This window comes from Spirosoma aerolatum, assembly GCF_002056795.1.
Classification (GTDB): domain Bacteria; phylum Bacteroidota; class Bacteroidia; order Cytophagales; family Spirosomataceae; genus Spirosoma; species Spirosoma aerolatum.
The window spans coordinates 3350216-3407886 of the sequence record NZ_CP020104.1 but is presented as its reverse complement, the minus strand read 5'-3'; the positions used below and the strand labels follow the sequence as shown (position 1 = coordinate 3407886).

The following is a 57671-nucleotide window of genomic DNA, read 5'->3' as shown; positions in this document are numbered from 1 at the left end:
CCGTCAGCACACCATTGCGTTCGACTTCAACATCGACCATTACACCTCGGCATCATCTGATAACATCGACCCACTGACAGTGTCATCGGCCTCCCGTAGCGACACCCATATTTATCCGTCGCTTTCCTGGAGCGTACATAACGACAACAATCGCACAACCAAAGGGCTTGCCTTCTCGTATTCAACGGAGTACGACTACAAGTCGTACGGTATCAATCTGAATTTTGCCAAAGCTTCTACTGATAACAACCGCGAGGTTAGCCTGAAAGCAGGTGCTTTCTTCGATACCTGGAAAGCCATTCTTCCACCCGAACTTCGGCCTGATGGCTATGGCTCGGGTGCCCACGGTGATAGAGACCCCATTGATTATAAGCCCCGTAATTCGTACAACCTGAGTGTATCGGTATCGCAGGTTATTAATAAACGGATGCAGCTTCTGTTTACAGTGGAGCCATCGTTTCAACAAGGATTGTTAAGTACGCCATTTCACCGAATTTACTTTCAGGACGGTGGCGAAACTGTTGAAAAATTACCCGGCACGCGCCTTAAGCTCCCCGTTTCTTTCCGACTGCATTACTTCATGGGCGACCGGGTTGTGGTTCGGACGTTCTATCGCTATTATATCGACGACTGGGGTATGCAGGCCCATACGGCCAATCTGGAGGTACCTGTCAAACTGACCTCCTTTATTTCAGTCAGTCCTTTTTACCGCTTTAGTCATCAAACGGCCGTCCGGTATTTTGCCCCTTATGAGCAACATAAACAGACTGAAAAATACTACACGAGCGACTACGACATATCCGGGTTCAACAGTCAGTTTATAGGGATAGGCTTCCGTACGGCCCCACCCGGCGGTTTGTTCGGCATTGGTCATTGGCAAAGCGTGGAACTGCGATTTGGTCACTACTCCCGAACAACGGGCATGGTAGCCAATAGCTTAACCTTACTGGCCAAGATAAAGTAAATAGTTCTGGTAAACCGCAAAGACACTCTGGTGCAGCAAATAAATATACACGGAATAATTCGCTGCACCAGAGTGTCTTTGCGGCCCATTTAGTTCATACAATATATAAAGAGAGTACAACAAGGCAAATCTTTTCCTTTTCATAAAAAAGCAATGTTTAGCCATAAATGGCTATGCATTTAAGATGTAACTTGTTAGTCTATCCAGCCAAAAGCAAGTTAGTGAGCATAGCGAATACAACCTGTGAAGTCGTAAAGTGTGTGAGTGATCGAAGTTTTAGAACGGCTTGTTTATGCGAACATTTACTTATGGATTTCTGTGCTGGCTCTTGATGCTGGGTATGCCGCTGTTGTCACTGGCGACCCACCAGGTTGGTGGTCAGATAGAAATGCAGGCAATTGGTGATATTCCCGGTCACTTCAAGATCATCGTGACCAATTATCTGGAAGATGGTACTCAGGGAATAGCCCGACAGGCAGCAATAGGTAACGTTGGTATCTTTCGGCTGCGCGATAACGCTCAAATGACGGCCTTTACTGTCACCCAAACAGGTGCTAAATCGCCTGTTGTCTATACGAATGCCTTTTGTGCATCACAGCGAAACCTAAACTTTGTCATCTGGGTTTACGAAGCTACTATTCAGCTCAACCCCGGCACGTACACCGATCCACAAGGCTACTACATGTCGTATCAGACCCGGAATCGGAATGCAGGCATCAACAATATCGTCAATCCCGATCAAACTGGGTTTACCTTCTATCTGGAATTTCCTGCCCTACAGCAAAATGGGCAGTACGTCCAGAACTCATCTCCTCAATTCAATAAAATAAACGGTGAATACGTCTGCCTGGGCGACGCATTTACCTTTGCCTTTGGCGGAAACGACCCCGATGGTGATGAACTCCGGTATTCGATGGTAACTCCATTGAATCAGAAAGGAACAGCCCAGAATGCGGTTTCGGCGGGCCCCTACCCCGACATTAACTGGCGACCCGGTTTTAGTGCCACTAATGCCATCCCAGGAAGCCCCACACTTCAGGTCAATCCTCAATCGGGGCAGTTATCGGTAACGGCAACGGAATTAGGATTATATGTTTTTGCGGTAAAAGTGGAAGAATACCGAAATGGGGTAAAAATAGGAGAAGTACGTCGTGATTTTCAGTTCCTGGTCATCGATTGCCCTCCCCAAACGACACCTGATCCAGCGGTTCAGTTCCGTAATTTTCCTAGCATGCGCTCACGAACCATCTGCCTTGGCGATTCGGCCGTGATACAGGCAGCTTTCAATGCCAACTGGAATTATCAGTGGCGAAAAGACGGTATCAATATTACAGGGGCCACCAATTCATCATTAGCCGTTCGGGAAGCGGGTACCTATATGGTCGTCGTTTCACAGAAAACAACCTGCAGTAAAACCGGCAACTCCGACGATATGGTCGTAAAGGTTGTTGGTACGCAGGCGAAGGTTTTTGAAAGGGGGCATTTATGCGCTACAACCGGAACCATTCACCTGACGGCCGCAGGCGATAGCAATGTCACGTATCAGTGGTACCGCAATGGGCAGGCACTGGCAGGCCAAACGACCGATTCCATCGTGGTAGATCAGCCGGGAAATTACTGGGCCGTTACCACCGATCTGACATATGGGTGTAAAGCGCAAAGTGATGTGGCCCTTCTCCAGCGTTCGGCAGCCGTACAGGCCGTGATCCAATCAGCATCGGGGCAGAATCGAATCTGTCCGCAAGAGTCGTTGCAGTTGAATGGTAGTGGTGGAATCAGTTACAGCTGGCAGAAAGATGGGACAACGGTGGGGAGCAGCGAAGCACAATACACTACGAGCCAGCCCGGCACCTTTGTTTTGATTGCAACGGATACCTACGGCTGTACAGGCACCTCCAAACCCGTAACGATCATTCAACTCGACCCAATCGATGTTCGGCTCGATACGATTCCAGAGGTTTGTGGCTCCAATTCACCCGTTTACACCCTCGTGGGTAGCCCAGCCGATGGTGAGTATGCGGGACCGGGTGTCACCGGGAATAAATTTGATCCTAAAGCGGCCGGAATCGGTGAACATCAGGTGACTTACACGGTTAAAGCGGCTCCCGAATGCAAGGGGACGGTAGCAACGCGACTGGCAGTTGTAGCCCCCATTCCGACTATTCAGCTTGCTGATTCGATGGTCACCTACAAAGGCAATACCTTCACGATGAACCCGTTGTATACGGGCAATCCTAACCAGTTTCAGTGGGCTTCGTCAACCTATCTGGACAACCCCAATACGGCTAACCCAACCGTTATGTCGATTGAAGAGGATATTACGTATACGATCGATGTAAAAAACAAAACGGGTTGCGAAGCGAAAGATACTATCCACATTACGGTATATGCCCGTGTCTGGATACCAGATGCGTTTTCGCCTGATGGCGATGGTAAGAATGACACCTGGGAGCTGTTTGGCATTGAGGCTTTCCCCGATGCCATCGTGACCATTTTCAATCGCTGGGGCGAAATCATCTATTCGTCGGACAAGGGCTATACCAAACCGTTCGACGGCACACTGAACGGTTATTCACTTCCAGCCGGTTTGTACGCCTACACCGTTCGAACGGTCCCCGAAAAACCCATCATTCGAGGTAGTTTAATGCTGCTGCGATGAGCTATTATCAACATCAACCCAGAACCGCAGCGTACAGAAAAAGTAGTTGAACTTTGTACTCGCTGCGGCTCTGGGTTTAGTTCTTTCTAAATTTCCTTCTTACTCTTTCGACCAGGTCCCCAGATAGCACGGCCGGGGAAAGCGCCTGTGTGTTCGCCATCTTTCAGGACAATTTTTCCGTTGACCAGTACATGCTGTACACCGATTGAATAATGAAATGGTTCGGCAAAGGTGGCCTTGTCGGCAATAGTTGCGGGGTCGAAAATAACAACGTCGGCATAGTAGCCAGGACGAAGCAACCCACGATTGGGTAATTTATGATTGGTTGCAGGCAGACTGGTTAACCGCCGGATGGCTTCTTCCAGCGAAATAACGTGTTCATCACGGACGTATTTACCTAATAAACGAGCAAAGTTTCCGAACGTGCGGGGATGAACAACACCCACTTCCTTCCGGTCTTCGGCCAGTGATCCGGCATCCGATCCAAACGATACCCAGGGTTGTTGGATTCCTTTTTTTACATTCTCCTCCGACATCAGGAAGTAGGTCGTTTCGACCCGCGTTTTATCGGCTACTATCAAATCCATGACCGTTTCAATCGGGTCTTTATGCCAGATTTTAGCGATTTGGCCCAACGTCATACCGTTGTATTTTTTCAGCGAGTCTACTTCGAACGCCGTCAGAAGGATATTTTCTGGCGAACCCGCCAGGTCGAACATATTTTCCCAGTCCTTCCCCTTCTGCTGTACTTCGGCCTTTAGCTTTTGGCGGGTAGCGGGGTCCTGTAAGCGTTTCCAGCCTGCCATAAACCCACCATTGAACAGATAAGGCGGCAGGCACGACGTAAGTCCGGTGGCTCCAGCCGTGTAGGTATACATATTCGCCGTTACGTTCTGCCCCTGCTGACGAACCCGATTAATCAGGTCGATAGTCGATTGCATCCGGGGCCAGTTCCGCTGCCCCGACGCTTTAAAGTGATATAGTTCGACGGGCACATTGGCCTCCTTCCCAATCTTAATCAACTCACCAACAGCCTCTTCCAGGCGATCGCCCTCACTCCGAATGTGCGCAATGTAACGCCCACCGTAACGACCAGCTTCTTTACAAAGAGCAATCAGTTCATCCGTATTGGCAAACGAATTCGGTGGATAAATCAGCGCAGTAGTCATGCCCAAAGCCCCCTCTTCCATCCCTTTCCGAACAATAGCCCGCATCTGGTTCAGTTGGTCGGGAGTGGGTTTTACATCGGCCTCTCCCAGAATTGCCTGACGCACCTGACCCGCTCCCAGATACGAGGCAATGTTGGGGGTGATTCCTTTATTCTGAAGCTTCGTCAGAAAGTCGCCCAGGGTATTCCAGTCGCAGGTTTGGTTATAAGGCTTCAGGAATAGGCTGACCTGATCCCGCATATCCTGCGTAGCAATTGGCCCCCAGGAATCCTCGCCAAATACTTCGGTCGTTATTCCCTGTTTGGTATCGCTCATCGAACGGCCATCACGTAGCAGTTCGATACCTGTATGCGACAGTACGTTGATAAAACCTGGTGCTACAGCTTTGCCTTTTGCATCGATGACGGTTGTTGCCTTTGTTCCGGCTAATTTCCCGATAGCCACGACCCGATCACCCTGTATTCCAATGTCTCCCAATTTAGGAGATTGCCCCGATCCATCGTAAATCAGGCCGTTGCGGATAAGTATATCGAAATGGCGACTGGTTGACTTGGTTGGTTGAGCGGCCAGTGTCTGTACACTAGCGATGTAAATCAGTAGGAGAAGTGTAACACGCATAGTAGGTTGATTGGTAGCCCAAAATACGAATTACCCAGAAAACTCGGTTAAATCAGTAAGATCGTTTTGATATACATTGTGAATGAAATAAAAAATTCCGGAAAGAAAGTTGCCCATCTTTACCGGAATTTACCTCAATCAGGTTGTATATATCTCTGAGCCGATTAGCTCTGTTTCGTCAATTGGATGTTCAGGACAAGTTTCACATCGTCGCTTACAACGACGCCACCCGCTTCAGTAACAGCATCCCACGACAGGCCAAATTCTTTCCGTTTGATGATACCCGACAGTTCAAAACCGGCTTTGGTCTGACCATAGAAATCGCCCATCTGACCGCCGTATTCCGCTTTCAGTGTTATAGGTTTCGTAGTACCCCGAATGGTCAGATCGCCAGTGACAGTATAGGTATCGTCGTCAACTTTCGTCATGCTGGTCGATACGAATGTCAGTTTTGGGTGATTTTCGGCATCAAAGAAATCGGCTGATTTCAGGTGCCCATCCCGTTGCTCATGACCCGTGCTGATGCTGTCAATATCGGCCGAGAAAGAAACTTTTGCGTTGCTGAAATCATCACCTTCGCTTTCTACCGTTCCTTCAAAGGCACCAAACGAGCCTGTAACGGTCGAAATAACGAGGTGTTTTACTTTAAATTGTACTTCAGAGTGTGAAGGATCGATTGCCCAGGTTGTCGTAGTGGCGGTTTCCGTTGCCATAGTTGTATGTATTTTGAAAATTATATGTTAAGGTATTTGATGTATATACATTTAATTTTTCAAAAATGTTCACGTATTTTAAAAATTCTTTTTGTAGCCTATTTTTCAGTGAAAGGGGGCGGGTCTTATCAAGAGTCGTCAGAAATGCTCACCAGCCTAACGATTCTTGACAAGACCTGACCCTAGTTGACCATCTATCGGGTCGAGATCGGCTTATCGGGTGTTTCAGGGGCTTTCGTTAGCTCCATACCCCCGCCTGTTATTTTAGCAACTTTTCCCCGCTGATCGAGGATGAAGCTGATGGCATCTTTGCCGTTCCAGAATTGATCGTATGTAAGTCGAAACGTATCGAAATGCCAATGATCGAGGTAGCCGGTGAGTACGTTATTCATGGACGCATACAATCGACCATCTTTTAAGGTTACATCAATTGTACCATATAAGGGGTCAGTATAAGCCCCTGCGTAAGCCGTCAAGGGCAACGATGGTTTCGTATTCTGGACACGGGAGCTATCGGCCTTACGTTCAGCCTGTTTGGCCTGTTGCTTGAATCCGCGATACAACTGCTGAAACGCTTTACTCCAATCATGTTCAACGCCCAGCCCAAACTCGTCGAAAGCCCGGTACATGAGTGCATGACGCAATTCGGCATGATCGAGATTCCCCTGAATATAAACAGCCAGTTTCTGATCGGGCAACTGGCCATGAATGGCCACCATACCTGTCAGGCTCCCGGTATGAAAATTAACCCGATGGCCACGATAGTCGTGCTGAAACCAGCCCAGACCGTACGTTTTCCAGACCGGTTTGGTTAATAGCTGCGTCGGGTAGAACTGACTGTCGGTTACCAGCGTCTGTGGTTTGAAAAGCTCAGCCCAGGTAGTCGGTTTGAGCAACGTTTTACCTGCGTATCGGCCACTGTCGAGCATACATTGCATCCAGGCCGTAACATCATCGGGGCAGGTCCAGACGGAACCGGCTGGCCCTACGGCATCTACCAGTCCTTCTTCTTTCAGGCTATTGACCACCCGAATGGTATCGTTAATCTCCATATGGGGTTTGGCCCGGTTAGCATCCGATACCTCTTTGAAATGGGCTTTTGTCCGGCTCATGCCCAGCGGTTCGAACAGCCGGGTGCGAATAAACGTTGCCCAGGGCACTCCACTCACATTTTCGATGACCTTCCCAGCAGCCAGATACATGATATTCTGATAAATAAAGCTGGACCGCAGTGAATACGACGGCTTAATCAACCGAACTCTTCGCAGAATTTCATCCGATGGGATCTCCATGGCTGCCCAAAGAACATCGGCATTCCCTACACCCGTGTTATGAATGAGCAAGTCACGTACCCGAACTTCACGGGTGACGGCCGGGTCGTAGAACTGAAAATCGGGCAGGTACTTCATCACCGGATCATCCCAGTGCAGTTTGCCTTCATCAACAAGCATACCCAAACAGGCGGCTGTCATCGCTTTGGTAGTCGAGGCCATGGCAAAGAGTGTCTGCGTATCGACAGCGCCCGGCTTCCCCTGTTCCCGAACGCCGTAGCCTTTCTTGAGCAGGGTTTTTCCATTTTTTACAACCGTAACGGTCAGGCCCGGTACGTTCCAGTCTTTAACGGCCTGCTGGATGTAGGCATCATAACGGATCGCTGGATCAATCGGTGATTTTCTGGATTGGGCCGGAGCAGTTTGTCCACCCAGGTAGAGTAGGCTCAAAACAGCGAGTGCTTGTACTAAGAGGAGAGTTCGTTTCATAGTCGGTTGTTTGCCCCCTAATATAAGGTTTTATCGTTGTGAACTGACCCAGGGAATCGCCGTGCTATGTAGATTTGCTCTCTTCCAAAACGTTGTCAGACAATACAACCATGATTCTTCATAACAAACGAACAGGGCTAAAACGGTTTACCCTCGCGTTGGCTCTCCTGGCAGTAGGCCCTTCGATTACAAGCCAGGCCCAATCAAAAGCAACGCAGATGGGCAACGCGGTATCGGCTATTAAAGAAAGCGACATTAAGCGGGACCTGTTTGCATTGGCGGGCGATCACTTTCGAGGTCGGGAAGCGGGGTCTCTCGATGAACTCAAAGCCTCGGTCTGGATTGCCGATCAACTTCGGGCGATGGGCCTTCAACCAGCCGGGGACGACGGTACTTTTTTTCAGTTTTTTCATATCCAGCGCACTCGCATCACTGAAACCAGTCGACTCAACATTGGTACTCACACCCTTACGCATGGGCAGGATGCATTTATTCTGGCTCCTGCCATTGCGTCGGTTGATGCCCCGCTGGTCTTTGTTGGGAAAGGTACACCCGAAGAACTCGCTAACGTAGCTATCAAAGGGAAAGCGGTAGCCCTGGAATTTTCGGGAACGCCCCCAGCCGAACTGAGTTACCGTCGGTTCCTGACGGGTACCATGAACCGACGGGCCGCCGAACTCATCAAAGCCGGGGCACTCGCCGTTGTCTGGATTTCCAATGCCGATGCTCAATTCTATTTCGACCGCTGGACAACGGGTCTGGAACGGGGTCGGTACGATTTACCCGGCGGAGCCAATACCCGCGTATTTTCGCAGGCGCCCACCGTTTGGCTCCCAAACAGTGCGCTTTCCTGGATCAAACAGCCGGGCCAGCAATTTACCAACGTGGTTAATGTAGAAAGTTTCAGCTATCCATCGGTGAACATTGTTGCCAAAGTTCCAGGCACTGACCCTACGCTTAAGAATGAGTACGTGTTGTTCAGTACACATCAGGATCATGATGGCGTTCGGCGGGCAGTTGCCGGGGATTCGATCTGGAACGGGGCCGATGATAATGCCAGTGGTTGTGTAGCAACGATGGCTATTGGACGGGCATTTGCGCAGAAACCCGGCAAGCGGTCGGCGTTATTTGTTTTTCACGGTGCCGAAGAGCGGGGGTTACTGGGTTCCCGGTATTTTGTCGACAAACCAACCATACCCAAAGAATCCATCGTTGCGGTCCTGAATGCGGAAATGATTGGCCGAAACGCCCCCGACAGTGCCTGTATTCTGGGGCAACAGCCTCCGCATCGCAACTCGACCGATCTGGTTAATGCGGCTCTGGCGGTCAATCAGTCGGAAGCGCATTTTAAACTCGACACGCTATGGGATAAACCTGATCATCCTGAAGGCTGGTATTTCCGTTCCGACCACCTCCCCTACGCCCGTGCCAATGTGCCTGCCATTGCCTTCACCACGCTTCTTCATACCGACTATCATACCCCCAAAGACGAACCCGACCGCATCAATACCGCAAAAGTGACGCGTATTGCCCGCTGGATTTACCTGACGGGCTGGGATGTGGCCAACCGACCGCAACGCGTAAGGCGGGATAAGGGCTTTAAACTGGAACGATAAGTTAATAGTGATTAAGTGGTCATTGGGTAGTCATTGATTAACGTCTATTGTAAATGAATAATTTGCCGTACGACGAATAACAATAAATGACCACTTAATGACCATTAAAGACAATGTTTACGGTGCCCGCAGCACATAGCCTTCGCCAATGACAGTATGAATCAGTTGGGGGGAGCCGGGCTGGTCGATTTTTTTGCGCAGAATACCCACATACACTTCGATCGAATTGCTACTCATAGTGTATTGCATATCCCAGACCTGTTCGGCAATCGAAGCACGGGACACGACCCGACCCTGATTCTGCATTAGGTATTCCAGCAACTGAAACTCCTTGGCGGTCAGATTAATGGGCCGATTACCGCGTTTGGCAGTCCGCTCGTCCTGATTGAGCACCAGATCCCCAACCACCAGCGTTGGTTCTGAATTTAACCGTCCGGTATGACGCCGGGTCAACGCCCGTACGCGAGCCATCAGAATATCAAACTGAACGGGCTTGACCAGATAATCGTCGGCCCCTACATCCAGTCCGGTAATAATATCGTTGGAGGTCCCCAGTGCACTGAGCATCAGAATCGGGGTATCGACCTGCTGTCTACGGAGAATTTCTACCATATCCCGTCCATTTTGCCGGGGTAGATTGACATCAGCAATAATCAGATCATAGGGGTAATCAAGGGCCATTTTTTGCCCCATAAGCCCGTCGGAGGCAATCTGAACATGAAAGCCATTTGCTTCGAGTCCCTTCCGAAGAAAACCGGCTATCGATGCTTCATCTTCAACGATGAGTATATGCATAGTGGTAATAGTTGGCGCGAAATTAGAAAAACTTCTCTACCAACTTGCCAGAAAGGATGGTATTCAATTACAGAAAGCTGTGGATTGATGCAACCAATATGTTCACATCAATCCACAGCTTTCTGTAATTGAATACCGCTTTGCTAACGACGGCCACCGTGGAAACCGCCAAAGCCACCATGGAAGCCTCCACCACTAAATCCACCACCTCCAAACGACCGGGATGCACCACCCCAAGCCTGCGAGTGGTATGTATTGGCGTTAGCGCCCTGATAACGGCCAGGCGATGCTACCCGCGCTGAACCTGCATTGTTCCCATTAACCGACCGGCTGTACTGGCCAGGATTGGTCAGCCAATTGGCACGGGCGTTGGGTATGCCAGACCCAAAGGCACGATGGGCAGCCGACATAAACCCGGCATTGGCCGGTGCCCAGACATGTCGTTCGCCAATGGTACGGACATAGTAATTATTGAAACGGTTATACAAATGCGGGTAGGCGTATCGGCCTGTGGTAAAGAACCAGTTTGAGAAGCCCAGCGACGGTAAACCGAACATGACCATGTTGCCACCAAGTCCAAAATAGAAGCCTGTTCCATACCACCAGGCCGATGGATACCAGAGTGGCGATGCGTACCAGTAAGGATACCCAAACCAGAATGGATAGGGGTTCTGATAATAATACGAGCTATTCACCCAGGCAGGGTTAGGATTGATACCCGTATTGTACCCATTGGCCTGTGCATAGGCCTGTCCAGCCTGTTGCAATTCCTGTTTAGCCTGCGGGTCGTTATTCAGCTCATTCTGATAGGCAGCCAGTTCCTGCTGGTTCTGTACGGATAAACTATCGTGCAAAGCCGTCAAATCTCTGGTAACCTGATCAGGATTAGCGCGATACGCTTCGCCCAGAAGGGTCGTTTTATCGATCTGGTCAGTCAGTTGAGTCAGCACGTCCGGCATGTTGATCAATTGCCGGAAGGCATTCTGCGTTGGAATATCCAGTGGGTTGATCAGGTTATCGAATGCCAGGTCGGCCTGTTGATTCAGATTATCAACCTGCACCAGATCATCGTGATGATGGCGATACAGTTTCCAGGCGGTTTCCTGCAAATCAGCGGGTAAGTTTTTCGTCAGGTCTTTCACCGACGATTCGCTGGTTCCGGCAGGCAGGGTTGCCAGCGCGTGCATCACATCCGGAAACCGGGCGATGTCGTAAAACCAGGCCTGTTTCTTCTGTCCATAGGTCTGAATCCGATTCACAAAGGTCTGTTCACTGTTGGCCCGTTGCTGAGCCAGCGCTGTCAGTACCTGAGGTTGCTGACTGACCAGTAGAATAGATCGACGAACATCGTCGCGGTACGGGGCAATGGCAGAGATAATCGTTTGGTCGGTTACAGGAGCCGATTGCTGTTCAGGTTCGGTTACTTGCGCAAAGGAGGGGTGTAAACCAGCCCCGGCTAATCCAATGGCAAGCAACAACGCTTTGGCGGGGAGTTGAATGAACGCTTTCATGACTGCTAATGAAGGCATTAACTGTCTTCTGTTTCAAATACAATTTGTTGTATTCACGGTCGGTAGTTGAGCCCAATTCCGGCGAAAATCCAGTTGGAATTCAGCCGTCAATGGGACCTCTTGCCGACCATACAAAAAACGTCAGGCAGCCTGAAGCAGGCTTAAAGTGAAGGTTAATGTTTGGTTAAAAATGGCACTTACTGATCGTTAAAATTAGGCCAGGAATTAGCTAGAGATATCCGCAAATGAACGAATGCTGTCCAATTCTGGGCAGTACAACTAAAATTCAAATAAAATCAAAACACTGAAAATCAAGCACATAGCAATAAAAACAGGCTATTGGCAAGTCATTTTTTCTACAAAAGTTGAATTAATAATTTACCATTATTGAACTTATGCAACCTCATCAATTACAATCAAGTTACTGGTTGTTTACTTTACAAAACGGGTTCGGGATTGCTTGTTTTACACTTCTAATCAGTTTACTGTTCATCTATCAATTGCCTACGGTGGCTCAACCGACGACTCAGCGTTTGGATAGCCTCTTTACCGGCTTACAGAACGAACAGCGCCTGAATGGCAATGTCTTGCTTGCTGAACAAGGCAAAATTGTTTACCAGAAATCGTTTGGGTTTGCCCGCGTGAACGATAAATTACTCAATCGAAATGAAACCCGTTTTCAACTGGCGTCTATTGGAAAAACGTTTACAGCCGTTGCTATTTTACAACTCTACGAGCAAGGCAAGATCAAGCTTGATGACCCGCTGATCAACTATCTTCCTGATTTTCCATTCACCACAATTACCATTCGGCAACTACTCTCCCACACATTCGGGTTAGCCGACCTGCAAATTTTTGAACCCTATTTTCTTGAAAATCCAAAGCGAATCCTGACGAACGCGGATGTTATACCCGCTCTTAAGCGATTTGGCAAACTTCAATTCGAACCGGGCGAGCGTTGGGAAGGAGGCCCCGACTATGGAGCGGCACGCTTTCTCATAGCCAAAGCAGATACAACTCAGTATTCGTTTTCACCGGCAGAGCTGGATTATGCCGGTCGTCAATTTCTGCTACATGGTGATACGAATCAGGCTTTGGAGACGCTTAAACTTCTAACATTCACCGAACCTCAGGCATGGCAACCCTATAACAGTTACGCCGAAATTTTACAACAAAGTGGCAAGAGAGCAGAAGCTATTCTTATGTATCAAAAGTCGCTGCGTTTGAATGCTGATAACAATCGACTTAAACAGGTCCTTAATGAGCTTCTAAATAAAAAATAGACAACCGCCTGATCAACGAGTAGTTACGCAAACGATGATGACTTCCAACCAGCAAAAAAACCTTCAGAAAAGCATACTAAACCAGCCGTATTCCTTTCTCTTCGAGCACGATTTTTCGTTCGCGATAAAGGGTTCCGATGGCTTTTTTGAAGGTTTTTTTGCTCATTTCAAGCGCTTTATAAATCTCCTCGGGTGGGCTATTATCGGTCAGCGGCAGAAACCCGTTCTCGACTTTCAGGAGCGTCAGGATGCGCTGGGCATTGGGCTCTACGTTCTCAAAACCAGCCTTTTGTAAGCTTACATCGACCAGGCCATCGTCGCGAATGTTTTTGATGTAGCCAATAAGCGGATCTCCCGGTTGTACGGTTCGGAAAATTTCATTGGCGTAAATCAGCCCCTTGTAGCGGTTGTTAATGATAACGTTTACACCCAGATCTGTGGTTTCGTAGGCCAGTAACTGCACTTCGTCGCCCTCCTGTAATTCACTGACATCCGGGTCCAGAAACCGGCTTACCTTGCTCGATGCCACCAATCGGTTGGTACGCCGGTCCAGGTACATGAACACCACATACCACTCCCCAATCTGCATGGGTCGGGCCTGTTCGCGATGGGGCACGAGCAGGTCTTTTTCCAGCCCCCAGTCCAGAAAGGCCCCGGCACTGGTTATCGAAACCACCTGCAATGTGGCAAACTCATTACGCTGGATGGCGGGAGTTAAGGTTGTAGCTATGGGACGATCTTCGGAGTCGGTGTACACAAATACATCGATATTATCGTCAATTTCCAGTGTTTCAGGCACGTATTTGTTAGGCAGGAGAATATCATTGTTAAAATCCTGCGTTTTCCGATCCGACAGGTCCCCAAGAAAAAACCCGACACTGGTTTGCCGAAGCGCCGTCAACGTATTTATTCGTCCGATTTCAATCATAAGTCGCTACCTACCTCCTCATTCATCGAGCAACGGGTAAGGCAGCCGAAAGTTAGGAATTTTTAACAGGGCCATCACCCTTTTTTCTGCCAAACGGTTCAACTTTATACGTCAGTACGATTTTATTGGGAAGCCACTGACTGCCAGTAGCTTTCGTCGGCAACACCTTGAAAAATCCTATTTTACCAATACGTCGTTTCCTATATATGATTGATTATCAAGGCACTAAATCAAACCCACAATCGTTATCACTCATTACCATCCTGAATTTAGTCTTGTTAAAGCGTCTTGGATTTTCAGTTTTAATGGCCGCGTTTCGCCCGGCTGTTGCGATTGCCGCGAAATTTATTCCTATGAATGCGAACCCCGTTTCGCTCCTGTCCAAAGCTACTGTTGTGGCCAAATCCGATGCTACGGCATCGCGTCATTTTCGACCGACAGCAGAAACGTTCTTAAACCCGGCACTGGCTAACGCCCCTGACCTGCCCTTACTTGATGTAAATTTTTGCGGAGAATGCTTACCACTCGATCAGTCGGATGTGGTGGATCGGTGGAAGCACGTCTTTACGTTGTTCCGTTCCCATGCCAGCGACCTGGGTAACTTACAACAACGTGCCGACTCGTTTTTCCCAATCATCGACCCAATTCTGGCGAAGTATGACATTCCTGACGATTTCCGCTACATTCCCCTGGCCGAAAGTGCACTCCGACCCAGGGCGGTTTCGCGGGTTGGTGCGGCTGGTTACTGGCAACTCATGCCGGGCACAGCCCGTGACCTGGGTCTGAAAGTAGGCAAACGGGTCGATGAACGATTCAATGTCCAGAAAGCAACCGATGCTGCCTGTCGGTACTTACGAGCCCTTTATTCCCAATTGGGTTCCTGGTCGCTGGTAGCGGCTGCGTATAATGCGGGACCGGGCCTAATCAAAAATCAGCTCAAACGGTACGCACACCGGGATTACTACCGAATGAACCTGCCTCGCGAAACCCGGTACTACCTCTACCGGGTGTTGCTTTATAAAGAAGTTATGTCGCGCCCCAATGACTACTCCTCGTTTCTGTCACCAGCCCCCCAGACAGCCTACCGGGCCTGGCAACCCATTGGCTTTCAACAGGCAGCCTAATTCGTTTCTATAAACTTTCTGGAATTGATCAGTCGAAGCGCAACAGGTTGTTGCGCTTCGACTACTTTTGCCAAAATAAAACCACGGCTCAACAAATCAGTTATATGGGTATACGTAATCCTAAGTTTCTGATCAGCCCGCTTTGAGTTGTCAGATTTGGTAGGGTTCTCCTGATTCTTTGGATTCTGAAGGCGTCAACAGAAACATCAGATCCCTTTGAGTCAGATACCTTTGGCATAAACCTAATTTTCCACCAGTTGAATGCAATCGGACGCCAATAAATCCCAAAAGGCTACTGGCCGGCCTGTCACTACACGAAAGTTAGACCAGCTTTTTTTGAATCTGGGCGATGTGGCCGCTTTCATTGGGCGCTTCTTTAGGGAAGTGTTTGTTCCCCCCTATGAATTTAAGGAGATTATCCGCCAATGCTACGAAGTTGGTTATCGATCGCTCCTGCTGATTTCAACCACCGGTTTCATCACGGGCATGGTATTTACCAATCAGTCGCGACCATCGCTGTCGGAGTTTGGCGCTACCTCCTGGCTCCCCTCGCTCATTGCCATTGCCGTTGTTCGGGCCCTGGGCCCACTGGTAACCGCTTTGATTGCCGCCGGTAAAGTTGGTTCAAGCATCGGTGCCGAAATCGGTTCGATGAACGTTACCGAACAAATCGATGCTATGGAAGTGTCGGGAACGAATCCATTCAAATTTCTGGTCGTAAGCCGTGTGTTAGCTACCTCGTTTACCATTCCGCTGCTCACGATGTATACCGTTTTCGTGGCGTTGATCGGGGCCTTTCTCAATGTAAATGCCAACGAGCAAACGAGTTTTACGTCCTACATTCAGGAGGTTTTTGGGGCCATAACCTACCTCGACATTTTTTCGTCGGTCATCAAATCCATTGTGTTTGGCTTCACCATCGGCATGGTTGGCTGCTATAAAGGGTATCACTCTTCCAAAGGAACCGAAGGAGTCGGTAAAGCGGCCAACTCGTCGGTAGTAACCGCCATGTTCCTGGTATTTATTGAAGAATTACTCTCTCTACAAATCGTATCCGCCATTCGGGGCAGTTAAACAATTTAGAATGATTGAATGATAGAATGATTGAATTAATAATGGGCGACAGCTATTCAATCATTCTATCATTCAATCATTCAATCATTAAACTATGAGCGAAAAGAAAAATGAACCCGTTATTGTAATCGAAGGATTGAAAAAGTCCTTTGGCAGTTTGCACGTGCTGCGTGGGGTTGATTTAGAGGTGAATAAAGGTGAAAACGTGGTGGTACTGGGCCGTTCGGGAACGGGCAAATCGGTTCTGATCAAAATTATGGTAGGCCTGCTTAAACCTGATGCCGGGAAAGTAATTATTCTGGGTGAGGATGTGGAAACCTTACGTGGTAAAGAACTGGATGAGTTTCGCCAGAAGGTAGGGTTTTCGTTCCAGAGCAGTGCCCTTTACGACAGCATGAGCATCCGCGAAAACCTGGAATTTCCGCTCGTACGAAACGTTCGAAACCTGAGTCGTGGAGAAATTGATAAAGCCGTCAAAAAAGCGCTGGACGATGTCGGCCTGTCACAAACCATCGACCAGATGCCCGCCGAACTGTCAGGTGGGCAGCGGAAACGGATTGGCATTGCCCGCACACTGATTCTGAAGCCGGAGGTAATGCTGTATGACGAGCCAACGGCTGGGCTGGACCCGATCACCAGCGTGGAAATCAACAACCTGATCAACGACGTGCAGGAGCGGCTCGGTGCTACCTCCATCATTATCACCCACGATCTGACCTGCGCTAAAACTACCGGCGACCGAATAGCGATGCTGCTGGATGGCAAATTTGCGCGCGTGGGAACCTTCGATGAGGTATTTGCCGACAAAGACGAACGCATACAGCAATTTTACGATTACAAATTTGTGGATTGAGGTTAATGATTGAAGAATTTAAACATTTTACGGGCTTCACCGATTACACTAATTGCATATACTACACCACTTTCACTGACTCCACTTATACTAGAAATGAGTACTGAATCGACAAAACGCTCCGTGGTCGTAGGCATATTCGTCCTACTGGGCATTATTATTCTGATCGCGGGAATATTTGTACTGGGTGGCCAGCAAAAGCGCTTCACCAGTACCATTCGGCTTATTGCACTTTTTAAAGACGTTGGCGGCCTGAAAAACGGGAATAACGTCTGGTTCTCCGGTGTCAAAATTGGTACAGTTAAACGGATCAGCTTCGTGAGCAATTCTCAGGTAGAGGTCGACATGAATATTGAGGAAAGCTCCAAGCAATTCATTCGTAAAGATGCTTCGGCCTCTATTAGCTCCGACGGGCTGATCGGGAATAAAATCGTTGTGATTGCCGGCGGTACAACACGCCAGCCCGAAGTTGAAGATGGGGATCGCCTAAAAACTACCGAGGCCCTGAGTTCCGATCAAATCATGGCGACCTTGCAGGAGAACAACAACAACCTCCTGAAAGTGACCAATGACTTTAAAGAACTGGTTGGTAATCTAAGGCGAGGAAAAGGTACTGTAGGGGCTGTTCTGACTGACTCGATCGTTGCCGACAATTTCAAGCGGGCTATGGTCAATCTGGAAAAAGCGTCCGACAATACCGTTCGAGTGACGGGCTCAGTGGCGCAGTTTGCTGCAAAACTGAATACGAAAGGAACCCTGGCTAACGAATTAGTGACTGATACAACGGTATTTCGACGCCTGAGCCGGGCCGCCACCCGATTCGAATCGACGGTAACTGCTGCCGACCAAAGTGTGGCTACTTTACGGCAAACATCGATCAACCTGAATCGGGCATCGGATAAGCTGAACAATACCAACAGCCCGCTTGGTATCCTGCTGACCGACAAGGAGACAGCAACCAATCTACAGGTAACGCTGCGCAACTTAAGTAAAGGTACGGAGCTACTGAATGAAGACCTGAAAGCCGCCCAGAGTAATTTTCTGTTGCGTGGCTTCTTCAAGAAGAAAGCCAAAGCCGAAGCGAAACAGAAAGCGGATAGCACAGCGGCTGCTAGTCCGAAGCCATAATAATATACTCTTACCTCTAAAAAGCCCGAAGGGGACTCAGATTCGATCTAAGTCCCCTTCGGGCTTTTTAGAGGTAAGAGTGACGTATAAAACTATAACTCGTTCTGTACAGTACTGGCTCCACTCACTCGTTGAGCAACTGCGGGTTTGCCACGATAACGAACAGCGCTGGCTCCACTGACCTCAACGACCAGACTGCTGTTTACACTTACGTTCGCTTTACTGGCTCCCGACAGTTCCAGTCCAGCATTATCGACGGGGTAATCGAACGCCTGTAAGCTCGAAGCACCGGACAAATCAGCCGTCAGGAACGTCCCTTTGCCAGTCATCCGCAATACCGAAGCGCCGGATAGATTGATCGTTGGCCGGGAGGCCTGTATATTAAACTGGCCTTCAGAAGCGCCCGATAACGTAACATCGAACCCATCCAGATTTGTAAAGCCCGTTACCGTTGACCGAACGGCGCCCGAAAAATCTACTCCACGCAGACTGGGCATCGTAATTCGGAACGTGGTAGCGTATTGGCGATTTCGGGCTACGCGATACTGCGCTTTGAGTATACCATTGCGCGTATACACCTCCAGGTCATCCAGATTTCGTCGGTCGCCTTCCACCGATATGCTATAATCGGTTCCCTGCTGAACCATAATAACAAAAGCACTTCCCATATCCAGTCGATCAAAATTGGTGAGTGCGTAGCTTTGCTGAGCCATCTGGTAAGATCCAACATCTTCCCGAATTAAGGAGCAGCCAGATAAAGAAAGAGCGATGGTAACGAGCGAAATACCTAAGAATTTTGTGCGTGTCATAATCTACTTGTCGATTTACAGATTTTGGAGCTATTCAGGTTGTATTCATAGCTCATTTAGCATCATGACAGTCATACATGCCTCTCCCCCTATGTGACGACAAAAAAATTTTCACTTCCCCAACTCCCTCTCTTGTTAATAAGAGAAGGGTTACTTGCGCAGCCATCACTTTTGTATAGATACACGCTGTTATAGGCCCTGAATCCATCTGTCAAAAGAACCGTAAGCCAACCTGCAAGCCAAGCCAACCCCAATGACGCGCATTACTGTACGCATCGGCACGGTCAGAAACTAACAGGATTTCGGGTTGTAGTAGCGGGATAGGTCGGTCGTCGGTACTGAAATACCAGTTGGCCGATGGCCCGAATGCCAATGCGATGTGGTTACTCAATCGAGTTTCAATCAGGGTGTTCAGTCGAATGTGGTTGTTCCAGCCGCGTGGATACGTTCCGTCGAAATAGAACAAGTGCTGATCAATGAGTTCGAGGTTGAATAAGGTGGCTCTCGACAACCGAAAGGCGGTTCCTAAACCATAGCCAGCACTAAGTCGGGGACTACCTACCCGGTCGAAACTGTGCCCGGCGGTCAGTATGTTGTACAATCGCTGCACGCCCGTTCGTAGGGTTACATTCAACAGATTGACCTCATTAGCCGCTAGTTCAATACGTTTGTATCCGCCTTTTCGGACAAAACTCAGGAGACCAACAGGCACGCTGCCCGCTGTATCGGCCAGATTGATCAACCCAATCTGAGGGCCTTTGGTTACTCGGTGAGCTACGTTCAGAATACCACTGATCTGTGAACCACGCACATCGCCACGGGCTACGTTGATTAAGCCAGCCAGTTGCAAGCCATTGACCGAACGACCCGCTACATTAATCAATCCGGCAATCTGAGCACCCTGAACTTCCTGATTAGCATAGTTGATCAACCCGGCCACCTGCGCTCCCATTACCGAACGCCCGGCCGTATTGACCAGACCACCCAACTGGGCACCTTTTACATAGTGATTCGAATAGTTGATAAGCCCCCCTGCCTGAACACCATCGATATGCCCCCCAACGATATTGGCTAAACCAGCGGCCTGAAACCCATCGACGTCGGTTCGAACCAGGTTCATCAAGCCTCCAACCTCAAACGCCCGAACCCCAAACGAATAGCCCATGAGCACGTTGACCGAAAAGCGGTTGCTGATACGTCCGCTCAAACGCCCATTAGTACCAAAAAATGGAACAAACGACACCTGCCAATCGCGGTAAAGCGTGTCACGGCTCAGGTTTATATCGTGGATGGCCTGTTGTGCCGATACAAATAGTTTCGAAATCCCAGACCACCCTTTATCGATAACGGACTGTGGTTGCCGGGCCGTTGAATCGACCATTGGCGCAGGTGCTTCGACCGCTACGGAGGCCAAGGGTGGCTCTACCGAACGCACCGTATCTTCGCTTACACGAATCGGTAAAGTTTGAATCGACGATGAGGCCGTAGGAGGCAAAGGGGTCATGCGGATGTTAACCGCGTGCGAAGTCCGGGATCGAATCAGTACCGTTTCGCCCAGGTAATCCTGTTTACGAACGTCCAGCCGCGCATTGGCCAGCTTTGTCGGTAGCTGTAGTTTGTAATACCCAAATGGATTGCTGACCGTAGATGCCAGCGTAGTTTTTTCGAAAATACTGGCTTTGGCAATCCGTTCGCCGGTTTGTTCGTCCAGAATATAGCCATCCAGTAGAAAACTCTTCGGGGTCGACTCAGACGGATCGGCACGGGCCAGAATGACGTGGTTTCCGCGTGATTTAAACGAAACCCGGTTCATAAATACACGGCTCAGCACTTCCCGAACGGGTGTGTTCGTGAGTCGTAGCGTGACCGTTGTAGTACCATCGATACGGGTGGGGTCGTATGAGAATTCAAACCGGCCAGCCCGGCTGATCTGACGAAGGGCATTGTCAAGCGTTGCATTGCGAATATCCACCGAAATGACCCGATCCAGTGGGGGTATCGACTGAGCCGACAGGCGGAGGCTAATAACGAAGCAAAGGAGAAAATAACGCATTGGATTTACTAACAGTGGTTTTACGACAAGACAGCCATCTAGTCGCTTACCCCTATTTATCGGCATCCGGCACCGTCTAAAATTATTGATTTTCCTTCGTGGCGAACCTGTAAACCAAGGGTTTCAGCCGTTACAGCTACCACTTCATCCAGCGACATTTTATCGAAACGGGTTTTCAGACGGCAGTTGTCCAGCCGGGCATTGGCTAGTTGCACATCCGAATTGTAGAACTGATTAATGGTCTGTACTACGCTGGCCAACGGCTCATTATCGAATACTAGCAGGCCGGTCTTGTAGGCAAAGGCATTGGGGGCTAGCTGTGCTGCCCGACGAATAGTATCGGTCTCCTCATCAAACGTAGCCTGCTGATCTTTTGTCAGCAAGACGGCTTTGCGGCCACTCGAAAATCGCACTTTACCCGTTTGAACGGCTACACTGACATTGTTATCATAAGCCCGAACATTGAACGATGTACCCAGCACCTGCACGACCGTCGGACGGGCCTGAATACGGAACGGTCGGTTTGGGTCGGGGGTTACATCAAAAAATGCTTCGCCATTCAGGGTTACATCACGTTGTTCATCAGCAAAAGCGGCCGGATAAGTCAGGATGGAGTGTCGATTCAGTACAATCCGAGAGCCATCGGGCAGTGTTTTTCGAAGTTGTCGATCGCCCGTAACCAGCGTTACTGTATGAATAGCCGGATTGTCGTGACCCATGTACCGAAACTGATACACCAGCCAGCCCAGGCTCACCACCAATGCCAACACTGCCGCCACCCGATAGCCAGTCTGCCGCCAAAGACTATCCGGCTCTGTTACCTGATTAGACAGCGACTTGATTGCCGACCCGGTTCCGGCACGCCCATCAATGATCTGCATTCGTTGCTGAACCGATTTCCAGGCCGCGTCGGTATCCACATCCGGTTGCTCGAGGTCTGTCATTGTTCGGCCTTTCTTCGACGCACGTTGCCCTTGTTTAGCAGCATTCCAGATGCGTTCAAACTTGGCAAAATCGTCGTGCGTAGGTTCGGAGATACCCGCATTGCGGCTAACAAGCCATTGCCGTACCCGCGCCGATTCAGCCGGATCCGTTTCACCGGCCAGAAACTTGCCCAGTAAGGCATCGTCGATAGGTTGTTGATCGGCCATGGCTTAGATAAAATGAAGAGTGGACAATGAAGAATGAAAAATGGTTAGTAAGGATACCATATCCGCTTCGCTCAACTCGCTACCAGGATTCAGTATCCACTGTCCATTATTTATTCCAAGCGCCAGAACGACGGGCAAATACTCACTCAATTCAGCCCGTAAGATACGCAGGGCTTTGCCAATCTGATTCTCAACGGTTTTAATTGATATGCCTAATTGCTCTGCAATTTCCCCATACCGAAGCTCTTCGTACCGACTTAGGGTGAACACAAGTCGGCATTGTTCGGGTAATTTCTGAATTGCCCGTTGAATCTGGTGGGCCAATTCCTCACCAATTACCCGCTGAGCAGGCGATTCAGCCGTCTCTTCACCGATATGATGGATATAGTCCCGGTGCTCATCACGAACGGCTGCATGCTTGAGTCGATTCAGGCAACGATTATGAACCGATCGATACAGGTACGATTTGAGCGATACGGAAATGAGTAGTCCTTCGCGTTTTTCCCAAATAGCCAGAAACATGGCCTGTACTTCCTCTTCAGCTTCGTCAGGATCGGGGAGTAACTGACGGGCATATCGGCACAGCGACGCATAATGCTGCCTGAAAACAGCCTCAAAGTCGCGTTCGCTACCCGACCGGATAGCCGTAATGACATCCTGCTCGGTTGGTGGCACTGGTGTAGTATGATAAATGACAGGAGACTGCAAAGCTACCATTTTCGGCAAACATCCGGTTGTTCCACCTTATGACAGTTAGTAGCCGGTCGACCCCTACGCCATTTTAAAATAATTTTTCTGCAAAAACACGATAGACATAGTTTCCGTCATTACCCCTCCATCGCACAGACAAAAAGGGTAACACCAGCAGGATATGTAGCCTGGGGCAAGATAAGCGTAGTCCAGTACGGTTGCCCCTGATCATTGATTTTCGGCGGTGGCCAGGTAGGTTGAATAGGCAGTAAGCTTCGATTCGGTTACGCCCCTTGGATTAGCCTGAGCAGATGGATACAGTTGACTCAGCCACCACTGAGCGGCATAGTGAAACCCGACCATCGCCACTACAAACAAAACCATGAATAAATACTCCTGAAATGGATGGGCGGCTCTAGCCAGTAGAAATAACATAGCTATGGCAGGTGGATGAATCGACGAAACGGCAGCCATCAGGCTAACAGCCAGTATAGTCATGGCCATCAATCCGAATAGATTATTTCCAAAAAATACGTACTGGAACAAACCCAGATGCCCCACCAGTATATAAGCAACCAAAACCGTACGAGGCTGTGCAAAAACGCCCTTGGGATTGGCTGCCAACAGTATACAACTAGCCGCCAGCGGGGGAACCAATGAGAAATGGTGCACCGCTAGGGCGACCAGAAACAGAATTTCAATCCCCAGAATGTATAACGCCCAACGAATAGCGGTTTGCATAATGAGGGCGTTTAGGAATTCAACGAGGCATAAGACGAGGGTTTAGCCGACTGCTCAGACCGAAGCGTTGACAGCCACCAGAAAAACAAAAACCCACCTACAACCGTACCGAAGCTGATCAACACCACAACCGTTGGAGGACGTAGGGCGATCAATGCACCGATATATTGAACCACAGTGGTGATGTACAGGAATTTAGCGATGGCTTCCCGCGTCAGAAAATTAATAATGTAGGCACCCAGCGGTGCCATTAGAATCGCTACCGGAATCGCACACATCCAATACTGAAAAGTCATCGGCTGAAAATCCTGCAATACGAACACATGCAGCAAAAAGCCAATGATGGTATGGATGGTCATGATTATGATGGACGTAGGGGTAGCGATTTTCTCACTGGTTGAATAGTAGAGGGTAAACAGGCAAAAGGTGAAAATATTGATCCCATCACCAAAAATGGCCGTGATGATACCGCCAATGAACGCAAATACCAGAATGCGAGCTAGATCGACTGCCTTCAACGGGCCTAATCCCTTGGTCGTGACTCGATCCGTTTTGCGGTTCGCCAGATACAGGGCAAACGCAAAGCTTAGCCATAGCGACACAAAGAAAATCTTTGTCATTGGGCCGCTAATCAGCGGTACAATGAAGAAAGCGCCAAACAACAGCCCTGGAATACCGCCAATGGCTACCGTACGAATAGCCCGCCAGTCGACCGGAATTTTCAGGCTGATAATCAACAGACTGGCAGATGTCATCCCAATACTCTGTATGGCAAATGAAAAGTTGCGGGCTACGGGCGGGGGTAGTTTGAGCAGCAGCGTAAACACCGGGAAGGCAACCGCTCCTCCCCCTTCCGATGTGGCTCCGGCGACAAATGATCCAAAAAACATAGTTATGGGCGCGGCCCAATGGTCGTTATAAAACGAAAAACCGTTTTGCGTAACCATGTAAACCAGCCAGATCGGCATCACAAGAGCAAAAAAGAGCAAGTATGCGGTGGGTAACCGTTTCATAAACGCGGCATTTTAGTAGTCCCTAAGCACTATTTTCATGCCAAGTTTAGTGTCAGTTTTCCATCCCATTTAATTTACACGAAAAACTAATCTATTCTGCTAGGATTAATACAATGTCTACCGATTGCTTACTAGCTGTTATCTCCACTGAAGTTCGTTTTTACATAACAGACCCGGTTGGCGATAGCCTGCAAGCTGAAACTTTTTGACGAGGGTCATAGGGGTCTTGTTGACGTTGGCTGTCAGGAAAGCGAACCATCGTTTTCCGTTCCATCATGCAACTCCGCTCACCCTTCACGCTTTTAGCCGTTTTTCTGTTTTCGTTTTCTCTCCAGGCTCAATCATTAACACAGACCATTCGAGGTACGGTCGTTGACCAAAGTCTGCAAACACCCCTGCCGGGTGCTTCGGTAGTTATCATCAATTCGTCGCCCGTTAAAGGAGCTAGTACCGATGCTACGGGTCAATTTCAACTTGCGCACGTTCCGGTTGGTCGTCAGAGCCTGCAAATCAGTGTTGTTGGCTATAAGGTGGCGACCCTTCAAAACATTGTCGTCGATGCCGGGAAAGAACTGGTTCTGAGCATTTCCCTCGAAGAAGCGGTTAGCCAACTGGGTGAAATAACTGTCAAACCAAGCACTGAAAAAGACAAACCGATCAACGAAATGGCTACGGTGTCGGCCCGAACGTTTTCGGTGGAAGAAACGCAGAAATTTGCGGCTGCTGTCAACGACCCGGCCCGTATGGCAACGGCCTATGCGGGTGTGGTCGGCGCCGACGATGGAGGTAATTACATCATTATCCGGGGTAACACGCCCAACGGACTACTGTGGCGCATGGAAGGTGTCGAGATACCAAACCCGAACCATTTTTCCAACCTGGGTACGGCAGGAGGAGGCATTTCTATCCTCAGCGCCCAATTGCTGGCAAACTCGGATTTTCTGACCGGGGCTTTTCCGGCCGAATACGGTAATGCACTTTCGGGGGTATTTGATCTGCGCTTACGCCGGGGGAATACGACCAAACGTGAATACACCTTACAAGCCGGCCTATTGGGCATGGACCTAGCTGCTGAAGGGCCCATAGCGAAAGGTTACAACGGTTCGTTTCTGGTCAACTACCGCTACTCCACCCTCGGTTTACTATCCAAACTGGGCGTTAACATCGGTACAGACGATCGTGTATTTCAGGATTTATCGTTCAATGTCTATCTGCCAACCCGAACGGCTGGAACATTTACCCTGTTCGGTTTTGGCGGATTGAGTAGCAGCAAAATCAACGCCCCTGCCGATTCCTCAAAGTGGACGAATGACTACGATCGTTATAACGAAGATTTTCGATCCAATACAGGTGCGGCTGGGATTACGCATACGCTGCCCATCGGGCGAAAGGCACTGCTAAAAACCGTTTTCCTAGTGTCTGGTTATGAAAACAGTTTCCGAAACTCGCTTCTGGAACCAGCCAACGGTTATGCCGCTTCGGACCGGAACGATGCCGCCTACACCATTCAAAAGCGGATTCTCTCGTCAGCGCTGACCTATAAGCTCAACGCTCAACACACGTTTCGGGCTGGCCTGATTGGTACCCAACTGTTCTATGACCTGTACCAAAAATCCTGGGAAGCCGAACAACGTCAATTACTGACACGGGTGCAGGTCAATGATCAGACGCAGACGTTACAGGCGTTTGGTCAGTGGAACTACCGAATTTCGGAACAACTAACGGTCAATGCCGGCATGCATTATCTCCGGCTGGTTCTAAACGGCTCATCGGCCCTGGAACCACGGGGTTCGATCCGCTGGGCCTTTTCACCCGATCAATCCGTTAGTCTGGGCTACGGCCTGCACAGCCAGATTCAGAACCCAGCCACTTATTTTATGCGTCCAGCCGATTCTTCGGAAAATCCGACCGGAGCCTCCAACCGGACGCTGGGCTTTACCCGCTCACATCAGTACGTACTGGCGTATGACCGACGGCTGACCAGTCGGAATACGGACTCACCACTACGACTGAAACTGGAAACGTATTACCAGCATCTATTCAACATTCCGGTTAGTGCTACCGAAAGAAATGCGTTTGCTATCATCAATCGTTTTGATGGATTTACGGACCAACTATTGACCAACACCGGCCACGGTCGAAACTATGGTCTGGAACTGACACTGGAGCAATTCTTACTCAAAGCGGCTTCGGGCAACACTTATTATTTCCTGCTATCGTCATCGCTGTATAACTCGGAATACCAGGGTTCGGATGGTGTATGGCGCAGCACGCGTTGGAATGGTCGTTTTGCACAAAGCCTGCTGGCAGGAAAGGAATGGGTATCGGGCTCCAATGTCTTTGGGCTGAATCTAAAACTCAGCTACTATGGCGGCTACCGCGACACTCCTATCGATCTGGCAGAATCGAAACGGCTCGGCGAAACGGTTTACGTCGACAATCAGGCCTTTACCGAACAGCTACCCGCTTATTTTCGGCCCGACCTTCGGCTAAGCTGGAAGAAGAACCGCCTTCATTCGACACGCACCCTTTCACTCGACATACAGAATGCCGTAAACCGGCAGAACATCTACGGACGCTATTATGACCCAGCTAGTGGCACACTTAAAATCAGCTATGGCAGTGGCCTGATCCCTATTCTTAGCTATCGGGTCGTGTTTTGAGCAACGTAATCATCTAACCGGGAAGCCTGATGATAAACTCTGTCCCTTCTCCTTCCCGGCTTTGAACGATTAGTTCACCCCCATGCCCTTTGGTAATTATATCGAAACTTAGGCTCAAACCCAGTCCGGTACCTTCTCCCGTAGGTTTCGACGTAAAAAAAGGATGAAAGATTTTCGCTTTTATCCCCTCTGGAATACCCGCACCGTTGTCCTTCACCCGGATTTCAACGTACCCATTTTGCCGTCGAGTACTCACCCATAATACGGGTTGGTATTCGGCAGTAGAAAGGGTACGTTTTTGATTCATGGCATAGAATGCGTTGCTAAACAAGTTCAATAGTACACGACCTACATCCTGAGCAACGATAGTAATCACCCCTACAGTATCGCCAAAATCCCTTTCGAGCTGACAGGTAAAATCTTTGACTTTACTCCGATACCCCTGAAAAGCCAGATTCAGGTGTTCTTCGGTTAGTTTATTCAACTGAGTAGGTGCTTTCTCGCCCGTCGATGTTCGGGAATGTTCCAGCATCCCCCGTACAATGGCATCGGCTCGCTTTCCATGATAATTGATTTTTTCGAGGTTCACCCGTAAATCGCCTATAATTTCGTCTGCGTATTGCTTATCGGCTTCATTGAGTTGCTGAAACGGCCCCTGATCCAACTCATCAATAAGCTCCGTACTCACCTCAGAGAAATTAGTAACAAAATTCAGCGGATTCTGAATTTCATGGGCTATACCTGCCGTAAGTTCGCCTAAGCTGGCCAGTTTCTCGCGCTGAATGAGTTGATTCTGTGTCGCTTTCAACTCGGTCAGCGCAAGCTCTGCTTTTTGCCGTTGCACACTGATTTCGTCCCGTTGCTTTTTAAGGATCACATTGGCTTTTTGCTTGATTCGGTTGTTACGGTAGAGTATAAACGCAATAACGATAAAAGCCCCAATGGCCCCTACGAGCAGGTAAATGGTAATCCGGGTCCGATATTTTTCTTCCAACCGCTGCTCATCCTCATGCCTCATTTTTTCATTAAACTCGATGTTCTGAAAGTTTTTAATTTTTTCCGTGTTAACCAGAATGTCTTTGGCAGCGGTTGCAATTTTTAAATAAGCGACTGCCTGTCGCGGATCCGCTGACTCGTATATATCGGTCAGTAAGGAACTGGCTTTAACGATATTAAGCTGCAATGCGCTCCGCTGTGCGACTGTCAACGATTGGTTAGCATAGAAAATAGTCGAGTCCTTCTGGCCCATTTTGTTAAAGACATCGGCCATTTCATAATAGGTCTGACTTAATACACGGGCATTTTCTGACGTCTTTCCGTTTTCGACACTTAACCGGAAATACCGCAGGGCCTCTTTGTATTTCCCTAACTGGCCATACACATTTCCCAGATTCATCAGTTCGGCCTGCCGATCGCTCGTTTTGAGTTTTACGGCTTCCTGATAGGCTATGGTTGTATACTTGAGGGCAGAGTCCAAACGGCTCTGCGAAATATAATCATAGCCCAGATTGGTCAGTACAATTTGTTTTAAATCACTATCATTCAATTCGTCAGCCAGTCTAAGTGCTTTTTGCAAATAGTGGATTGCCTGCGTCCAGTTGTTCTGCTCGATGTAGAGGTTACCGAGGTTATTATACGTTCGAGCCAGTGCGTCCTTATCCTGATTGGCTTCTGCAATGTTTATGGACGTCAGGTGGGCCTGTAGTGCCTGATCGAAATTGCCGGTAAGCCGAAAAATTGTCCCAATCCGGTTCTGAATACGGGCCTCTCCTCGGGCATATCCAATACGTTGTGCCATCTGTAAGCCCTTTCTGGCACATTGCATGGCTTCAAACGGCTTTGCATACATCCATGCCCGACTTAACCGATCAAGGGCCAACACTTTGCTGGTATCGGGGATGGGCCTGGCCAACAGGTTTTGTAGACTGTCGGCTAGGTTTATCTGGGCAAGCGCTGGAACCGAAACAATTGACAAGCCAATGAGCAGGAAAAGAGGCTTCATAGAAATATGAGTTGGCTAACAAATATATATATTCGTTGCACATTGATTACCAGACAGAACGACTAATCAGACAATCCTCCTACCTTAACTTACTCGATGAAACGTATTGCTTTAGCTTTCTACTTTTGCTGCTGTACGGTCGCGGTTTTTGCTCAGATCCATTTTCTGGACCCCAGCAAACCCGCTCTTAACAACTCAACTGACCTACTGTCCAATCTGCAGCCCAGGCAACAGCCAGTAATCCACAAAACGCCAGTCAGCCAGCCCCTCGTACATATCATTTACGTGGAAGAACAGAACGAGCTGGAGTTTGCCCGTGTCAATATGGAAAACGACAGCCTGATAGCACAGGTGATAAACAAAATTGCTAATGGATTATCCTATCAAATCCAGAACTGGCGGATTCCCAAAGACCATTTTACCAGCCAGACCCTCAAAGAAACCGTTTCGTCACTCCAGACGACCCCGAAGGATATCATCATCGTCTATTTTTCAGGCTATGGCATCAGTCCGTCGGCTCCTACCGCTAAACTGGCCAATTGGCGACTGGACGACGTTACCGAACGCGGCCTGGCAGTCAGTGAACTGGAAACATGGCTGAAGACTCAAAAAGCACACCTTAGCCTGATTCTGGCCGATTATAAGACTGAGACTTCTCTGAAAGAAGGAACAGTGGCCGGTACGGTTATCTATACTGTAAATCTGGAGCGGGAAATCCTCAAACGGCTTTTCATACAAAATTGCGGGGTTGTCCAGTTCGGTAGTTCGTTGAATCCAAAATCCAGGTATATGGGTAGTGGGGCTGCGGGCACCCTCTTTACGAATGCCTTCAACAAAGCATTCCTCTCCATACTGGACAATACTCGAACCACCGAGCTTTCGAGAATTTCGTTTCAATGGGTACAGGCCATTACCGAGATCTATATGCCGGATAGCAAACAAAGCACTATTCTCGACATACACCCGTGCAGCGCTCAGCAAAAAATATCGTCGAACCCAGTGGCTATACAAGCGTCGGGTACGAGTTCACGGGGAGCCCAATGGCAGGGGTTTCGAGTGGACGAAGACAGATATAACCAGTTGCTGCAGAAACCCATTTTCAAGCTAAAAACCCCAAGGGTTGTGGATTTATCGAAGTACACCCCACCCGTTGTCGATCAGGGTCAAGAAGGGATGTGTGTGGCAGTTGCTATTGGCTATTATATGCGTTCAACACTGGAAGCAATAAAACTAAACCTTACCGATAAAGCAGCGATTCGTAAACACAGTTTTTCACCGTCGTATCTCTACAATTTTATAAAGGATGCCGGCGACGCTAATTGCTCGTTTGGGATTTTTGCCGAGAGCGCTCTCGACTTTTGCCAAAAATATGGCCTGGCCAGCTTTTCAAGTTACCCGGATATCAATGCCTGTCTGGGAACACCTGATAATAAACCAGATCCAAATTCAAAAATACTGGACTATGTGAAGGTGTTCAGTATTACCGACGATAAAGCAGACAAGATTCAGGCCACGAAACAGGCTTTGGCAGAACGCTCCCCAGTGGTGATTGGCATGGAATTAACCCCTTCGATTGGACACCTTTCGTTTAGTCGGCTCTTTTTTACCAAGCTCAAAAACTCGGTTATGCAGCTTGTTTCGTCGGATACGGCCCCACCAGCCATCCAATGGAAACCTGATTTATCGAATACGCTCGATTTTGGCCATGCTATGTGTGTAGTAGGCTATGATGACAATATGCTGGGTCAGGGCGCTTTCAAATTAATTAATAGTTGGGGAAAGAACTGGGGGGATGGTGGCTTCTTCTGGATAACCTATGAGAACTTTGCCCGATTTGCCAAGTATGGCTATCAGGCTTATTTACCCGCCAACAATAGCGCAGTTGTTTTGTCGGCCGATGTATCGCTTTATCACGCCTTATCGCCTACTACCCCGTTAGCAGCAACAACCACCCAGTACGGTCGTTCGGTCAAAGGCTATACGCTGACTAAACCACTCTCTACTAGCACATCACTAAGGCTAACGATTAAGTCAACCACTCAATCATATCTATACGTATTGGCAGCTACTTCAACCGACAGTGTAATCACGACGCTCTTCCCAGCAAGCACATTCGCTCCGCTTGTATCAGCCAATACACTCATTGATGTTACGAAAGATTCATTGCTTACGCTTTCGGGAAACCCTGGAACGGAATACATGGTGTTTATTTTCTCCAACGAAAGACTAACTAACCTCGACGCAATTCGTCATCAGCTCCAGACACAGCCAGGCACATTTCCCGAACGGGTGGGCGCTGTCTTTAATAAGGCAGGCCAACTGCTTCAACGCAATAAGTTAGTCTACAAAGCGAAAAAAACGGGCTTCTTTTGCTATTCAGACCCTTCCATGAAAGGGCAAGCCTACACCGTTCCTGTATTGATACGTATAAACCACGTAAACAAACTACGACTTTGACGACCGTTTACCCAGAAAGTAGCCAATAATAAGGCCAATCGCTATGCCAATCAGGATTGAGTATAAATCGACACCAGACCAATGTTCTTTACCTGTATCCTTCCCAACCCCTCCACCATTTTTCACTTGTGCAAACCCATTTGCAGCTACTAAAAATAGTGTAAAAGCGGACGTAAAACGTTTGTTCATGGTGATTTTTGTTAAGAGGTTCGTTTAGGTAAATGTAACAAATACGCCATTAATGTACTGATTATTACCCAGAAAATGCACTTACACAAAATTGCATACGGATTTAAAGCACCAGATGGGCCGACTGTACGGGCTCTCCATAAAAAATTGTGGCCTGTCGGTCGAAATCTTCAGTTGAGTCGGTGGTCAGAAAGGCGCGTTGTGCGTGTTTACTGCACTGGGTTTCAATTTCAGGATGGCGTACCAGATAGTCTGCCAAGCTTTCAGCCACAATACCACCCTGGCTCAAAATAGTAGCGTTGGCCGGGGCATACTGCCGGATTTTTTCCAGCAACAGCGGATAATGAGTACAGGCCAGCAGGATTGTATCAATGTCCGTTGACTTTAATAGTAGCCGATCAAGGTGTTGTTTCACAAAATAGTCGGCTCCGGGATGATCGTACTCACCATTTTCGACCAGGGGCACCCACATGGGGCAGGCTTCCTGAAACACCTTTACAGTTGGAAACGCCTTTTCAATTTCGACGACATACGACTCCGAGGTAACCGTTCCACGCGTAGCCAGAATACCGACGCTGCCCGTTTTCGAGTAGTTTCCAATGACTTCGGTCGTCGGTCGAATCACGCCCAGAACTCGTCGTGCAGGGCCATCTGGTCCGGGTGCCAACGTTGGCAAATCCAATTGCTGGATATTCCGTAACGCTTTGGCCGATGCCGTATTACAGGCCAGAATGACCAGTCGGCACCCCCTATCGAACAGATGCCGGACACACTCCAGCGTGTAGTGATAAACGGTTTCGAACGAGCGGGTACCGTAGGGGGTTCGGGCATTATCGCCCAGGTATATGTAATCGTATTGAGGAAGCGTTTTAACGATTTCGCGTAAGATGGTCAGGCCACCGTAGCCGGAGTCGAACACGCCAATCGGTTGCGACGATGGAGTCATTACTTTGTACTGGCTTTCTTTTGTGCTTCGACCAGTAACTCATCCAACGTCTTTCGGGTATGCACGGTTCCGCGCAGAATAACCGTGTTGATGGCCTGGGTAGCCTCGATAGTAGCGGATTCTGCTAAGGCAATGGTACGGCTGATGGTCAGCGTAGGTACGACAAAGGTGCTATTTTTAGCCATCCGCCCATATACCGCCATCGCCGTTGCTTCATCGAAACGCTGCGTAACCATGGGTGAAGCCACACGGACCGTAAGCGTACCGGCTCGTACTTTTTCCGCTACCTCTTTATCACGTGAGGAACCAGCCTTGAGCAGGTAACTCAAGTGTTCGTAAATATCCGGCTTGATGGCGTTGTCAGTAATCTTCACAAAATCGACCTGCAGCCCTTGCAGCGAATCCAGTATTTTATCGACTTCGGCAGGTGTGCTCACTTCAATATCGCCCACCCAGCTCGATTTGTAGCCTTACGCCCACAACCGTCTTACTATGGGTGGCAATCAGTTTCTTTGTCAGGATAGTACCCGTTCACCCATCAATCAGAGAGCCCGGCTTGATCAACGCCACCGACGTTCTGTTACTGCGCAAAAACGGCAGTGGAGGAAATCAGCTTAACAAGAAGGTTAATGAAAAGCATCGCAAATGGGCGAAGATTAATGTAGCCGAAACGATCATTCAACTGAGATCCACGAATGAAATAAAACACAGATGCACAGAGTAGCTAAAGAGAGATTCACAACGATTTTCCTATTTAGCTACTCTGTGTATCTGTGTGTAACAACAACTAACTTACCCAAGCAACGCCTTACCCTGCGCCAATGCGGCATCAAGGCCCGACAGGTCAGAGCCACCAGCCGTTGCGAAGAAGGGTTGCCCTCCCCCACCACCTTTGATGTTCTTTGCCAGTTCTTTCACTACCTGCCCTGCATTCAGATTCTTGCCCTGAATTAGCGAGTCGGGAAGCATTACTGCCAATTGGGGTTTTCCATTAATATCTGCCCCAAGCACTACCGCCAGGTTATCAACTTTGGCTTTCAGGTCGTAGGCCAGTTGTTTTAGGGCATCGGCCGATGGAACGTCTACCTTCTCAACAAGGCGCGAGTGACCCGGTCCGGCGTTCTGGTTAACGGCCTCCACTTTTTCCAGCAACTGATTCTTCAACTGCTGCACTTTCTCGTTTTGTAGCGCTTCGACCTGTTTTTGTAATGCACTACGTTCTTCAAGCAGCGCCTGGACGGCTTTCACGACATCTTTCGGGGCTTTGAGCAGTTCTTTTAACTCCGACACCACAGCCATCTGCTCGTTGATCAGCGCTTCGGCCCCAGCGGATGTTTTGGCTTCTACCCGACGAACACCCGTCGATACAGACCCCTCGCCCGTAAACTTGAAAAGGCCAATATGACCCGTTGCCGGTACGTGCGTACCACCGCAAAGTTCAACTGAATAGCTCGGATCGAAGGTAATGACCCGAACGAAATCACCGTATTTTTCACCGAACAAAGCAGTTGCTCCCAGTGCTTTTGCCTGCTCAATGGGAACATTCCGTTTTTCGTCCAGTTTAATGTCTTCCCGAATTTTCTCGTTCACAATCCTCTCCACTTCGGCCAGTTGCTCGTCGGTCACTTTGCTAAAGTGCGAAAAATCGAACCGCAGGGCATCGGGGCCAACGTACGACCCTTTCTGGGCTACATGCATACCCAGTACTTCCCGCAGGGCTGAATGCAGCAGGTGTGTAGCCGAGTGGTTGCTGGCAATTAGTCCACGACGCGCTGTATTGATAACGGCATAAACTGTATCAGCTTCGGTCAGCAGATCGTCGATCCCATCGACATTCTGGACAATGTGAATAACCAGGTCGTTTTCTTTCTTCGTATCCAGTACTGTTAAGGTACCAATCTGATCCGAATCCTTGAACAGTTCCAGCACGCCCGTATCACCAATCTGACCACCCGATTCGGCATAGAACGGGGTTTTGTCCAGGACAACCTGCACCTGGGTTCCCTGCTTGTTCTGAATTTTGCGGTACTTCACAACCTGAGCGTAGGTATCGGGCTGATCATACCCAACAAACTCCACTTTGTTATCCAGTTCGGTCAGTTCAATCCAGTCACCAGCCGACGAGGCTGCATCTTTCCGCGAACGGGCTTTCTGCTCCTGAAGCGCTTTCTCAAAACCAGCCTGATCGATTTGTAAACCTTTTTCACGGGCAATCAGGGCCGTTAAATCGGCCGGGAAGCCAAAGGTGTCGTTCAGTTCGAAGACCGTTTCGCCTGGAATTTCAGCTTTCCCATCAGTAGTCAGTTGCCCGATGATCTGATCCAATCGACCAAGCCCGGTTCCCAGCGTCCGCAGAAACGCAATCTCCTCTTCACGAATCACTGTCGCTACGAAATCACGCTGGGCGTTCAGTTCGGAAAATACATCGGCAAACTGCATGGCCAAGGTTGGCACCAATTTGGTCATAAATGGCTCGGTCAGACTCAGATACGAATACCCGTATCGGATAGCCCGGCGCAGAATCCGGCGGATTACGTACCCCGCTTTGGCATTCGACGGTACCAGACCATCGGCAATGGCAAACGACACGGCCCGAATATGGTCGGCTATGACGCGCATGGCTACGTCGGTCATGCTCGTACCAGCCTCATATTTTTTACCCGACAGTTCTTCGATCACGTGAATCGTTCCCGAAAACACATCGGTATCGTAGTTCGATTTTTTGCCCTGAATGGCCATACACAACCGCTCGAAGCCCATCCCTGTATCGACATGGCGGGCAGGCAGCGGCTCCAGCGAACCATCGGCCTTACGGTTGAACTGCATGAATACCAGGTTCCAGATTTCAACAACCTGTGGATGATCGGCATTGACGAGTTCTTTACCCGGTTTCTCAGCTACCTCTTCTTCCGAACGCAGGTCAACGTGAATTTCTGAACAGGGGCCACAGGGACCCGTATCGCCCATTTCCCAGAAGTTGTCCTTCTTGTTCCCGTAAATGATCCGGTCTTCGCCCACAATGGGTTTCCAGAGGTCGAACGCTTCCTGATCGAACGGAACGTTATCTTTCTGATCGCCCTGAAACACAGATACGTACAGCCGATCTTTCGGGAGTTTATAAATGTCGGTTAAGAGTTCCCACGCCCATTCGATGGCTTCTTTTTTGAAATAATCCCCGAAAGACCAGTTGCCGAGCATTTCGAACATGGTGTGGTGGTAGGTATCGAACCCCACATCTTCGAGGTCGTTGTGCTTACCCGACACGCGGAGGCACTTCTGTGTATCGGCCACCCGCTTCGACGGGGGCGTACCATTACCGAGGAAAAAATCTTTAAACTGCGCCATCCCGGAGTTGTTGAACATCAGCGTCGGGTCGTTTTTGGCAACGAGTGGAGCCGAAGACACAATCAGGTGGCCTTTGGAATGGAAGAAGTCGAGAAAATGCCGACGTATTTCGTGGGAAGTCATCTTATTAGTTAATGTCTTTAGGAGCGAGGAGCGAGAAGTGAGGAGCCATCCGGGGGATAAGGCATGACCGAATGGCTCCTCACTTCTCGCTCCTAACTACTAACTACTTTTTTGCAAAATTACGGAAAACGTTGCAGGTTTGACGGAACGTCAGCAAGTTTGTCGAATGGAAGGTTCAGGTAAGCTTTATTATGGTATTAAAGAGGTAGCCGAGCTGTTTGGCATTAATGCCTCTAAGCTGCGGTATTATGAAAAGGAGTTCCCTACCCTACAACCCAAGAAAAATCGCTCGGGCGACCGCATCTATACGCAGGCCGACATCGACCAACTTACAGAAATTCTGGATCTGATCAACAACCAAAAGTATACCTTACCGGGTGCCCGTGAGTTTTTGAAAGAGCGGGAAAACCGAAAACAGGAAAATGCCCGCTATGTAGCCAAACTCAAAAAGCTCAAATCGTTTCTGGAGAAACTGCGGGATGGGCTGGCGAGTGAGGAGTGATTACCTCATGTTCTTACCTGCTTTCCGCAATTGTTCCGACCAGTTATGCATACGTTCTCCGTGGCTAACCGATTTCCCTTTATCAGGATTAGCTAATAACCAGTTCTCCCAATCACCCTTATTGGAAAGCGTTTTTTAAAACCAGCTATTGTAGTATCGGGAGCCGATTTCTCTTTGATGGAGTAAATAAACTTGAATAAAGCGGATTGTTTCTTCACCGATTACCGAAACGTAAATACCAAAAATTTAGATTTCAAACTGAATCCAACCAAATACTCAAACTCTTCTGTTCGTTCAAAATCATTATAAAACGTGGTCGTATTGTAAAACACGTCTTCAATATCTTCAGTCGTAATACATTGGCTTCTGAGGCCGTCCAGGTTCAAAAATGAGTAGTCGAAATAAAATCGGGGACTGTTTATTAACGATCAGCAAGCAGGGCATTAGTCAACGAGTGTGCATAATTAGGCGCACACTAAGTCACCAAGTTCGGAATAATCTGTAAAAAAGCAGATGTTTGTAGGCAAACAAGCCCTTTCATCTGTGCCCACCGATACCCAACATCAGATTGCCCTTTCCTTTGTTCCCGGCGTTGGTAGCATTCTTATTCGTCAACTGATCAGCTACTGCGGGTCTGCCAGCGAGGTTTTTCAGGCTCCTCTCGGCCGTTTGCTGAAAATTCCCGGCATTGGTGAGGTAACAGCCCGGGCCATTCGCAAACCGGATGCTCTTACTGAAGCCGAACGGGTAATGAACCGGCTCGAAAAGCTAGGTGCTTCGGCCCTCTTTTTTACCGATAAAGCGTATCCCGCCCGTCTCAAAACCCTTTACGACGCCCCTGCTCTTCTGTATATGCAGGGAAATGGCGATCTAAACGCTCCCCGAACCATCGGTTTGGTGGGTACCCGGCAGGCTACTGACTATGGCCGACGGATTACCAACGACATGATCGAGGCTCTGGTCCCTTACGGCGTCAATGTGATTAGTGGCCTGGCGTATGGTATCGATATTGCCGCCCATCGCGCCAGCCTGATACATGGCTTATCAACATTCGGTGTAATGGCCAGCGGCATCGACATCATTTACCCGAATGTGCATCAGAAAACCGCTCAGGAAATGCTGGTTCAGGGCGGTTTGCTTACGGAAAGTCCACCGGGTACTAAGCCCGATGCGCATCTGTTTCCCGCCCGTAACCGAATCATTGCCGGATTAAGCGACGTCGTCGTTGTAGTAGAAGCGGCCGCCAAAGGTGGAGCTTTGATCACGGCCGAATACGCGAACAATTATCATCGGGACGTATTTGCAGTGCCTGGGCAGTTGAATCAGGCGTTTTCTGCTGGTTGTAATAAGCTGATACGGGAAAACAAAGCGCAGATTTATACCAACCCCCGAGACCTCATCGAGGCCCTCAACTGGGATAAACCCCACACTCCTCCCGGCGAGCAGTCCCTTACTAAAGTAGGCTCTTCATCATTACCTCTGGATATAACCGAGGAAGAGAGTCAAATCCTTGCCCTGTTACGTCAGGCGCAGTCTATTCACGTTGATGAGCTAAGTTGGAAAAGTCAAATTCCGATGGGCCGACTGGCTTCTCTCCTGCTCAACCTTGAATTTCGGGGATTTGTGCGTTCGCTTCCCGGCAAAAAGTACGCAGCAGTTTACGTGTAATTATCTCTGGTTTTACTGCCTACGCTCGATCCATATTCAGCTTGGTTGACAGACTACTTTCAGGGATAGGTACAAGGTTCGAGACATTTAATCACCTTCAATTTATACACCTTGGCTGTATAGTACAACTTTATATGTATATGATGTCTATTAAAGTGAAGGATTATTTACTTATACATGAATTATTTACCAATTTATCATTAGATCATAATTTATAGTACCTACCGTAAAATTAATTTATTGTTTTTTGACACAAAAAACAGAAAGCTTAAGCCCGCTTTTTGTTTACAATATCGAGATTTCATAACCATAACAACTATCTTTACAAACCAAAATAACATTATCTTTTAATTCCACTGGCAAGCTTTGTACGCATATGAAAAAAGTATACCACGTTTTAGTGATTGAAGATGACTCGTTTATTCGAAAGGTATTGCGGCAAACATTAAAAGATGATTTTGAAGTAACCACTACCGAAAACGGGATGGAAGGGATGGCCTGGCTGGAGGAGGGGCACCCCGTCGACATTATTCTATCGGATATACAAATGCCGCATATGGATGGCAAAAATCTGATCAGTATGCTCAGAGCAAGCCCAGTATTCAGAAAACTTCCCATCATCATTTTATCAACCTACGCCGACAGCGATACCCGAATTGCCTGCCTCAAACTGGGAGCCGATGATTATATCATCAAGCCCTTTAACCCGATGGAGGTAAAAACCAAGATTATGACGGTTTTGCGCCGGGTAGAAGCCAACAGCGTAGGGCAACCGAATGCTGATTGATAAGAACCTGTCTGACAACAAATCATGAAGGCTGTAAGTGATAGTACACAACCCTTTCGGGTGCTCTATGTTGACAACGATGACCGACGCATTAAATCGTTTCAGCGAGCATTCCCTTCGCCCATTGAGGTCATTGGCGTAGCTGATGGCTGGTCAGCCATTTCGTATCTGGATGACAAAGAGGCCGTTGACTTGATTCTGTATAATGACGATTTAAATACGCGCGGCTTCATGAACGCCTATCAGGCGAAGCAAAGCCGAACTAAAATACCCATTATTTTACTCACCGATCAGGAGAAAATCGACCTGACAGCTGCTCCATATCATGGATTTGTGATAGATGCATTTCCGCAGAACTATTCGGAGGCAGCTCTGAAAATCCGGCTGAATTACCTGATTCAAAAACGAGATTATCAGCGTAACGGCCGAGTTGTGCATAAGCCGGTATCGGTACGAATGCCAATTGGCAAACGCGTTTTCGATATTCTACTTTCGTTTACCATCCTGACCCTGATTTCTCCCTTATTGCTCATTGTAGCCATACTCGTTAAGCTCGATTCCAAAGGCCCGGTTTTCTATAGTTCGAAACGGGTTGGGATGGGATTCAGGATATTCGATATGTACAAGTTTCGTACCATGAGTACGGGGGCCGATAAGTTACTGGCGGGCATGGCGTCGCAGAACATGTACAATAAGGTGGTGGAGGATAAACAAGCCGATGAACTGTGTGATGAATGCAAACTCGCCAATGGCCCCTGCCAGCGTCCGCTCTATCTGGATCAGAAACAAATCTGTGAACTTCAGTACCACCGCGAACAGAAAGCGAAAGCCATGTTCAGCAAGTTTAAGGAAGACCCCCGTGTGACCAAACTTGGCAAAATTCTTCGAAATACGAGTATTGACGAACTGCCCCAGTTATTTAATATCCTGAAAGGTGATATGTCCTTTGTTGGCAATCGGCCACTTCCGTTATATGAAGCCGAAAAACTGACCAATATTGGCTATGCCCGTCGGTTTGCGGCTCCAGCTGGACTAACCGGGCTCTGGCAGGTAACCAAACGGGGAAAAGCGAAGGTGTCGGATCTGGAACGTATCCAGTTGGATGTACTCTATGCCAAACGGTACTCCTTACGTACAGACTTAATTATTTTGCTGAGAACCTTAAAAGCGGTATGGCAGAAGGAGAATGTGTAGAAGCAAGGCCGCTGATTTCACTGATTACGATCAATTACAATCAGGCGGCAGTGACCTGCGATCTGTTGGAATCGACTCGGGCGTTGACTTATCCACGCTACGAAATCATTGTCGTCAACAACGGATCGAAGGATGATCTTGCCGAACGAATTGCGCAGGGCAACTACCCCCATGTAAAATACATTGACAGCCCTGATAATCTTGGATTTTCGGGTGGCAATAACCTGGGTATCCGATACGCTCAGGGTGACTATTACTTTCTGCTCAACAACGATACCATCGTTACGGCTGATTTACTGGAACAGCTACTGGCTCCCTTTGCGGAGAACCCAGCCGTTGGGGTTGTCTGTCCAAAGATTCGCTATTACGACCAGCCGACCATCATTCAGTATGCCGGTTATCATCCATTGAATGAATATACCGGACGTACCTGGGCCATTGGGCTCATGGAGCTCGATCAGGGACAGCACGACAAGCCCGGCTCCACCTGGTTCGCCCATGGAGCTGCTATGCTCGTCAGTCGGACAGTGCTGGAACGAGCGGGCTCACTCGACGACAGTTTTTTCCTATATTATGAAGAACTGGACTGGTCGGCACGCATCCGACGGGCTGGCTTTACCATTTATTATCAGCCTAAAGCCCTGATCTACCATCGCGAGTCGATGAGTGTCGGCAAGATGAATCCGATGAAGGTATACTACCATACCCGAAATCGGCTCTGGTTCATGCGTCGAAATGTGGACGGGTTTCCGTTGCTGGTTTTCTATATGTATTTTTTCTGCATAGCCCTTCCCAAAGCCCTAGCCCAATATACGTTACGATGGCAGCCTGCTTACCTCAAAGCGATAAAGGATGCCGTCATCTGGAATTTTACACATACGCCAAGTCCAACAGCACCCGCACCGTTGTCAGCCGTCGTTGCGGGCTAATTATAGTATTCGAATGGAACCATTGATATTGATTTGTATCGGGCTCGTAGTCTATACATATCTGGGTTATGGGTTACTGGTATGGCTACTGATTCGGCTTCGCCCGCCACGTCCATCCGTTGCCAGCCTGTCGGATGAGTATATGCCGGAGGTAACGTTGATTGTACCGGCCTACAATGAACTCGATTGCCTGCCTGCCAAGGTAGCTAACTCGCTGGGGCAGTCGTACCCACGGGAGCGTATCCACTTTCTGTTTGTTACCGAGGGATCGACTGATGGATCGGATGAATATCTACGATCAACTTACGGCGATACCATAGCTATTCTGGGCGGCACCGAACGGCGAGGCAAAGTAGCGGCAATGAATATGGCCATGCAACAAGTAAAAACGCCCATAGTGATTTTCACCGATGCCAATACACAGTTAAATCTGGATGCGGTTCGGAATATTGTTCGGCATTTTCGGGACCCAAAGGTAGGCGCCGTGGCTGGAGAAAAACGGATTCAGACTACCGACAGCGAATCGGCTGCGGGTTCGGGCGAAGGCATTTACTGGAAATACGAGTCGCAGTTGAAACGCTGGGATGCCGAACTCCACACCATTGTAGGGGCCGCAGGCGAGTTATTTGCCGTTCGGACGGAACTCTATGAACCTGTGTCGCCGAATACCATTCTGGACGATTTTATGATTTCGCTCCTTATCGCCGGGCGGGGTTATCGGGTTGCCTATGAGCCCGATGCGTATGCACTCGAACGGCCCTCCTTCTCGATCATTGATGAACAGAAACGAAAAATACGCATTGCAGCTGGTGGTTTTCAGTCGATTGTGTGGCTAAAACATCTGCTTAATCCGTTTCGGTACGGCGTGCTCACCTTCGAGTATGTTTCCCACCGGGTGATGCGCTGGGCTGTTACGCCCCTCTGTTTGCCTCTTATCTTTCTGCTGAATGCTGGATTGGTCATCCAGGATGGATGGAATTCGTTTTGGGGCTGGCTGTTTATCGGCCAAATTTTATTTTACGGCGCTGCCTGGCTTGGCTATACGTTGGAAAAACGTCAAATACGCTTGAAGGCCGCTTTTATTCCCTTCTATTTTACGTTTATGAATATTTGTGCACTTGCAGGTTTGGTTCGCTATTTGCGGGGCAATCAATCTGGAACCTGGGAGAAAGTGCGCAGGGCTAATGCCGTAGACGCACTTACATAATTGATCTGATAGTTACTCACTCGTTATGGCGCAGTCGGTATTTTCATTGAACAGTCCAACATCTGGCCAAGTATGGCTTTATAGCCTCCTGGGAGGCCTATATACCATTGGTGTGGGGTATCTGATCAGTAAGATGGGGCCAGTTGGCGGAGTGATGGCTTTGATAGCCCCAGTCGCTTTATTAACGGTTGTCATGGTGTTCAAAGAGCCCAAATTCGGCCTCTTTCTGTATTTACAACTTAGTTTTCTGATTGGCTGGTCACGGTTCATTAATGTTTCTATTCCTATTGGATTATTAATTGACGGGGTGCTAGCTCTAACGCTATTAAGTTTATTCGTTAACGGCCAGCGAATGGAATGGCACCGCTTACGCAGTCCTACATTCGTTCTGATTGCCATCTGGTTTACCTATACCCTTATTGAGCTGCTCAATCCTGAAGCGCCGTACCGTCCAGCCTGGTTCTTTCATGTCCGGCCTTTTTCGATGCACTGGTTCATGGCAGGTCTGGCCGTACTGGTTTTGCCCATTACCCTCCGCGACATCAAGATTCTGGTGTATTCGTGGCTGGGATGGTCGTTTCTGGCAGCCTTTTGGGGCTTTAAACAACAGTATCTTGGCCTGGAACCAGCCGAGCAAAACTGGCTTAGTCAGGGAAACAATGCCTTAACTCACGTATTGTTCGGACAGCTTCGTAGCTTTTCGTTCTATTCCGATGCCGCTCAGTTTGGGGGCGAAATGGCCGGAGCAACACTGGTGGCGGTGATTTATAGTTTCGAGGAGAAGAAGCTGATACCCAAACTGATATGTTTAACGTTGGCGCTCACCTACTTCTGGGGCTATGCTGTATCGGGTACACGCAGTGCACTGTTCGTAATGCTGGCCGGGTTTCCATTCTATCTGTTGCTTAAACGGGATTTTCCCAAACTGATTATTGGAGCCACGCTGGCCGTACCGCTGGTTCTGCTTCTGCTATATACCAGTGTTGGCAGTTCGAACTATCAGGTGCAACGGATGCGTTCGGCGCTGACACCCATGAACGACCCTTCGTTTATCCTTCGTCTGCAAAACCAGGAAAAGCTCAAACGATACTTGGCCGAGTATCCGTTTGGTGCCGGAATTGGCACATCGACCGACATGGGGGCACGGTTTTCACCCTGGCACTGGGCGGCCCAAACACCACCAGATAGCTGGTATGTCGAACTATGGATCGAAACCGGCCGGGTTGGACTTACCATCTACCTGATGATGGTTGTTGGCTTAGTGCTTATCGGTGTCTATCAAGTCTGGCAACTAAAAGACCCCTGGCTGGTGAAAGTAATGTATGCTTTCCTGGCGGAGTTTGTCGGCATTGCGGTAATGGGATACTCCAATCCTGTAATGGGGCAATTTCCGACCGACACCATGATTTTTATGACGACGATCCTGTTTACTACCTGCTATCGATGGGATACACCGGCTTCCGAGTTAAGTCCCAACCCCGATTCAATACTGTATTCAAACCCCACGCCCGACACCTATGAAACAGTTTGATAGCATCGTTTGTATTTCACAAACCTCCTGGAAAGGCGATTTTCAAAAGGCTGTCGTCCAGCTTATGACGGAGTTGTCGGCCCGGCATCGGGTGTTGTTTGTCGACTACCTGTACACGATTAAAGATCTGGTCACGGGTCGTAAGGAAGTATCGACGAAGGAGTTGTTGTTTGGCAACCCACTGACCAAAATTGACAATCAGGGTGGCGAAGATTTGTACGTCTGGTCGCCCCCTATTATTCTTCCAATCAACTGGATGGACGACAGCGCTCACGATCGGGTTCTGCAATGGAATATCAATCGACTAGTAGGGCAACTCCGAACAGTGCTGAAAAAACTGGGCATGCATCGACCATTGGTGATCAATGCCTATAACCCGGTTATTGGGTTGCCAATGCTGGGGAAGCTCAACGAATGCGCTACGTTATACTACTGTTTTGATGAAATTTCGGCGGCTGGTGAATGGATGAGCAAACACGGTACCCGCTATGAGGAAGCCTACATCCGGCGGGTAGATGCCGTAGTGACCACTTCCGAGACCCTGCGACAGGATAAGTCGACGCTTCAGCCTCAAACGTTTTGTGTAAAGAACGGTGCCAATTTCGATCTGTTCAACCAGGCAAGGCTTCTGGCTCAGCAGCAACCACCAAAAAAACCAGTTGTAGGCTACCTAGGCTCAGCCGATAACCGGGTCAACATCGATATTATGGAATACTGCGCCCGTACCATGCCGGATGTAGACTTTCAGTTTATCGGTGAAGTACACGAGCCTCTGTTAATCCAACGACTGGGGCACTACCCAAACGTAACGTTTATTCCCCCTCATCAGCCCGTCGATCTGCCACCCTTACTGGCCCAGCTTAGCGTCGGCATTATTCCGTTCGTCTGTAATCGGCACACCTATACCATTTATCCGCTGAAAATCAACGAATATCTGGCGGCTGGCTTGTCCGTTGTATCGACGCCCTTCTCGATTCTGGACGATTTCGATGGGGTAATCGAACTGGCCGATACACCCGACCAATTTGCCCAAGCCCTTCGACGTGCCCTGGCCGACACCAGCCCCTCACGGGTACAACAACGGGTAGCTATGGCCCAGCGTAACTCCTGGCCCGAGCGGGCGCGGGAATTTGAAGGGGTGATCCAGCAGATGCCTAAAGCCTGGCGACAGGAACAACCGGTATAATCGTATGTCAACTTTATCCACAGATTTTTTCAGGATTCTCCAATAGCATGAGATTACGCACAGTACACCAATTTAAGCAGCCTCTCTTCTCCCTTGCCAGTACGGTAATTTTGGGGATGCTCGTACATAGTGCCGGGTATGGCCAGGGTAATCCAGCAAGCACGCCTTCTGCAACACAACCCGCACCTACTCCATCGGCTGCTGTCACCGCCGACAGCTTGACTTTCGATTTCAACCAGGACATTTCAGTTCAGCTTATTCCGTTTGAGGATATGTTCAAGCTGGCACTAGCTTATTCACCCACCATCAAATTTGAAACAGCGGTTGCAGCAGGTTCGCAGGCAGCTTACAACTTATCAAAAGTACAGATCCTGCAAAATCTGACAGGATATGGCAATTACTCATCGGGCAATCAGGCTATTCTGTCAACGGGTACGAACGCCAGCGATCAGTTGGCTCAGATTTCGAATGGCTATCGGTATGGCGTCAATGTGGCGATCAGTATTCATGAACTCTTCGGCCGACCCCAGCAGATTCGGTTAGCCAAGGCCAACTACGACGCGACGGTTGAACGTAAACGGCTTGCCGAAATTCAGTTGCGACGCGACCTGTTTAACCTCTATCAGGATCTGCTCCTCGCCCAAAAGATTTTGCAGATTCGATTGCGGGATGATCAGGCATCGCTGGCGGCTTATCGGATTGCCGAAGTGGAGCTTCAGAAAGGAAAAATTGCCCCTGAAGCGCACGCGTTCAATAGCAACCGATACGCTGAAACCCGAGCGACGGTCGAACAGGCCAAGACCTCGTTCATTAAAGCTATTTATGCACTTGAACTATTCGTTGGAGTGCCTATTCGTCAACTGAAACGTGTGTAAGCTATGACTTTCCAGGAACTTGGGCGGCTTTTGAAGCAGCATCTCATTTGGTTTATTGTATTTCCCTGCCTGGGAGCCGGAGCCGTTTATTACTTCATGCGGAATGAGGTTAAAACGTACAAAACCAAGGCAACACTATATACGGGCTTTACGTCGGGTTATCGGCTGAATTCGGCGCGGGAAGGCTTTCAGGTCGATTACTCGGGCATTAGCAACGCTTTCGACAATGTACTGACGACGCTTAATTCGAATCAGACGCTCTATCAGGTTGGATTACGGCTATTGGCTCAACACTTGTACCTAACCAAACCCACAGAGCGCCAGCTTTCGGCAGCCAGCTTTCAGAAATTGCAGCAGACGATCCCTGCCAGTTTGCGCCAATCGCTGACGAAGACGGGAAACCTGGACTCAACCCGGAATCAGCTTGACCGACTCGCGCAAAGTTCAACCGACAACCCTGTTCGGGCGTTGCTCGCCAAATCAGGGAATGATTACTCGGCCGAAACCATTAGCAAAAAGCTCAAAGCATCCCGTCGGGCGGCCAGTGACATGCTGGATATGGAGTATGAAGCGGATGACCCGGCTATTGCCCAGCAAACGCTCGATCTGGCCGTTACGGAGCTGAATGAACGGTATACCAGCTTGAAACGGGGCGAAACAGCACCTGTATTGACCTACTATGAAGCGAATGTTAAGGCCGCCAAGCAAAAGCTGGATCAGGCAGAATCCAAGCTAAGAGCGTTCAATGTAGCCCATAATGTCCTCAATTTTGAAGACGAAATAAAGACTCGCTCAACCACAAGAGAAGCACTGGTCGATGAATATAATAAGGAGGTAATGGCTACAAAAGGAGCCAAAGCCGCTATGGATGCCCTCAACCAGCGGATGTCAGGGGGAGGTAACTTGTTAAAGATAAATACCCAATTAACGGACAAACAAGCCGAACTGACGGCGGCTGAATCTCAGTTGATCAATGCCCGTACCAATGGCCAACCCCAATCCGTACTGGACGCGCATCAGGCTAAAATCAATCAGCTTTCGAATGAACTGAAACAGATTGCCCAGAACTATTTTGCCGCCGACAACACGGCCGAATCCGTCCCTAAACTCAAACTGGTGAACGAATGGCTGGACAAAGTGCTGGAATACGAAGGAGCGGCTGCCCGGATGGACATCGTTAAAAAACGACTGGATGAATACCAGGCTGAATCGTCGGCCTACCCACCGCTGGAATCGGAACAACGGCAACTAACCCGCGATCTGGATGTAGCGGAAAAAGAATACCTTGCCCTGGTTCAATCGCTGAACGAAGCCCAAACGCATAATCAGGATATTTCGCTGAAAGGGGCTTTATCGGTCCTTGATCCACCTGTTTTTCCGCTAACCCCCCAGGCCCCTAAGAAGTTGCTCTTTATGGCCATTGCTGCGGGGGCGGGGCTGGTCATTGCCTTATTGCTGGCAGCTTTCCGTGCCTGGGCCGATAAACGGATCAATTCGCTGTCGCAGGCCGAACAACGCCTTGGCAGCCCAATCATCGCCCTGTTTCCCACTGTCAAAAAATTCGCGGCCAACTCAAAAGCCAGTCGGGCGGCTACCAGTATGTTTGAACAACTGGCCAATGCCATCAACATTACCATTGAGCAACGAAGCAATCCATCGTATCCACCCATCATCACCCTGTTCAGTACGCGCAGCAAACAGGGTAAAACCTGGTTTGCCCACGGGCTGGCCCGTATCTATGCGGAATCGGGTGAGCAGGTCGCGTACTATTATCCGCAATTGACCAATACGGACCAGAAGTTCGAACAGGAAGGTATTCATTTCTTTCCCTATGAACTACACCCTAACTTCATGAACGTCCGTGAACCCGAAGACCTGCTGACGGGCGATGATGCCATGATTGTGACCCGATTCGATAAGATCATTCTGGAATTACCCCCACTGGTCAGTAGTTCGATTCCCCTGCATTTGGTCGGTAAGAGTGCCGTTTCGCTGATGGTCCTGACGCTCCATACATTATGGGGTCGCCGGGATAAGCAACTGTTTGCGCTCTACCTCAAAGCGGCCCGGCAACCTGTACTGGTAACCCTGAATAAAGTAGAAGAAAGTAATCTGGATGCTCCAAGCCTCAACGACATCAAACAAGGGTTACCGCGTACGCAAAACGGACCGGGCATTCCAGGACCGTCTTCTAAAAACCCAAAGCTCCTTAACCAATAGGCGACATGAGTCATAAGCAGCAGGCTATTAGTGGTGGTAAGTGGATGAGCATTTCCACGGCTTTGTCGACTCTGTTTCAATTTGGGCAGGTGGCCGTGCTGGCGCGGCTATTGGAGCCGTCGGTATTTGGTATTGTCAGCGTCAGCACCCTTCTGATTGCGTTTTTTAACATTTTTGCCAATCTGGGCTTTTCCAATTCGATCATTTATAAACAGGAAGATGATCAGCAGGTACTGTCCACCATTTACCTGCTGAATCTAATCCTAGGACTGGTCATTGGTGTCGTCGTATTTTTTAGCTGGCCGTTGGTAGCTGCTTATTACAAAGAGCCGCGTCTGGAAGCTGTCATCAAGCTATCGTCGCTGTACTTTATTATTGTATACGTGGGTCAGATTTATCTGTTCCTGCTTCAGAAAGAGTTACGGTTCAAAGCCGTTGCCACCATCGATATGACGGGTACGATCGTAGGCACCGCCACAACCATCCTGCTGGCCTACAACGGGTTTGCAGAACTGGCGCTGATTTACGGGCAACTGGCGCAGCAAACGGCCAAATCGGCGCTTCAGATGATTTTTGGAAGTAAGTATTTCAGGCCCACCCTCACCTTTAACCTGGCCCTCATCAAAGACCACCTACGGTTCGGACTCTATAATGTGGGCGATGGCATCGTTGGCTTCATCCAGGCTAATTCGGATAATATTCTGGTAGGTGGTTTGCTGGGCGTGAAGCCACTTGGGTATTACACCCTGGCCTCTCAATTGGCGGTTTTTCCGATTGCCCGACTCAATCCAATCGTACTTCAGGTGGCGTACCCAATTCTGGCCCGGTTAAAAGGTGACACCGATGAGTTAAAAAAATCCTATCTGACGATTCTGGATCTGCTCAGCTACGTCAACCTACCCTTGCTGGCCGGCCTGTTTATTACCGCCGACAGCGTGGTCCCGTTGTTTTATGGACCGGGCTGGGAACCTACGATTCTATTGATTCGCATTTTTGTCTTTGTCAGCATTTTCACATTCCTGAGCAATCCGCTGTTTACCCTCGCCTTTTCAAAAGGGAAACCCAAACTGCTCTTCCAGCTCAACGTGGCCACGTTGTTCATCAAAATCCCGCTCGTATATGTGCTCGCGCAATACGGGGGCGTCGTAGGAATTGCGGTTGCCTTTATGCTGGCCACACTGGCCAACATGCTGCTCAATTTCCGAATTGTGCATTCGCTGATTGGGCCATTTTTAAAAGAATTTGCACAGGGCATTGCCAAGCCTGTTGGATTTTGCCTACTGATGGTAGGCGCTATTACGCTTTACAAATCATTTTTTGATTCAATAAGTGTGCCTCATACCATCGTACAGATTGGGATAGGTGCCCTGATTTATATTGGCCTTACCCTACGCTTCAAATTCCCACTCGCCGAATTAAAATCGCTGGGAAAAGCTGCGTAAACCGAAACTTGACTCTAACCCTATGGAACGGCTTATTTTAAAATCATTGTATGTAGTTGCCTGGCTGCGATACCCGAAGCTCCGAAAAGACCTGCGGTATTTTGTACGGGATAATTACTACTGCAAACTGGTTCAGGGCCGTTATGCCATCCGGGATTATGCCCTCAAAAAGCAATACAAGGTCATTAGCTATCAGGGCGAATTCGACCAGGAAATCCGCTATGTACTCCCCTTTGCGTATTGGCACCACCTGAATGGAACCCTGAAAAAGACCATTTCTGCCAGCAATACGAAGGAGTTTTATTTTTTCAGCCCTGATCACGAAGAACGATTTACGAAACGAATCTGGACGGAATCGTATGCCCATTACGACGTTCCGAACATGACGCACAGCTATACCTACAGTTTTCGGAAATGGGTACAGGTGCCGTACAAGACGCATTACCGGAACGACATTTTTGTGTTCGATAAACCGATTCTGGTTATCGCTAATAAATACAATATTGAGTGGGACCAGCCCCCCATCAACTACCTGGACATTCCCACCCTCGACCGGATCATCAAGACCTACGGGGCGAAATACCAGATCATTTACAACCGACCGCTTCCAACCCAGATCGTTGGCGACAATAGCGAAACGATGTCGCTCAACGAGCATAGCTGGTTGCGGGAAAACCACCCGAATGTACTGCTGATGGATGATTTGTTTGCCAAATACCACCCAGCGGTCGTGAACAACTATAACCATCTGCAACTCATGATCTATGCCAACTGTAACCACTTCATTTCGATGCATGGGGGTACAGCCGCATTAGCCAGTTGTTTTGGCGGAACCAACATCATTCTGTCGAATCCAAATTGGGGTCATGAGCATGCTTTTCAGGAATACAAAACACTGTTTCCGAAGTTATCGGGTGCAACCATTCTGCACGCCCGCGACCGGGAGGAGCTTTTGACCCATTTGAGCACGCATTACTGATTTATTAGGCATAATACCGCACATTACCCTCTCCTGCTTTTGGTAGAGGAGTGAAATGACGTGCGTGAGTTCTTTTTAACCACCGTTCCTTCGTTTAACTAAATGCACGCAAAACAATGGTTATCAGCAGAGTAACTAGTGGCCTTGGTAATCAGCTTTTTCAGTATGCGGCTGCCCGTAGCCTTTCGCTGAGAAATAAAACGTCGTTTTACGTCGATCTGAGCTACTATTTGTATGAGTACCCAGACGATACGTCGCGGTCGTTCAAGCTGGGTTTCTTTTCGGTTCCCTACCGTATCCTTCAGGAATCGCCCGTCGAATATGTATCGAAGTCGACGAAGCTGTTCCCCAACCGTACGTTACGACCCTTTTTTCTGTTTTTGAAGGAGAAGCAGTTTCATTTCGATCCAGCCATTTTACAGGCCCATGCCGGATGTGTTATCATGGAAGGGTTCTGGCAGTCGGAGTGCTACTTCCGGGATTATGCAGACAGTATTCGTCGTGAATTACAATTGAGCAAAGCCCCCAGCGCTGAATTTGACGGCTACCAGCAACAGATTCAGGGAACGTCCGTTCCGGTATCCGTTCATGTCCGGCGGGGCGATTACGTTAACCATCCCGAGTTCAGCAAAACGTTCGGCTTTGTTGGGCTCGACTACTATAAAACGGCCATTCGTCATCTGACGAAGGAAATCAAAAATCCACATTTCTACGTCTTTAGCGACGATAAAGACTGGGCCAGGGAGAACCTGCCCTTACCAACCGATAGCGTCTTCGTGACCAATACCGGGCCGAGTGGCGACGTGGCCGATCTGGTCCTAATGAGCAAATGTCGCCATCACATCATAGCCAACAGTTCATTCAGTTGGTGGGGAGCCTGGCTCAATCCAGATCCTGATAAGTTGGTGATTACCCCCAAACACTGGTACAAAAACCAACCCACCTGGAACACCAAAGACCTGCTTCCGCCAGCCTGGGTTTCCCTTTGAGCCAGTCAACCACTAACAACCTCCCAAGACTACGATGAAAGTTTTTATAGATCACCAGAAGTTCACCACCCAGAAATATGGCGGAATCAGCCGGTACTTCGCCAACATTATCGAGGGCATCAAACAAAGCGATTCGATAACGTATCAGCTCGGGGTTCTGCACGCTAAAAATCACTACATAAAAGATGAACCCCTGGCCTTGAAAGGCAGCCTAAGCGATAAAATTTTAAGCCGAAGCGAGAAAGCCGACTATATGCTGAATCAGTATTACTGTGAACGACTACTGAGTAAATCGGAATTCGACGTTTTTCATCCCACCTACTACGACCCTTACTTTTTTAAACAACTCAAAAAGCCACTGGTCGTTACCATTCATGACCTTACGTACGAGCGACTGCCAGAATATTTCTGGGCCAAAGATCCACTGACGTACCAGAAACGACTGAATATTGAACGGGCCGATGCCATTATTGCCATCTCGAACACAACTCGTAACGACCTGCTTCATTTTTTTAAGGTCGACCCGGCCAAGGTATCCGTCATTTATCACGGCATCGATATCGATACACCCCTGCAATTTGCCCCCATTGCCAATCTACCTGAGCGCTATGTACTTTTCGTGGGTGACCGAAGCGGCTATAAGAACTTTTATCTGTTCATGAACGCCATTAAACCACTGTTACTCAGCGACCCAACCTTACAGGTAATCCTGACAGGGGGAGGGCGAGTTGAAATAGCCGACGAAGAGTTTCTGAAACGGCTGGGGCTCACGGATCGGGTACGCCATATCAACGCAACCGACGAGCAGCTCAATTCACTCTATAAGAACGCTCAACTGTTTGTGTACCCTTCTCTTTACGAAGGATTTGGCCTACCCATTCTGGAAGCCTATAAAGCACGCTGCCCCATCCTGTTGAGTGATACAGAATGTTTTCGGGAAGTGGCAGCCGATGCTGCTGTCTTTTTTAAAGCGACCGACCAGGACGACCTGACCAGCAAGCTATCCAGCACATTAGCCGATCATGCGTTACGGGCGGAATTAGTGGAACGGGGAATGAAGCGGCTGGCCGATTTTCCCCTGAAAAAATCCATCGACGCTACACTCGATGTCTATAAATCATTGGCCTAATTATACATTCTAAACGTTGCGCAGCATGCGGTTTCGAGCGGTTGATACATTTCGGGGAATGGCTGCCATCATGGTCATTTTTTTCCATCTACAACACCTCTCCATCCTGAAAGGCAATGACTTTGTTGCCAAAAGCGATCTATTCGTCGATTTCTTTTTTGTACTGTCAGGCTTTGTGATGACGCATAGCAACTATGCCAAAATTACGGACCTGTCGAGCATAAAACCGTTTGCCATCAAACGGTTCAAACGGCTCTATCCACTTCATCTGTTCACACTGCTACTGGTTCTGCTGTTCGAGCTTTTCCGCTTCGGTGTCGATCGGTATGTAGTCAGGTTATCGAACCCGGTTTTTGGCCCCGACAAATCGCTTCCTTCGTTCCTGGCCAACCTCACCCTGATCCAATCGCTGAATCTGTTTGACACGACAACCTGGAACGGGCCAAGCTGGAGTATCAGTGTTGAGTTTTACACCTACCTCCTTTGGGCGTTGTGCCTGGTTGTTTTTCGCAAGAATCTGTGGGTCATGTGTACCCTTTGTTTTGGTCCGATTGCCTGGTTTATTGTTCGCCATCAGGGCAATATCATTTACAATTACGACTACGGATTCGTCCGCTGCTTTTATAGTTTCCTGATCGGAATGCTCACGTATCGACTGAGTCGTCACTGGCAATCGGCAGGTGCCCGATGGGTTTTCTCGGTGGTCGAAATTCTTCTGCTGGGAGGTACTCTATTGGCTGTCAGTAGTTTTCATCATGCGGAGAGCTGGATGATGCCTTTCCTGTTTGCCCTGGTCATTCTGGTATTTTCTCAGGAAAAAGGTATTGTATCGACGATACTGGCAAATGATCGGCTCGAGTTTCTTGGTAGGCTTTCGTATTCGTACTACCTCAACCATATGGTTGTTCTGAACGTATTGGACCTGATCATTTTCCGGGTCATTAAAGTGCCCGCTACTTCGCTGGGCGAATGGTTGTATGTGCTCCTCTGCCTGATCGGTGTTCACCTGTTGTCGTTGTTTACCTATCGGTATGTCGAACTGATTCTGCAATCAGCACCACCGAATCGAACGCCCAGATCAGTTCCTCAGCCTACCTCAGTTGGATGATGTAAGCGTCTGAAAAATATCCTCTGTTGACATACCTAACTGCTTTATTTTATGGACTTGTTAAACGCCCCTGACTGGATCAATCAATTCAATTTTCCGTATAAGTCGTTCGAAGAAATTCCGCAATCGGTATTCGATTCGATCAACAAAGACCTCGACCTGATTCAAAAACCCGATCCACTTGTGAGCATCGTGGTTCCGGCCTGGAACGAAGAGGTCAATATTCTCCGCAGTATTGCCTCACTGGCGAAACAGAAAACGAACCTTCCCCTGGAGATTCTGGTGGTGAATAACAACTCGACCGATAATACCCAGAAAACGCTCGACAGCCTGCATATTCGATCCGCCTTTCAGCCAATACAGGGTTGGGGGCCAGCCCGGCAGATGGGTCTGGAGCAAGCCCGTGGCAAATACCTGCTCACCGCCGACTCCGACGGCCTATATCCTCCCGATTGGGCCAATGAACTGATGAAAGTACTCCAGCAGCCCGGTGTCGTTTGTGTGTACGGTCGGTATTCGTTCATCCCATCGCCTGGTTTTCCCCGCTGGAAACTCACCATGCTTGAAACCATGAAAGACACGGTTGCTGAACTGCGTCACCTCAAGCGCCCTCATTTGAATGCCTATGGAATCAGCCTGGGTTACGTACGTGAGTATGCCCTGAAAGTTGGGTATGTGATGCATAAAATTCGGGGCGAAGACGGGCGGATGTGTTTCGATCTGATGAACTATGGCACTGTTAAACAGGTAAAATCCCGAAAAGCCCGTGTCTGGACAGGTACCCGAACCCTCGAAAAAGATGGCAGTTTCTCACGTACAGTCTGGCTAAAAATCGGAATCGAACTACGCCGTTTTCGCAGCATGTTCGTTTCCCAAGCCCCTCACGACACCAAAACCTCAACGAACAACTAGTTTCATACGCTCTCATGGCTGCGCTCCAGTCCGTTTTCTGCTGGATAGTTCTTTCGCTGCTGGTCCTGGCAACAGATCTGCGTTGCCAGGCGCAATGCAGTCAGGGAGCTATCCTTTGTGAAACGTTTGGAGCTGGTACACGAGGGGCTTTACCCGACGGACAGACGAAATTCACCTACAATCCAATAGCTTGTCCTGAAGATGGCGAATACAATGTGATGGATACAGTATCGGGAAGCTGTCACGGACAAGCCTGGCATTATGTCGCACAGGATCATACCGACGGAGATGTGCGGGGTAATATGTTTGTGGTTAATGCCTCCTATCAGCCCGGTGAATTTTACAGCCAGGCCGTTACGGGCTTATGTCCAGGTGTTACCTACGAATTTTCGCTCTGGGCCCTGAATTTAAACAAGGTGATGCAACCAGGCGCCTGCGATGGCTATAGCCTCCGTAACCCGATTATCGTGATGCGGATCGAACAGACCGACGGTACACTCATCCGGGAAGTTGTCCAACCCGCCATTCCACGCACGACCTCACCAACCTGGGTTCAACTGACCATGCAGTTTGCGATTCAAACCAACAAGAGTGATATTATTGTCAAACTGGTCAATCAGGGACTTGGCGGCTGTGGCAATGATCTGATTATCGACGATATCGGGTTTCGCCCTGTACACCCGGCTCTCTCCATCCAATTTGCCAATACGACTGGCACTCAAACTACGGCCTGTGCCTACAGTGCCCTAACGCTGGAGGTCGGCTCGGCCACTGGCTATCCTAATCCGGTCTATTTATGGCAGCAAAGCCGAGACAACGTAACCTGGACCGCCGTACCGGGTGCGGGAAATGCCAGTTACACGATCAACCCGGTCCGGGCCGGTCGTACTTACTATCGGCTTCATAACACCCAGCCGATCAACGAGGCTGCCGTAGGCCGATCGCAATGTTCAGCCGAATCGAACGTACTTATTGTCGACGGCACGCCCGTGGCAACGGTCGACCTGGGCCCGCCATTCATTCTTTGCGAAGGCGCTTCGGTTGTATTCAGTGTTCCTGATACCCTGCCCCCAAATGCGCGTTTCGTTTGGTCGGACCAGAGTACTAATCGGCGTCTAACTATCACAAATGCAGGCGTTTACTGGCTGGAAACACGACTAAATGCCTGTCCCTACCGCGACTCCGTTACCGTAGTCGTTCAAAACTGCCATCTGGAAGACACCTACATCCCGGATGCGTTTACACCTAATGGCGATGCCATGAATGATCAGCTTCAGATTCGTCATGCCGGAACGTTTCTGGCCTATCAATTCCGAATATTTGATCGGTGGGGCAGCGTGATTTTTACCAGCAAAGACCCCGAACACAGCTGGGATGGCACGTATTTGAGCCAACCCTGCGAAACCGGCTCCTATGCCTGGACGTTCGACTATAGTATACGAACCATAACCAACGAAGAACGTCGTGTTTCCAAAAGTGGCTGGGTATTATTAATTCGATAAACATCCATTCCTAAGCATCTTACATCCGCATACATTACATCCATGAAAAAAAACTACAACTTCTCCAATGTTAGCCTTCTGGTTACTCACTACAACCGCAGTCAGTCGCTGGAGAATCTATTACAAACCTTCCGCCAACTTGATTGCCACTTTGGGGATATTGTCGTATCGGATGATGGCAGTAAGCCGGAACATCAGGCTTATCTGAAGACGCTACAGGCCAAATTTGGTTTTCAATTGATCACAACACCCGTTAATAAAGGGCTGGGCAACAATATCAATAAAGGACAGGAAGCGGTCCGAACGCCCTATACGTTATACGTTCAGGAAGACTTTGAACCTACACCGCTGTTTCCTGATCGGCTAGTCGAATCACTGGCGATTCTTAACCATGAGCCTCAGTTCGATATTATTCGGTTTTATGCCTATATCCGCTATCCATTTCTGAAGCCTTACAACAACGCCTTTTCAGAAATGTTTATGCCGAACTGGTCGTTGAACTATAAAAAATTATATGAGTATAGCGATCACCCACACCTCCGTCGAAGTTCATTTCTGGAGAAGTTTGGTAAGTATATAGAAGGTGTTCACCCCGACAAAACGGAGTACCGAATGAGTATTGCCTTCATCCAGAAAAAAGGAAAAGGGCTGTTTTACAACAATTTTACGGAGCTATTCTACCAAAAAAATAGTCAGGAGGAGCCCAGTACCATCAGCCGTAAATTCTGGACCTTCAGTAAGAATCCGGCAATTGCCACTGTCCGCTACCTATATCGACTCATTAAAATCAATTACGATATTCGTTTTTTACGGCTTTAATCCATGTCCCGATAAGTCGGGTTTTCCTCTTTTCGACGATGCAGTATACCCGCCACTTTTCGCTCGAAACGGGGCATCATAAACGTGGCCAATCGAATATTGGGATCAAAAATCTCTACAGAATACGTTTGCAGGAACGCATTCAGCACGATCACGAAATTCAACTCCGCCAAATGCTGACCAATGCATTTTCGGGGGCCGTTCAGGAACGGGACGTACGTATACGGCACAGATGGTTCAGCCTGCCATCGTCTGGGCTCGAATTGATCCGGATTTTCCCAGAAATCGGGATGATGATGCAGAGCATGCAGTAAA

46 protein-coding genes (2 of these 46 running past the window's edge) are annotated in these 57671 nt (G+C 48.9%); 28 read left to right on the top strand and 18 right to left on the bottom strand.

Annotated features, from left to right (window positions below; translation table 11 throughout):
* Together B5M13_RS13730 and B5M13_RS13725 are read left to right on the top strand one after the other, a co-directional pair.
* A protein-coding gene (locus tag B5M13_RS13730; protein ID WP_080056220.1) for a DUF3570 domain-containing protein crosses the window boundary here: on the top strand, positions 1-964 show its 3' portion. 242 nt of this gene lie to the left of the window's left edge; the window shows 964 of its 1206 coding nt (coding positions 243-1206); the start codon falls outside the window, past its left edge; the stop codon is at positions 962-964.
* Between the two features lie 292 nt (positions 965-1256).
* The gene (locus B5M13_RS13725; protein WP_080056218.1) at positions 1257-3623 is read left to right on the top strand and encodes a T9SS type B sorting domain-containing protein; all 2367 of its coding nucleotides are present in this window, start codon (positions 1257-1259) and stop codon (positions 3621-3623) included.
* Positions 3624-3709: 86 nt separating this feature from the next.
* On the opposite strand, the gene B5M13_RS13720 is transcribed toward B5M13_RS13725, so the two are convergent.
* The 3 genes from B5M13_RS13720 to B5M13_RS13710 form a co-directional block, all read right to left on the bottom strand.
* Positions 3710-5410 carry an N-acyl-D-amino-acid deacylase family protein gene (locus tag B5M13_RS13720; RefSeq protein ID WP_080056217.1) on the bottom strand — a complete coding sequence of 567 codons (1701 nt, stop codon included), beginning with the start codon at positions 5408-5410 and terminating at the stop codon, positions 3710-3712.
* Positions 5411-5574: 164 nt separating this feature from the next.
* Complete coding sequence (locus B5M13_RS13715) at positions 5575-6123, bottom strand: YceI family protein (RefSeq protein WP_080056215.1); 549 nt, start codon at positions 6121-6123, stop codon at positions 5575-5577.
* A gap of 194 nt (positions 6124-6317) precedes the next feature.
* Positions 6318-7883 carry a serine hydrolase gene (locus tag B5M13_RS13710; RefSeq protein WP_080056214.1) on the bottom strand — a complete coding sequence of 522 codons (1566 nt, stop codon included), beginning with the start codon at positions 7881-7883 and terminating at the stop codon, positions 6318-6320.
* A 110-nt stretch (positions 7884-7993) separates the two neighbouring features.
* Here B5M13_RS13710 and B5M13_RS13705 point away from each other — a divergent pair, with 110 nt between their 5' ends.
* The gene (locus B5M13_RS13705; RefSeq protein WP_080056213.1) at positions 7994-9499 is read left to right on the top strand and encodes a M28 family peptidase; all 1506 of its coding nucleotides are present in this window, start codon (positions 7994-7996) and stop codon (positions 9497-9499) included.
* Positions 9500-9616: 117 nt separating this feature from the next.
* Here B5M13_RS13705 and B5M13_RS13700 read toward each other — a convergent pair whose 3' ends face one another.
* Both B5M13_RS13700 and B5M13_RS13695 read right to left on the bottom strand, forming a co-directional pair.
* Entirely contained in the window at positions 9617-10294 is a 678-nt protein-coding gene (locus B5M13_RS13700) for a response regulator transcription factor (RefSeq protein ID WP_080056212.1), read from the bottom strand.
* Positions 10295-10437: 143 nt separating this feature from the next.
* Complete coding sequence (locus B5M13_RS13695) at positions 10438-11805, bottom strand: DUF3300 domain-containing protein (RefSeq protein ID WP_080056211.1); 1368 nt, start codon at positions 11803-11805, stop codon at positions 10438-10440.
* A 395-nt stretch (positions 11806-12200) separates the two neighbouring features.
* Here B5M13_RS13695 and B5M13_RS13690 point away from each other — a divergent pair, with 395 nt between their 5' ends.
* Positions 12201-13088, top strand: a complete 888-nt coding sequence (locus B5M13_RS13690) for a serine hydrolase domain-containing protein (RefSeq protein WP_080056209.1) — start codon at positions 12201-12203, stop codon at positions 13086-13088.
* A gap of 76 nt (positions 13089-13164) precedes the next feature.
* Here B5M13_RS13690 and B5M13_RS13685 read toward each other — a convergent pair whose 3' ends face one another.
* Positions 13165-14016: a CvfB family protein gene (locus B5M13_RS13685; protein WP_080056208.1), complete on the bottom strand. Its 852-nt coding sequence runs from the start codon at positions 14014-14016 to the stop codon at positions 13165-13167.
* Between the two features lie 305 nt (positions 14017-14321).
* Here B5M13_RS13685 and B5M13_RS13680 point away from each other — a divergent pair, with 305 nt between their 5' ends.
* The 4 genes from B5M13_RS13680 (at position 14322) to B5M13_RS13665 (ending at position 18195) form a co-directional block, all read left to right on the top strand.
* Entirely contained in the window at positions 14322-15140 is an 819-nt protein-coding gene (locus tag B5M13_RS13680) for a lytic transglycosylase domain-containing protein (protein ID WP_170061128.1), read from the top strand.
* 261 nt (positions 15141-15401) lie between these two features.
* A complete protein-coding gene (locus B5M13_RS13675; RefSeq protein WP_080056206.1) occupies positions 15402-16214 on the top strand; it encodes an MlaE family ABC transporter permease in 813 nt (270 codons plus the stop codon).
* A gap of 94 nt (positions 16215-16308) precedes the next feature.
* On the top strand, positions 16309-17067 hold the full coding sequence (locus tag B5M13_RS13670) for an ABC transporter ATP-binding protein (protein ID WP_080056205.1): 759 nt from the start codon (positions 16309-16311) through the stop codon (positions 17065-17067).
* A 96-nt stretch (positions 17068-17163) separates the two neighbouring features.
* The gene (locus B5M13_RS13665) at positions 17164-18195 is read left to right on the top strand and encodes an MlaD family protein (RefSeq protein ID WP_080056204.1); all 1032 of its coding nucleotides are present in this window, start codon (positions 17164-17166) and stop codon (positions 18193-18195) included.
* Positions 18196-18287: 92 nt separating this feature from the next.
* On the opposite strand, the gene B5M13_RS13660 is transcribed toward B5M13_RS13665, so the two are convergent.
* From B5M13_RS13660 to B5M13_RS13635, 6 genes are all read right to left on the bottom strand, one after another.
* Positions 18288-19004 (bottom strand): GIN domain-containing protein, encoded by a 717-nt coding sequence (locus tag B5M13_RS13660; RefSeq protein WP_080056203.1) that lies wholly within the window; start codon positions 19002-19004, stop codon positions 18288-18290.
* A 211-nt stretch (positions 19005-19215) separates the two neighbouring features.
* Positions 19216-21057 (bottom strand): STN and carboxypeptidase regulatory-like domain-containing protein, encoded by a 1842-nt coding sequence (locus tag B5M13_RS13655; protein ID WP_080056202.1) that lies wholly within the window; start codon positions 21055-21057, stop codon positions 19216-19218.
* A gap of 56 nt (positions 21058-21113) precedes the next feature.
* Entirely contained in the window at positions 21114-22208 is a 1095-nt protein-coding gene (locus B5M13_RS13650; RefSeq protein WP_080056200.1) for a FecR family protein, read from the bottom strand.
* Between the two features lie 3 nt (positions 22209-22211).
* Positions 22212-22883, bottom strand: coding sequence for an RNA polymerase sigma-70 factor (locus B5M13_RS13645; RefSeq protein WP_317047008.1), 672 nt, complete (start codon positions 22881-22883; stop codon positions 22212-22214).
* A 243-nt stretch (positions 22884-23126) separates the two neighbouring features.
* Positions 23127-23639, bottom strand: coding sequence for an HPP family protein (locus tag B5M13_RS13640; RefSeq protein ID WP_080056197.1), 513 nt, complete (start codon positions 23637-23639; stop codon positions 23127-23129).
* A gap of 11 nt (positions 23640-23650) precedes the next feature.
* Complete coding sequence (locus B5M13_RS13635) at positions 23651-24652, bottom strand: sulfite exporter TauE/SafE family protein (protein ID WP_080056196.1); 1002 nt, start codon at positions 24650-24652, stop codon at positions 23651-23653.
* A 275-nt stretch (positions 24653-24927) separates the two neighbouring features.
* Here B5M13_RS13635 and B5M13_RS13630 point away from each other — a divergent pair, with 275 nt between their 5' ends.
* Positions 24928-27315: a TonB-dependent receptor gene (locus tag B5M13_RS13630; RefSeq protein WP_080056195.1), complete on the top strand. Its 2388-nt coding sequence runs from the start codon at positions 24928-24930 to the stop codon at positions 27313-27315.
* 13 nt (positions 27316-27328) lie between these two features.
* On the opposite strand, the gene B5M13_RS13625 is transcribed toward B5M13_RS13630, so the two are convergent.
* Positions 27329-29317, bottom strand: coding sequence for a tetratricopeptide repeat protein (locus B5M13_RS13625; RefSeq protein ID WP_080056194.1), 1989 nt, complete (start codon positions 29315-29317; stop codon positions 27329-27331).
* Positions 29318-29413: 96 nt separating this feature from the next.
* Here B5M13_RS13625 and B5M13_RS13620 point away from each other — a divergent pair, with 96 nt between their 5' ends.
* A complete protein-coding gene (locus tag B5M13_RS13620; protein ID WP_080056193.1) occupies positions 29414-31774 on the top strand; it encodes a C1 family peptidase in 2361 nt (786 codons plus the stop codon).
* Here B5M13_RS13620 and B5M13_RS13615 read toward each other — a convergent pair.
* The 4 genes from B5M13_RS13615 to alaS all read right to left on the bottom strand — a co-directional run bounded on the left by B5M13_RS13615 (position 31763) and on the right by alaS (position 36377).
* Positions 31763-31963 carry a hypothetical protein gene (locus B5M13_RS13615; protein ID WP_080056192.1) on the bottom strand — a complete coding sequence of 67 codons (201 nt, stop codon included), beginning with the start codon at positions 31961-31963 and terminating at the stop codon, positions 31763-31765. The two genes, B5M13_RS13620 and B5M13_RS13615, sit on opposite strands and share 12 nt — an antisense overlap.
* Positions 31964-32066: 103 nt before the next feature.
* Complete coding sequence (gene murI, locus B5M13_RS13610) at positions 32067-32909, bottom strand: glutamate racemase (protein ID WP_080056191.1); 843 nt, start codon at positions 32907-32909, stop codon at positions 32067-32069.
* A complete protein-coding gene (locus B5M13_RS13605; RefSeq protein WP_080056190.1) occupies positions 32909-33361 on the bottom strand; it encodes a hypothetical protein in 453 nt (150 codons plus the stop codon). Before B5M13_RS13605 ends, murI begins: the two co-directional genes overlap by 1 nt.
* 340 nt (positions 33362-33701) lie before the next feature.
* Complete coding sequence (alaS, locus tag B5M13_RS13595) at positions 33702-36377, bottom strand: alanine--tRNA ligase (RefSeq protein ID WP_080056188.1); 2676 nt, start codon at positions 36375-36377, stop codon at positions 33702-33704.
* A gap of 166 nt (positions 36378-36543) precedes the next feature.
* Between alaS and B5M13_RS13590 the strand changes: the two genes are divergently transcribed.
* The 18 genes from B5M13_RS13590 to B5M13_RS13505 all read left to right on the top strand — a co-directional run bounded on the left by B5M13_RS13590 (position 36544) and on the right by B5M13_RS13505 (position 57356).
* Entirely contained in the window at positions 36544-36879 is a 336-nt protein-coding gene (locus B5M13_RS13590; RefSeq protein ID WP_080056187.1) for a MerR family transcriptional regulator, read from the top strand.
* Between the two features lie 543 nt (positions 36880-37422).
* A complete protein-coding gene (dprA, locus tag B5M13_RS13585; RefSeq protein ID WP_080059919.1) occupies positions 37423-38547 on the top strand; it encodes a DNA-processing protein DprA in 1125 nt (374 codons plus the stop codon).
* Between the two features lie 376 nt (positions 38548-38923).
* Positions 38924-39334 carry a response regulator gene (locus B5M13_RS13580; protein ID WP_080056186.1) on the top strand — a complete coding sequence of 137 codons (411 nt, stop codon included), beginning with the start codon at positions 38924-38926 and terminating at the stop codon, positions 39332-39334.
* 24 nt (positions 39335-39358) lie between these two features.
* Positions 39359-40528, top strand: coding sequence for a sugar transferase (locus B5M13_RS13575; protein ID WP_080056185.1), 1170 nt, complete (start codon positions 39359-39361; stop codon positions 40526-40528).
* On the top strand, positions 40507-41457 hold the full coding sequence (locus B5M13_RS13570) for a glycosyltransferase family 2 protein (RefSeq protein WP_080056184.1): 951 nt from the start codon (positions 40507-40509) through the stop codon (positions 41455-41457). The genes B5M13_RS13575 and B5M13_RS13570 overlap by 22 nt, the downstream gene beginning before the upstream one ends.
* Before the next feature lie 13 nt (positions 41458-41470).
* Positions 41471-42664 carry a glycosyltransferase family 2 protein gene (locus tag B5M13_RS13565; RefSeq protein ID WP_080056183.1) on the top strand — a complete coding sequence of 398 codons (1194 nt, stop codon included), beginning with the start codon at positions 41471-41473 and terminating at the stop codon, positions 42662-42664.
* A gap of 25 nt (positions 42665-42689) precedes the next feature.
* Positions 42690-44195, top strand: coding sequence for an O-antigen ligase family protein (locus tag B5M13_RS13560; protein WP_080056182.1), 1506 nt, complete (start codon positions 42690-42692; stop codon positions 44193-44195).
* Positions 44182-45381, top strand: a complete 1200-nt coding sequence (locus B5M13_RS13555) for a glycosyltransferase (RefSeq protein WP_080056181.1) — start codon at positions 44182-44184, stop codon at positions 45379-45381. The genes B5M13_RS13560 and B5M13_RS13555 overlap by 14 nt, the downstream gene beginning before the upstream one ends.
* 47 nt (positions 45382-45428) lie before the next feature.
* On the top strand, positions 45429-46256 hold the full coding sequence (locus B5M13_RS13550; protein ID WP_080056180.1) for a TolC family protein: 828 nt from the start codon (positions 45429-45431) through the stop codon (positions 46254-46256).
* 3 nt (positions 46257-46259) lie between these two features.
* Positions 46260-48476, top strand: a complete 2217-nt coding sequence (locus B5M13_RS13545) for a GumC family protein (protein ID WP_080056179.1) — start codon at positions 46260-46262, stop codon at positions 48474-48476.
* Positions 48477-48481: 5 nt separating this feature from the next.
* Entirely contained in the window at positions 48482-49918 is a 1437-nt protein-coding gene (locus B5M13_RS13540) for an MOP flippase family protein (RefSeq protein WP_080056178.1), read from the top strand.
* A 22-nt stretch (positions 49919-49940) separates the two neighbouring features.
* Positions 49941-50897, top strand: a complete 957-nt coding sequence (locus B5M13_RS13535; RefSeq protein ID WP_080056177.1) for a hypothetical protein — start codon at positions 49941-49943, stop codon at positions 50895-50897.
* Between the two features lie 116 nt (positions 50898-51013).
* The gene (locus B5M13_RS13530; protein ID WP_080056176.1) at positions 51014-51886 is read left to right on the top strand and encodes an alpha-1,2-fucosyltransferase; all 873 of its coding nucleotides are present in this window, start codon (positions 51014-51016) and stop codon (positions 51884-51886) included.
* 34 nt (positions 51887-51920) lie between these two features.
* Positions 51921-53015 (top strand): glycosyltransferase family 4 protein, encoded by a 1095-nt coding sequence (locus tag B5M13_RS13525; protein ID WP_080056175.1) that lies wholly within the window; start codon positions 51921-51923, stop codon positions 53013-53015.
* A 25-nt stretch (positions 53016-53040) separates the two neighbouring features.
* The gene (locus tag B5M13_RS13520) at positions 53041-54123 is read left to right on the top strand and encodes an acyltransferase family protein (protein WP_080056174.1); all 1083 of its coding nucleotides are present in this window, start codon (positions 53041-53043) and stop codon (positions 54121-54123) included.
* A 51-nt stretch (positions 54124-54174) separates the two neighbouring features.
* Positions 54175-55035, top strand: coding sequence for a glycosyltransferase family 2 protein (locus tag B5M13_RS13515; protein ID WP_080056173.1), 861 nt, complete (start codon positions 54175-54177; stop codon positions 55033-55035).
* Between the two features lie 14 nt (positions 55036-55049).
* Positions 55050-56537, top strand: a complete 1488-nt coding sequence (locus B5M13_RS13510) for a gliding motility-associated C-terminal domain-containing protein (protein WP_080056172.1) — start codon at positions 55050-55052, stop codon at positions 56535-56537.
* Between the two features lie 42 nt (positions 56538-56579).
* Positions 56580-57356, top strand: coding sequence for a glycosyltransferase family 2 protein (locus B5M13_RS13505; RefSeq protein WP_080056171.1), 777 nt, complete (start codon positions 56580-56582; stop codon positions 57354-57356).
* Here B5M13_RS13505 and B5M13_RS13500 read toward each other — a convergent pair.
* Positions 57353-57671, bottom strand: partial view of a cytochrome P450 gene (locus tag B5M13_RS13500; protein ID WP_080056170.1) — the end only. It continues 1040 nt past the right edge of the window; the window shows 319 of its 1359 coding nt (coding positions 1041-1359); the start codon falls outside the window, past its right edge; the stop codon is at positions 57353-57355. The two genes, B5M13_RS13505 and B5M13_RS13500, sit on opposite strands and share 4 nt — an antisense overlap.

Excerpts from the sequence above, each read along its gene's own strand:
- B5M13_RS13535 (WP_080056177.1), top strand. The coding sequence starts at position 49,941 with ATGGAACGGCTTATTTTAAAATCATTGTATGTAGTTGCCTGGCTGCGA.
- B5M13_RS13580 (WP_080056186.1), top strand. The coding sequence starts at position 38,924 with ATGAAAAAAGTATACCACGTTTTAGTGATTGAAGATGACTCGTTTATT.
- B5M13_RS13655 (WP_080056202.1), bottom strand. The coding sequence starts at position 21,057 with ATGCGTTATTTTCTCCTTTGCTTCGTTATTAGCCTCCGCCTGTCGGCT.
- B5M13_RS13505 (WP_080056171.1), top strand. The coding sequence starts at position 56,580 with ATGAAAAAAAACTACAACTTCTCCAATGTTAGCCTTCTGGTTACTCAC.
- alaS (WP_080056188.1), bottom strand. The coding sequence starts at position 36,377 with ATGACTTCCCACGAAATACGTCGGCATTTTCTCGACTTCTTCCATTCC.
- B5M13_RS13545 (WP_080056179.1), top strand. The coding sequence starts at position 46,260 with ATGACTTTCCAGGAACTTGGGCGGCTTTTGAAGCAGCATCTCATTTGG.
- B5M13_RS13710 (WP_080056214.1), bottom strand. The coding sequence starts at position 7,883 with ATGAAACGAACTCTCCTCTTAGTACAAGCACTCGCTGTTTTGAGCCTA.
- B5M13_RS13575 (WP_080056185.1), top strand. The coding sequence starts at position 39,359 with ATGAAGGCTGTAAGTGATAGTACACAACCCTTTCGGGTGCTCTATGTT.
- B5M13_RS13530 (WP_080056176.1), top strand. The coding sequence starts at position 51,014 with ATGGTTATCAGCAGAGTAACTAGTGGCCTTGGTAATCAGCTTTTTCAG.
- B5M13_RS13540 (WP_080056178.1), top strand. The coding sequence starts at position 48,482 with ATGAGTCATAAGCAGCAGGCTATTAGTGGTGGTAAGTGGATGAGCATT.
- B5M13_RS13705 (WP_080056213.1), top strand. The coding sequence starts at position 7,994 with ATGATTCTTCATAACAAACGAACAGGGCTAAAACGGTTTACCCTCGCG.
- B5M13_RS13715 (WP_080056215.1), bottom strand. The coding sequence starts at position 6,123 with ATGGCAACGGAAACCGCCACTACGACAACCTGGGCAATCGATCCTTCA.
- B5M13_RS13555 (WP_080056181.1), top strand. The coding sequence starts at position 44,182 with ATGAAACAGTTTGATAGCATCGTTTGTATTTCACAAACCTCCTGGAAA.
- B5M13_RS13570 (WP_080056184.1), top strand. The coding sequence starts at position 40,507 with ATGGCAGAAGGAGAATGTGTAGAAGCAAGGCCGCTGATTTCACTGATT.
- B5M13_RS13675 (WP_080056206.1), top strand. The coding sequence starts at position 15,402 with ATGCAATCGGACGCCAATAAATCCCAAAAGGCTACTGGCCGGCCTGTC.
- B5M13_RS13650 (WP_080056200.1), bottom strand. The coding sequence starts at position 22,208 with ATGGCCGATCAACAACCTATCGACGATGCCTTACTGGGCAAGTTTCTG.
- B5M13_RS13630 (WP_080056195.1), top strand. The coding sequence starts at position 24,928 with ATGCAACTCCGCTCACCCTTCACGCTTTTAGCCGTTTTTCTGTTTTCG.
- B5M13_RS13725 (WP_080056218.1), top strand. The coding sequence starts at position 1,257 with ATGCGAACATTTACTTATGGATTTCTGTGCTGGCTCTTGATGCTGGGT.
- B5M13_RS13625 (WP_080056194.1), bottom strand. The coding sequence starts at position 29,317 with ATGAAGCCTCTTTTCCTGCTCATTGGCTTGTCAATTGTTTCGGTTCCA.
- B5M13_RS13635 (WP_080056196.1), bottom strand. The coding sequence starts at position 24,652 with ATGAAACGGTTACCCACCGCATACTTGCTCTTTTTTGCTCTTGTGATG.
- B5M13_RS13690 (WP_080056209.1), top strand. The coding sequence starts at position 12,201 with ATGCAACCTCATCAATTACAATCAAGTTACTGGTTGTTTACTTTACAA.
- B5M13_RS13620 (WP_080056193.1), top strand. The coding sequence starts at position 29,414 with ATGAAACGTATTGCTTTAGCTTTCTACTTTTGCTGCTGTACGGTCGCG.
- B5M13_RS13640 (WP_080056197.1), bottom strand. The coding sequence starts at position 23,639 with ATGCAAACCGCTATTCGTTGGGCGTTATACATTCTGGGGATTGAAATT.
- murI (WP_080056191.1), bottom strand. The coding sequence starts at position 32,909 with ATGACTCCATCGTCGCAACCGATTGGCGTGTTCGACTCCGGCTACGGT.
- B5M13_RS13685 (WP_080056208.1), bottom strand. The coding sequence starts at position 14,016 with ATGATTGAAATCGGACGAATAAATACGTTGACGGCGCTTCGGCAAACC.
- B5M13_RS13590 (WP_080056187.1), top strand. The coding sequence starts at position 36,544 with ATGGAAGGTTCAGGTAAGCTTTATTATGGTATTAAAGAGGTAGCCGAG.
- B5M13_RS13665 (WP_080056204.1), top strand. The coding sequence starts at position 17,164 with ATGAGTACTGAATCGACAAAACGCTCCGTGGTCGTAGGCATATTCGTC.
- B5M13_RS13700 (WP_080056212.1), bottom strand. The coding sequence starts at position 10,294 with ATGCATATACTCATCGTTGAAGATGAAGCATCGATAGCCGGTTTTCTT.
- B5M13_RS13515 (WP_080056173.1), top strand. The coding sequence starts at position 54,175 with ATGGACTTGTTAAACGCCCCTGACTGGATCAATCAATTCAATTTTCCG.
- B5M13_RS13520 (WP_080056174.1), top strand. The coding sequence starts at position 53,041 with ATGCGGTTTCGAGCGGTTGATACATTTCGGGGAATGGCTGCCATCATG.
- B5M13_RS13560 (WP_080056182.1), top strand. The coding sequence starts at position 42,690 with ATGGCGCAGTCGGTATTTTCATTGAACAGTCCAACATCTGGCCAAGTA.
- B5M13_RS13565 (WP_080056183.1), top strand. The coding sequence starts at position 41,471 with ATGGAACCATTGATATTGATTTGTATCGGGCTCGTAGTCTATACATAT.
- B5M13_RS13550 (WP_080056180.1), top strand. The coding sequence starts at position 45,429 with ATGAGATTACGCACAGTACACCAATTTAAGCAGCCTCTCTTCTCCCTT.
- B5M13_RS13510 (WP_080056172.1), top strand. The coding sequence starts at position 55,050 with ATGGCTGCGCTCCAGTCCGTTTTCTGCTGGATAGTTCTTTCGCTGCTG.
- B5M13_RS13660 (WP_080056203.1), bottom strand. The coding sequence starts at position 19,004 with ATGACACGCACAAAATTCTTAGGTATTTCGCTCGTTACCATCGCTCTT.
- B5M13_RS13695 (WP_080056211.1), bottom strand. The coding sequence starts at position 11,805 with ATGAAAGCGTTCATTCAACTCCCCGCCAAAGCGTTGTTGCTTGCCATT.
- B5M13_RS13615 (WP_080056192.1), bottom strand. The coding sequence starts at position 31,963 with ATGAACAAACGTTTTACGTCCGCTTTTACACTATTTTTAGTAGCTGCA.
- B5M13_RS13720 (WP_080056217.1), bottom strand. The coding sequence starts at position 5,410 with ATGCGTGTTACACTTCTCCTACTGATTTACATCGCTAGTGTACAGACA.
- B5M13_RS13670 (WP_080056205.1), top strand. The coding sequence starts at position 16,309 with ATGAGCGAAAAGAAAAATGAACCCGTTATTGTAATCGAAGGATTGAAA.
- B5M13_RS13525 (WP_080056175.1), top strand. The coding sequence starts at position 51,921 with ATGAAAGTTTTTATAGATCACCAGAAGTTCACCACCCAGAAATATGGC.
- B5M13_RS13680 (WP_170061128.1), top strand. The coding sequence starts at position 14,322 with ATGGCCGCGTTTCGCCCGGCTGTTGCGATTGCCGCGAAATTTATTCCT.